Annotated in this window: 37 protein-coding genes and 2 pseudogenes; 28 read left to right on the plus strand and 11 right to left on the minus strand. The window is 38.4% G+C overall.

The features are described from left to right. Positions 1-558 precede the first annotated feature (558 nt). From FS875_RS05285 to edd, 7 genes are all read left to right on the plus strand, one after another. Positions 559-1,110 (plus strand): class I SAM-dependent methyltransferase, encoded by a 552-nt coding sequence (locus FS875_RS05285; protein ID WP_207999976.1) that lies wholly within the window; start codon positions 559-561, stop codon positions 1,108-1,110. Positions 1,111-1,234: 124 nt separating this feature from the next. Continuing rightward, the gene (gene rimL / locus FS875_RS05290) at positions 1,235-2,998 is read left to right on the plus strand and encodes a 50S ribosomal protein L7/L12-serine acetyltransferase (RefSeq protein ID WP_144754002.1); all 1,764 of its coding nucleotides are present in this window, start codon (positions 1,235-1,237) and stop codon (positions 2,996-2,998) included. A 666-nt stretch (positions 2,999-3,664) separates the two neighbouring features. After that, positions 3,665-5,092, plus strand: a complete 1,428-nt coding sequence (locus FS875_RS05295; RefSeq protein ID WP_144754005.1) for a glutamine synthetase family protein — start codon at positions 3,665-3,667, stop codon at positions 5,090-5,092. Between the two features lie 11 nt (positions 5,093-5,103). After that, positions 5,104-6,387, plus strand: coding sequence for an NAD(P)/FAD-dependent oxidoreductase (locus FS875_RS05300; protein WP_144754008.1), 1,284 nt, complete (start codon positions 5,104-5,106; stop codon positions 6,385-6,387). A gap of 121 nt (positions 6,388-6,508) precedes the next feature. Beyond that, on the plus strand, positions 6,509-7,981 hold the full coding sequence (gene zwf, locus FS875_RS05305) for a glucose-6-phosphate dehydrogenase (RefSeq protein WP_144754011.1): 1,473 nt from the start codon (positions 6,509-6,511) through the stop codon (positions 7,979-7,981). Positions 7,982-7,998: 17 nt separating this feature from the next. Next, positions 7,999-8,751 (plus strand): 6-phosphogluconolactonase, encoded by a 753-nt coding sequence (gene pgl / locus FS875_RS05310; RefSeq protein ID WP_144754014.1) that lies wholly within the window; start codon positions 7,999-8,001, stop codon positions 8,749-8,751. Positions 8,752-8,809: 58 nt separating this feature from the next. Continuing rightward, positions 8,810-10,633: a phosphogluconate dehydratase gene (gene edd / locus FS875_RS05315; protein WP_144754017.1), complete on the plus strand. Its 1,824-nt coding sequence runs from the start codon at positions 8,810-8,812 to the stop codon at positions 10,631-10,633. A gap of 66 nt (positions 10,634-10,699) precedes the next feature. Here edd and folD read toward each other — a convergent pair whose 3' ends face one another. Beyond that, on the minus strand, positions 10,700-11,599 hold the full coding sequence (gene folD / locus FS875_RS05320) for a bifunctional methylenetetrahydrofolate dehydrogenase/methenyltetrahydrofolate cyclohydrolase FolD (protein ID WP_144754020.1): 900 nt from the start codon (positions 11,597-11,599) through the stop codon (positions 10,700-10,702). A gap of 262 nt (positions 11,600-11,861) precedes the next feature. On the opposite strand from folD, the gene FS875_RS05325 reads away from it, so the two are divergent. Beyond that, positions 11,862-13,742, plus strand: a complete 1,881-nt coding sequence (locus FS875_RS05325; RefSeq protein ID WP_144754023.1) for an AsmA family protein — start codon at positions 11,862-11,864, stop codon at positions 13,740-13,742. A 318-nt stretch (positions 13,743-14,060) separates the two neighbouring features. Here the strand turns inward: FS875_RS05325 and FS875_RS10155 are convergent, their stop codons facing one another. Further along, entirely contained in the window at positions 14,061-14,204 is a 144-nt protein-coding gene (locus FS875_RS10155; protein WP_166428886.1) for a hypothetical protein, read from the minus strand. A 231-nt stretch (positions 14,205-14,435) separates the two neighbouring features. Here FS875_RS10155 and FS875_RS05330 point away from each other — a divergent pair, with 231 nt between their 5' ends. Together FS875_RS05330 and FS875_RS05335 are read left to right on the plus strand one after the other, a co-directional pair. Further along, on the plus strand, positions 14,436-15,179 hold the full coding sequence (locus FS875_RS05330) for a 16S rRNA (uracil(1498)-N(3))-methyltransferase (RefSeq protein WP_144754025.1): 744 nt from the start codon (positions 14,436-14,438) through the stop codon (positions 15,177-15,179). Positions 15,180-15,247: 68 nt separating this feature from the next. Next, the gene (locus FS875_RS05335) at positions 15,248-16,621 is read left to right on the plus strand and encodes a glutamate--cysteine ligase (RefSeq protein ID WP_144754028.1); all 1,374 of its coding nucleotides are present in this window, start codon (positions 15,248-15,250) and stop codon (positions 16,619-16,621) included. A 574-nt stretch (positions 16,622-17,195) separates the two neighbouring features. Here the strand turns inward: FS875_RS05335 and FS875_RS05340 are convergent. Further along, positions 17,196-17,429: a hypothetical protein gene (locus FS875_RS05340; protein WP_144754031.1), complete on the minus strand. Its 234-nt coding sequence runs from the start codon at positions 17,427-17,429 to the stop codon at positions 17,196-17,198. 734 nt (positions 17,430-18,163) lie between these two features. Here FS875_RS05340 and FS875_RS05345 point away from each other — a divergent pair. Then, complete coding sequence (locus FS875_RS05345) at positions 18,164-19,519, plus strand: L-cystine transporter (protein ID WP_144754034.1); 1,356 nt, start codon at positions 18,164-18,166, stop codon at positions 19,517-19,519. Positions 19,520-19,526: 7 nt separating this feature from the next. Here the strand turns inward: FS875_RS05345 and FS875_RS05350 are convergent, their stop codons facing one another. Beyond that, on the minus strand, positions 19,527-20,405 hold the full coding sequence (locus FS875_RS05350; protein ID WP_144754037.1) for a methyltransferase domain-containing protein: 879 nt from the start codon (positions 20,403-20,405) through the stop codon (positions 19,527-19,529). A gap of 196 nt (positions 20,406-20,601) precedes the next feature. Between FS875_RS05350 and FS875_RS05355 the strand changes: the two genes are divergently transcribed. Then, positions 20,602-21,390, plus strand: coding sequence for a ComF family protein (locus tag FS875_RS05355; protein WP_144754040.1), 789 nt, complete (start codon positions 20,602-20,604; stop codon positions 21,388-21,390). Between the two features lie 47 nt (positions 21,391-21,437). Continuing rightward, on the plus strand, positions 21,438-21,692 hold the full coding sequence (gene grxC / locus FS875_RS05360; RefSeq protein ID WP_144754043.1) for a glutaredoxin 3: 255 nt from the start codon (positions 21,438-21,440) through the stop codon (positions 21,690-21,692). Positions 21,693-21,738: 46 nt separating this feature from the next. Here the strand turns inward: grxC and ubiG are convergent, their stop codons facing one another. Continuing rightward, on the minus strand, positions 21,739-22,482 hold the full coding sequence (gene ubiG / locus FS875_RS05365; RefSeq protein ID WP_144754046.1) for a bifunctional 2-polyprenyl-6-hydroxyphenol methylase/3-demethylubiquinol 3-O-methyltransferase UbiG: 744 nt from the start codon (positions 22,480-22,482) through the stop codon (positions 21,739-21,741). 190 nt (positions 22,483-22,672) lie between these two features. Here ubiG and FS875_RS05370 point away from each other — a divergent pair, with 190 nt between their 5' ends. The 3 genes from FS875_RS05370 (at position 22,673) to tmk (ending at position 25,143) form a co-directional block, all read left to right on the plus strand. Then, the gene (locus tag FS875_RS05370; RefSeq protein ID WP_144754049.1) at positions 22,673-23,929 is read left to right on the plus strand and encodes an aspartate kinase; all 1,257 of its coding nucleotides are present in this window, start codon (positions 22,673-22,675) and stop codon (positions 23,927-23,929) included. A gap of 553 nt (positions 23,930-24,482) precedes the next feature. Further along, on the plus strand, positions 24,483-24,710 hold the full coding sequence (locus FS875_RS10815; protein WP_144754052.1) for a nucleoside/nucleotide kinase family protein: 228 nt from the start codon (positions 24,483-24,485) through the stop codon (positions 24,708-24,710). Further along, entirely contained in the window at positions 24,694-25,143 is a 450-nt protein-coding gene (gene tmk, locus FS875_RS05380) for a dTMP kinase (RefSeq protein WP_144754055.1), read from the plus strand. The genes FS875_RS10815 and tmk overlap by 17 nt, the downstream gene beginning before the upstream one ends. A 574-nt stretch (positions 25,144-25,717) precedes the next feature. Here the strand turns inward: tmk and nhaA are convergent. Beyond that, positions 25,718-27,079, minus strand: coding sequence for a Na+/H+ antiporter NhaA (gene nhaA, locus FS875_RS05385; protein WP_144754058.1), 1,362 nt, complete (start codon positions 27,077-27,079; stop codon positions 25,718-25,720). 149 nt (positions 27,080-27,228) lie between these two features. Next, positions 27,229-28,935 carry a hypothetical protein gene (locus FS875_RS05390; protein WP_144754061.1) on the minus strand — a complete coding sequence of 569 codons (1,707 nt, stop codon included), beginning with the start codon at positions 28,933-28,935 and terminating at the stop codon, positions 27,229-27,231. A gap of 346 nt (positions 28,936-29,281) precedes the next feature. On the opposite strand from FS875_RS05390, the gene FS875_RS05395 reads away from it, so the two are divergent. The 8 genes from FS875_RS05395 (at position 29,282) to FS875_RS05430 (ending at position 37,464) form a co-directional block, all read left to right on the plus strand. Then, positions 29,282-31,054, plus strand: a complete 1,773-nt coding sequence (locus FS875_RS05395) for an SLC13 family permease (RefSeq protein WP_144754065.1) — start codon at positions 29,282-29,284, stop codon at positions 31,052-31,054. Positions 31,055-31,507: 453 nt separating this feature from the next. Then, a complete protein-coding gene (locus FS875_RS05400; RefSeq protein WP_144754068.1) occupies positions 31,508-32,179 on the plus strand; it encodes a DUF2659 family protein in 672 nt (223 codons plus the stop codon). Positions 32,180-32,183: 4 nt separating this feature from the next. Continuing rightward, positions 32,184-33,608 carry a ribosome biogenesis GTPase Der gene (gene der, locus FS875_RS05405; protein ID WP_144754071.1) on the plus strand — a complete coding sequence of 475 codons (1,425 nt, stop codon included), beginning with the start codon at positions 32,184-32,186 and terminating at the stop codon, positions 33,606-33,608. Between the two features lie 1,170 nt (positions 33,609-34,778). Continuing rightward, complete coding sequence (locus FS875_RS05410) at positions 34,779-35,213, plus strand: AtpZ/AtpI family protein (RefSeq protein WP_144754074.1); 435 nt, start codon at positions 34,779-34,781, stop codon at positions 35,211-35,213. A gap of 7 nt (positions 35,214-35,220) precedes the next feature. Further along, positions 35,221-35,979 carry a F0F1 ATP synthase subunit A gene (locus FS875_RS05415; protein ID WP_144754094.1) on the plus strand — a complete coding sequence of 253 codons (759 nt, stop codon included), beginning with the start codon at positions 35,221-35,223 and terminating at the stop codon, positions 35,977-35,979. 53 nt (positions 35,980-36,032) lie between these two features. Continuing rightward, positions 36,033-36,263, plus strand: coding sequence for a F0F1 ATP synthase subunit C (locus FS875_RS05420; RefSeq protein ID WP_005773968.1), 231 nt, complete (start codon positions 36,033-36,035; stop codon positions 36,261-36,263). A 128-nt stretch (positions 36,264-36,391) separates the two neighbouring features. Further along, positions 36,392-36,958 carry a F0F1 ATP synthase subunit B gene (locus FS875_RS05425; RefSeq protein WP_144754076.1) on the plus strand — a complete coding sequence of 189 codons (567 nt, stop codon included), beginning with the start codon at positions 36,392-36,394 and terminating at the stop codon, positions 36,956-36,958. Between the two features lie 11 nt (positions 36,959-36,969). Continuing rightward, on the plus strand, positions 36,970-37,464 hold the full coding sequence (locus FS875_RS05430) for a F0F1 ATP synthase subunit B (protein ID WP_144754079.1): 495 nt from the start codon (positions 36,970-36,972) through the stop codon (positions 37,462-37,464). A 229-nt stretch (positions 37,465-37,693) separates the two neighbouring features. Here FS875_RS05430 and FS875_RS05435 read toward each other — a convergent pair. Next, positions 37,694-38,587: pseudogene (locus tag FS875_RS05435) on the minus strand (tyrosine-type recombinase/integrase). 356 nt (positions 38,588-38,943) lie between these two features. Continuing rightward, positions 38,944-39,421 (minus strand): annotated as a pseudogene (locus FS875_RS05445) (type ISP restriction/modification enzyme); the annotation flags it as partial. A gap of 412 nt (positions 39,422-39,833) precedes the next feature. Between FS875_RS05445 and FS875_RS05450 the strand changes: the two are divergent. The 4 genes from FS875_RS05450 to FS875_RS05465 all read left to right on the plus strand — a co-directional run bounded on the left by FS875_RS05450 (position 39,834) and on the right by FS875_RS05465 (position 50,433). Beyond that, entirely contained in the window at positions 39,834-41,603 is a 1,770-nt protein-coding gene (locus FS875_RS05450) for a ShlB/FhaC/HecB family hemolysin secretion/activation protein (protein ID WP_144754082.1), read from the plus strand. Between the two features lie 90 nt (positions 41,604-41,693). Beyond that, a complete protein-coding gene (locus FS875_RS05455; RefSeq protein WP_144754085.1) occupies positions 41,694-49,340 on the plus strand; it encodes a two-partner secretion domain-containing protein in 7,647 nt (2,548 codons plus the stop codon). A 20-nt stretch (positions 49,341-49,360) separates the two neighbouring features. Further along, positions 49,361-49,846, plus strand: coding sequence for an SMI1/KNR4 family protein (locus tag FS875_RS05460; protein ID WP_144754088.1), 486 nt, complete (start codon positions 49,361-49,363; stop codon positions 49,844-49,846). Beyond that, the gene (locus tag FS875_RS05465) at positions 49,843-50,433 is read left to right on the plus strand and encodes an SMI1/KNR4 family protein (RefSeq protein ID WP_144754091.1); all 591 of its coding nucleotides are present in this window, start codon (positions 49,843-49,845) and stop codon (positions 50,431-50,433) included. Before FS875_RS05460 ends, FS875_RS05465 begins: the two co-directional genes overlap by 4 nt. Positions 50,434-50,771: 338 nt before the next feature. Here FS875_RS05465 and FS875_RS10880 read toward each other — a convergent pair whose 3' ends face one another. Further along, positions 50,772-51,116 carry a hypothetical protein gene (locus FS875_RS10880; protein ID WP_342778861.1) on the minus strand — a complete coding sequence of 115 codons (345 nt, stop codon included), beginning with the start codon at positions 51,114-51,116 and terminating at the stop codon, positions 50,772-50,774. A gap of 277 nt (positions 51,117-51,393) precedes the next feature. Next, the gene (locus FS875_RS10885) at positions 51,394-51,561 is read right to left on the minus strand and encodes a DUF3987 domain-containing protein (RefSeq protein ID WP_342778862.1); all 168 of its coding nucleotides are present in this window, start codon (positions 51,559-51,561) and stop codon (positions 51,394-51,396) included. Positions 51,562-52,182 lie beyond the last annotated feature (621 nt).

The raw sequence follows: 52,182 nt of genomic DNA on the forward strand, positions 1-52,182 counted from the left end.
TGCTGATTGGTTGGTTGGCCAGTAATATTGGTATAGAAGCAGCTTTTTGTTTCGCTTTGCTTTGTATATGTTTGGTTATCCCGCTTAATTTGGCCTGGCTTTATACTGATAAAAAGTTAATAAAAGGTGAGGAGGTTTGAGAGTGAAGATACAGTTGAATAGGGCTACGCCTTACATAAAGACACAGGAAAAATAGTATGTGGGTCATCTGATATAGATTTCGTCGAAATGAATAGCTGTCCACCGTTTTTAGTAGAGATGCTTACCGATTTGAATACGCCAAATGATTGTACCGTTATGAGCACAAAATATAGGAGTGAACATATCAAGAGGTTAATGATATTGATGTTTTTTTAAAGAGTGGGCGCATATTAGGTTCTGCAAAAAACGCAAGCTTTTTAGAGTGTTAGGGAGAACAAAAGCTTTACTTTGTACTGGAGATCCGTTTTAAAGAAATCCTATTAAGGAGGAAATTATATGATGGAGCTTAGTAATACATTGAATACATTGGCGAAGTTTTAAGATGTTTGTTCGATGAGTCCTTATTTTGTGGCGCTGATGAAACAGGATAATACGCTGCCCAGTGGTGATTATACTATTGATTATTGGACCTTGCCTGCTCTACCAGTTACAGTTCGCGTTATTGTTTTGAAAAAACTAGATCTTCTGCAAAAAGGTATTGATATATCTGAAGTAGCTATCATTATTGCCCATGATTTGGCAGTTAAGCTTGCTGCGGATGATCGTTTACGCTATCAAGTTTCTGACGTCTGCAGCCTTCCTTTTTATGCAGAAACGTTTACTCATGTACTTGGTGGATGTAATTTTGCATTTATTCAAGCAAGAGAACAAGCGCTGTCTGAGGTCAGTTGTGTTTTGAAAGTAGAAGGCGTTCTTCGTACTTCAAATTTTTACGATAGAAGGGTGCTTAGCAATAAAATTATTACTGAAGTTTATAGCGCTATAGGGTTTAAACCTGATTCTGCTTGGACGCTGCATTATTGGTGTAACTTTTTTGGCAAAGCAGGATTGGGCCTGGATCAAGAAAAAATTATGGATTATCATCTCGTCCCTATGATGAGCTTAAAGAAAATTTTCGTAGATATATGAGAATTAAAAATAAGTTCACTTGTCAGCTTGAGGAAAATATGCAGGATGCATTTTATGAGCGATATCTTACTATCCGTGCTCCTCTTAATGTTCAACGAGATTATCGGGGAGTTACGATACAGTTATGGCGCAAAAAATAATAGCTCAAAATATCATCACGGCAGCTAAGCGGTTGCATGAACGCCAGCCTTATGGCGACGAACCATTTTTTATATTTGATGTTGATTCTGCGTTGGAGCGGGTTTTGCGTTTGCAAGCGGTCTGTCAGCAATATTTTCTGAACGCAGTTATTGCTGTTTCGGTTAAGTCATGCTCGTTAGGTTTGTTGTTACGACTCATTGCTGAGCACGGATTTAGTGCAGAAGTATGCTCAGCAGATGAGCTTAAGCTAGCTTTAAAGGCTGGTTTTACGAGCGATAGGATTATATTGGATGGACCTTATAAATCTCTTAACGATCTTTCTCAAGGGATTGCTGAAAATGCACTGATTCATGTTGACAGTCCGCATGAACTCAAGTCCATAATTGATTTGGTTTCTGATACTGACCGCGTAGTGGGGCTGGGTGTAAGATTGGCGCATTTTTACAAAGATAGCCAGCGTTCTCGTTTTGGAGTGACAGTGGAAGAATTTGAGGAAGAAATCGTTCCCTTGCTGCAATCTTGCAAGAATGTTTATCTTAAAGGCTTTCATCTTCATATCGGTTCGAATTTGGAAAGTTCGGCACGAATTATTGAGAACTTGCGTGATTGGCTTCCCTTCCTTTTAAAAAATATGCCTAAGGGAGGGCATCTTAATATGGGGAGCGGATTTCCAGCAGACTCCTTCTTAGCCGATGCTGAAGTTACGGCTATGAAACCACGGGAGTTTTTCCAAGAAATTTTTAATGTTTTATCTGAACAAGACACCACTTTACCTGCTAGATGGAAATTGATTTTTGAGCTTGGTAGGTATATCAGCGAAGATCATGGTTATGTTGTAGGGAGAACTGTGAGTATTAAAAAGCGCGGTAAGGTTGATATTATACAGACAAATCTTGATATTAACTGGATACCTTCTTGGCGTGTTTGGCATCATTCGCTTATACCATTAGAAGAGAAAAAAAACGCTTGTGATAAACATGATCAGATATTAGCAGGTTTTGACTGTTTTGAAAATGATCGCCTTTTCCCCAGGGCAGATTACGGTTTGGGTAAAGATCAGTTGTTTATTATTCGCGGTTGCGGTTCTTATGATTTAGAAACTGCTAATGAATGGATGCGTCTTAAACCTCCCGTATATGCTTTATACAAAAAAGAAATCGTAACAGCGAGGCTTGCAGAAAATGCTCTACCAGCTGGGCGAATGGATTTATTGCATGCAGAGGAGGCTATTAATGTGGATAAAAACATCCATCTCGTACCTGCATCTTCGAGATACGCTTCCGAGCTTTTTAATATTATAGATCGTAATAGAACGGAATTCAATCAATATATGGCTTGGCCACGTTATGTTACGAATGAACATGATGAAGCTATTTTTCTTGACGTTTGCTTTTTGCAACATCAGAAGAATGATGGAAAAACATATGCTATTTTGTTTGATGAAGTTCCAGTGGGATTACTTTCTTTCAATAGGATTGATAGTGGTAATAAGACCGCTTATATCGGCTATTGGCTTGATTTAAAACTTCAAGGAAAAGGGATTATTACTAAGTCTGTGAAAGTCTTGATGCAATCTTATTTAAAATCTGGCGCAATAAAAAGATTTGTCATAAAATGTTCAGTAGACAACCAGAGAAGCAACGCAGTAGCGCAGCGCTGTGGCTTTGAGCTTGAGGGTAGATTGAGAAAAGCTGAATTGTTGAACGGAGTTTTTCATGATCAGAATATTTATAGCTTTATACTGTGAGATTAGATAAAAAAATTATTTTTTGATATACTACGTGGGTTTATACCGATGAGGTAAATTGCCGGTGCTAAATAAGATTCAGCCACGCAGATGAGAAGTCATATGTGCAGCGCATCTGGAGAGGGGCAAAAAATCATTGAGAGGGCTAGTACTCTAAATCAAGCTAGATTTGTTAGCAGAATAGGAAATTCATCTTTCGTTCAGTTGCCTACGAATGCTGATTGCTTTTAGTTATCTCAAGCGTTTATCGGAGTTGCAGTAAGGTGCAGTTAATGGACGTTATGATTGGGTATTTTGCTGTATAGATTGAGGTAGAAGAAGGGGAGGTGTGCGGATTACTTCTTTGTAAACATTAAGAGTAGAGATGTAATAATTACGTTAAAGAATCCGCTATGAGATTTTATACGATTATTGCTTTCCAGAATGGCTTTAGACCTTTTATTTTTTATTAACAGAACGTTAGGGTCTATGTATCGCGTGCAGTACCAATTTTTCACTATAGTTGATAGGATAGCTTATTGAGTGTAAGGTTCTCTGACCTTGATGAATACTGTAGCATTCTTTAAAAATATTCGTTGATAAGTTTTTTTCGTGTCATTCATACATGGTTGATATAAGTCTGATATAATAAGAATAGGACTTAATTATTTTTAAAGTTGATATGTTATGGCTGTGAAGAATGGTAAACAAATAAAAAGTAAGGGTTCTAAGCCTGTCGCTCATTTCCTTAAAAATTTAAGGGGTGTAAAAAATTGGGAACAAGTTTTACAATGGCTTGCTTTCCGTAAGGTGGAGGATATTGAGTGTATCACGCCTGATCAAGCAGGAGTGCCGCGTGGCAAGATGATGCTTTCTAAAAAATTTACTTCGGAAACATCATTGGCATTGCCTTCAGCGGTTTTTATGACAACAATTTCAGGAGATTATCCTGAAGATGGTCATGGCTTTGAATATCCTAAAACAGACGGAGATCTACGTCTTGAGCCTGATTTGTCTACATTAAGCATTGTACCATGGGAAGATGCTCCCACAGCACAGGTGATTTGTGATCTTGTCTATCAAAATGGACAGGTTGTCGATTATACACCACGAAATGTTTTGCGAAAAGTCATTGATTTTTATACGAAAATGGGACTAAAGCCGGTTGTTTCACCAGAAATTGAGTTTTATTTGGTAGAAAAAAATCCTGATCCTGATTATCCTTTAGTTCCTCCAGTTGGTCGTTCTGGACGTTCAATTGGTGGGGGGCAGGGCTATTCGATTGCCGGTGTGAATGAGTTTGATGAGTTCATTGATGATATTTATCATTTTTCGGAGGCACAAGGATTAGAGATCGATACGCTTATTCACGAAGAGGGAGCAGGTCAGTTTGAAATCAATTTACGCCATGGTGATCCAATTGAATTGGCTGATCAAGTCTTTATGTTCAAACGCACAATTCGTGAAGCAGCACTGAAACATAATATGTATGCAACTTTTATGGCCAAGCCCATTCAAGGGCAGCCGGGTTCTGCGATGCATATCCACCAATCAGTTGTTGATAAGAAGACAGGTATGAATATTTTTACGCAGGAAGATGGTGAAGAAAGTGTTTGTTTTCGCCATTTTATTGGTGGATTACAAAGACATATGGCGGGAGGACTTGTCATGCTTGCACCTTATGTTAATTCTTATCGACGCCTTATGCCGGATGTTTCAGCACCTGTTAATTTACGATGGGGTTATGATAATCGGACCACGGCATTTCGTGTTCCTCGTTCTGCTCCTCAAGCGCGACGTGTAGAGAATAGGCTTCCTTCGTCAGATGCAAATCCTTATTTAGCTCTTGCAGCTTCTTTAGCGTGTGGTCTCATTGGTTTACAGCAAAAAATTGAACCCGATGAGCCAACGACAAATAATGTGAATGCTGATAATATTGAGTTACCGCGTGGACTCATTGAGGCTGTCAATTTGTTTGAGCAAGATACAGAAATACGTGCTATTTTAGGGGACGTGTTTGTCAGTACTTATGCTGCAATCAAACGACAAGAATTTGAAACTTTTATGGAAGTGATTAGTCCGTGGGAGCGCGAATATCTCTTGCTTAATGTTTGAGGTTTGTCACGATGATTGGCTCTAATCCAATTTCTCCAGGGCTTTCTTGGTATGAAGATACTTTAAAAGAGCGTCCCTCTTATCCTTCTTTTTGTGAAGATAGACAGTGTGATGTGGTCATTATTGGGGGGGGATTGACAGGCCTTTCAGCTGCTTATCATTTAGCGAACACTGGAGTGGATGTTGTTTTATTTGAGGCATCACGTTTTGGGGATGGAGCTTCAGGGCGCAATGGTGGACAATTGGGAACGGGGCAACGGCAATGGGTTGAAACGTTAGAGAAAAAATATGGTTTTGAGCGCAGTAAAGTGCTATTTGATTTAGCAGAAGAAGCTAAAAGAGATATTTTATCTTTATGTGCGATGCCTGATTTTCAATGCGATTTTATGGTAGGGCAACTTTCTGTAACCCATAAAAGGCGTGAGCTTTTCTCTTATCAACGGCATATTGAAACGATGCAGCGTTATGGCTATCACGCGCTTACTTTTATGGATAGGGCTGAAACATCTAGGCGACTTGGATCGTCTTTTTATTGTGGTGGTATTTATGATGCGGATACCGGCCATATAAATCCCTTAAAATTGATTGTTGGGTTAGCAAAAAGAGCTAAAAATGCTGGTGCTAAGCTTTATGAGAAGACACAAGTAACAACCGTGAAGAGCAAGGGAACTCATTGGCAAGTAATAACAGAAAAAGGGAGTATAACAGCAGAGCATGTTTTACTCGCAACGAACGGGTATAAACTTGGTTTGCAGCATTTTGTTCAGAAAAATATTGTTTCTCTTCGCTCGTATATTGGAGCAACGGAACCATTACCAAAGGACAGTTCAATTCTCATGAGGGGTGAATCTGTTGATGATTCCCGTTTTATGGTTCGCTATTTTCGCAAAAGCATTGATAATCGTCTCTTATTTGGTGGTGTAGAAAGTTACAATAATAAGAATCCTATAAATTTAGATGTACGTATAAAACGGCAAATTGCTGAAATTTATCCTCAATTATACTCTGTTAATTTGACCCATCGTTGGGGGGCAACGGTTGCTATCACGGTTGAACGTATGCCTTATGTTCGCCAACTTTTCTCTAAGATGACTTATTGTGGCGGTTATTCAGGGCATGGCGTTATGCTTGCTCCTTTTATGGGAAAATTATACGCAGAATGGTTGACTGGGAATTATGAACGTTTTGCCCATTTTCAGAATTTAAAGATTTCATCCTTTCCGGGAGGAAGCATTTTGCGTTATCCACTTATATTTTTAGCAATGCGTTGGTTTTCTTTAATGGATCGTCTTTAACACAAACATTGATTGAAATGTAGAAAATTAATGGCTTATTTAGGTTCTGTCTGCTTTAATGATGAAAGATTTTATAAGTAATACTAGGATTGAATAATCGAATAGAAAAATAAATAAGTCCATGGTAAGTAAAATTATTCCAGTTTCTCCCTTTGATTGTATTGTTTTTGGTGGTAACGGTGACTTAGCAGCGCGCAAACTTATGCCTGCTCTCTATCATTGTCAGTGTGTTGGGCAATTTAATGAGCCCACGCGTATTATTGGGGTTGCACGTTCTGCATGGAGTAATGAAGAATATCAAAGTTTTGTTCGGGCTTCTTTAGAAGCACAGATTCATCCAAAAGATCTCAATCCAACTGAACTCCATCGTTTTCTTGCACGTTTGACTTACGTTTCTGTTGATGTTTCCTCAAACCAAGGGTGGCAAGATCTTGCGTTGGTATTATCACAAGATTCAACGGATATTCGAGCTTTTTATTTGGCTGTTGGTTCGTCACTTTTTTCTGATATTGCGATGAAGTTGGGGAAAAGCAATTTGGTGACGCCACAAACAAGAATTATCATTGAAAAACCTATTGGCCGTGATGTAAAAACAGCCATTTCGCTTAACGATGCATTTGCAAGTGTTTGTAATGAAGATCAAATTTTTCGCATTGATCATTATCTTGGCAAGGAAACTGTTCAAAATCTGATGGCATTGCGATTTGTGAATACACTTTATGAACCGTTATGGAATTCCAATTATGTTGATCATGTTCAAATAACGGTTGCTGAATCTTTAGGTTTGGAAGGGCGTGCAGAATATTATGAGAGTGCAGGTGCACTACGCGATATGGTGCAAAATCATATGTTGCAATTGCTCTGTTTAGTGGCGATGGAAATACCATTTACGAATAGAGCAAATGCTGTGCGTGATGAAAAATTGAAAGTTTTGCATTCTTTAACACCTTTTGATCTTCATAATGTAAAACAACATACTGTACGTGGGCAGTATACCGCTGGTGCATTGAATGGTGTTCATGTGGGCTCTTATCTTGAAGATTTGGGAAGAGAAAGTGAGAGCGAAACATTTGTAGCGTTGAAGGTTAAGATTAATAATTGGCGTTGGGCAGATACGCCTTTTTATTTACGAACTGGTAAGCGTATGCCTACGCGAATGTCTGAAATTGTGGTTGTTTTCAAATCCATTCCACATAATATTTTTAATGTGGATTCGGATGAGATTTTTTCTAATAGGCTTGTTATTCGTCTCCAGCCTGATGAAGGCGTCAAACAATGGCTGATGATTAAGGACCCAGGTCCTGGTGGTATGCGATTTCGTCATATCCCCTTGGATATGAGTTTTGCTGCTGCATTTTCTGAGCGTAATCCTGATGCTTATGAACGCTTATTAATGGATGTTATTCGTGGCGATCAAACACTCTTTATGCGCCGTGACGAAGTTGAAGCAGCTTGGCGTTGGATTGATCCTATTATTGAGGGATGGCAAGCAATAAAGCAGCCTGTTCATGGTTATAGTGCTGGTTCATGGGGGCCACCTGCTTCGACAATTTTAATGGAACGTGATGGACGTATATGGAACAATTTAGTTTAGAGCAATAAGCAGTAAGTGTGCAGAGAATGAATATTGACCGTTTAAATTTTGAAACACCCACGACTCTTGCTTTAGCATTGGCTGACCGTGTAGCAGCAGAGCTTAGTATAGCTGTTCTTGAGAGAAAGCGCGCGATTTTAGCAGTTTCTGGTGGGAAAACACCAGAATTGTTTTTTCATTATTTATCAAAGGCTGATATTGACTGGCAAAATATTATCATCACTTTGGTTGATGAGCGTTTTGTACCGTCTCATCATGAGCGTTCAAATGAACATATGGTACAGCGTTATTTGTTGCAAAATTTTGCTGCAAAAGCACGTTTTGTAGGACTTTATCATAAGGCACGCACCGTTGAACTTGCGGCTTTTTCAGCAGCAAGTCGTGTTAATACTTTGCCTAAACCCTTTGATGTTATCGTTTTAGGAATGGGGATTGATGGACATACGGCTTCCTTTTTTCCTGATGCTGATCGTTTAAAGCAAGCCCTTGATCTTCGAACACAAGCACTTGTTTTACCACTTCATGCCAAGAGTGCTTTTGAGCCAAGACTCTCACTAACTTTGCCAGTTATTATGCAATCGCGTTGTATTATTCTTCATTTTGAAGGTTTTCAGAAACGCGATTGTTTTGAAGAAGCTTGTCAAGAGGGATCTGAGATGGAAATGCCGATTCGGGCAATTTTGCGTAATTCCCCTCATCTTGTGCAGGTTTATTGGTCACCTACAGAAAATGAAATAAGTGAATCAGAATGTGAAAGACAAGAGGAATAGAAATGCAATCTCTCTTTAATGAATAAGAGAGAGAAACAATGAAAGGGGGGAAGTAAATATGGCACTTTCCAAGACAATTGCCACAGTTACACGAAGGATTTATGAACGTTCTCTACCTACACGAGAAATTTATTTAGAACGCATCGCAAACGCACAAAGTTACCGTCCCAAGCGGAGTTTTTTGGGATGCGCTAATCAGGCTCATGGTTTTGCTGCTTGTGGAGCAATAGACAAAGAGCGTTTGAAGGGAAATATCGTTGGAAATATTGGTATTATCACAGCCTATAACGATATACTCTCGGCGCATCAACCTTTTGAAAAGTTTCCTCACTTAATTAAAGAAGCAGCTCGTATGGTTGGTGGTGTTGCGCAGGTAGCAGGAGGTGTTCCTGCGATGTGCGATGGTGTTACGCAGGGGAATGCGGGGATGGAGCTTTCCCTTTTTTCACGTGAAGTGATTGCAATGGCGACAGCGATAAGCTTATCACATGATGTCTTTGATGCAGCATTGTATCTTGGGGTGTGTGATAAAATCGTTCCCGGTTTATTGATCGGTGCACTAACATTTGGTCACTTACCAGGAATTTTTATACCCGCTGGTCCTATGACAACGGGGCAAGGAAATGATGAAAAAGTAAAAATACGTCAACTTTACGCGGAAAATAAAATAGATCGCCAAACTTTGTTGGAATCAGAAGCCCGTTCTTATCATGGACCAGGGACATGCACATTTTATGGGACGGCTAATTCTAATCAGGTGATATTGGAGATGATGGGGCTACATATGCCGGGAGCTTCTTTTGTCAATGCGAATACACCGTTGCGTGATGCTCTAACAAAAGAAGCGACAAAGCGTGTACTTGAAATGACCGATCTCGGTGATCATTATAGACCACTTGGTATGATCATTGATGAGCGTTCTTTTGTAAATGCTATTGTAGGATTAAATGCGACAGGAGGTTCTACCAATCATACGATTCATTTGATAGCTATAGCTGCAGCTTGTGGTATTCAATTGACATGGCATGATATTGCGGAAATTTCATGCCATGTACCTCTTTTAGCGCGAATTTATCCGAATGGTTTGGCTGATATCAATCATTTTTATGCAGCAGGGGGGATAGGGTTTATTATTCGTGAGCTTATTGAGGCCGGTTTAGTGCATGAAGATGTTTCTACAGTTTGTGGTAAAGATCTCAATGCTTATGCCATTGAAGCAAAGCTTTCTGCTGATGGCTGTGTGGTACGTGAACCGGCTCTCAAGGAAAGTGGTGATCATAAGGTATTAGCAGGGTGGAAAAAACCATTTCAGCCTGACGGGGGTCTTCGTGTTTTATCGGGAGATTTGGGAACAGCTATTATAAAAGTTTCATCCGTTAAACCAGAATATTGGCAGATTAAAGCACCAGTCTTTGTCTTTAATGATCAAGAGGAATTACAAAAGGCTTTTAAATCTGGGTCATTGAATGATAAAGATTTTATCGCTGTTATTCGTTATCAAGGACCAAAAGCCAATGGTATGCCAGAGCTTCATAAATTAACCACTATTTTAGGTGTTTTACAAGATCGTGGTCAAAGGATAGCATTGATAACGGATGGCCGTATGTCTGGAGCATCAGGCAAAATTCCCGCTGCTATACATGTAACACCAGAGGCTTTGGATAATGGTCCCATTGCGCGGTTGCAAGATGGTGATATTGTTTGCCTTGATGCGCATAGGGGGAAGCTAACTCTTTTAGAGGATTTAGAAAAATTTAATGCGCGAACAATCACACCTCCTGATCTTTCAAAAAATGAACAAGGTGTTGGACGCGAACTCTTTCGTGTTTTCCGCCAATCGGTTAATCGTGCAGATCAAGGAGCATCTGTTTTTATGGCATGAGAAATGCAAACAGAAGCAAGGTGGACCATGTACAGTGAAATCATGTACAATGGATTGTTAAATTTTTTAGAATTTTGGTACGGGCAGATTGTTTGCTCGAGCAGCGGCTTTAAGTGTATTAACCATAAGCATAGCAATTGTCATTGGTCCAACACCTCCTGGAACAGGGGTAATTGCAGCAGCTTTTTCTTTTACATTTTCAAAATCGACATCCCCAACAAGACGCGTTTTTCCTACACCTTTTTCTGGTGCGGCAATGCGGTTAATACCAACATCAATAACAATTGCACCATTTTTCACCCAGTCTTTTTTAATCATTTGAGGACGGCCTACAGCCGCTACGAGAATATCGGCACTACGACACACATCATCAAGATCACGAGTACGACTGTGAGCTATTGTCACAGTGGCATTGGCTGCAGTTAAAAGAGCAGCCATAGGTTTTCCAACAATATTAGAGCGCCCAACGACAACGGCATCAAGACCAGATAAATCTTGTCCACATTGTTTTTCAATCATCATCATGGCGCCAGCTGGTGTACAGGGTATGATAGCATCCTCAAGGGCATTGGCGGCTAGTTTTCCGATATTAATATAATGAAAACCATCCACATCTTTCTGGAAAGCAACGGCTTGTGTTATGAGGTTTGTATTAATATGAGTGGGCAAGGGAAGTTGCACTAAAATGCCATGAACCTTAGGATCGGCATTTAATGTTGCAATAAGTTGAAGGAGCTCTTTTTCTTGTGTTTCTTTGGAAATGGCATGTTTTATCGAAAGAAACCCACATTCTTCAGCTTTTTTATTTTTTGAGGACACATAGACTTGACTTGCAGGGTCATCTCCAACAATGACGACGGCAATACCAGGTTGTATATTATAGTTATTGCGCAGTTTTGTTGTTTCAGCCTTAACTTTCTCAATAATCTCTTCAGCAAGTTTTTTTCCGTCAATAATATTATTCATGAGAAAGATCCTTTCGGTAAGGCTGTTTGTTTTTTTGTAAAGCATTTTCTAATAATACGATAGAGTTTTATAGAAATATTCATAGGGAAATTGCTTTATAAAGAAGTAGCAATATTGCTGTTTAAATAAACTTTGGATAAAGAACAAAAATAATGAGAATACAAAGTGGATATGGTGAATTATAGGATTATAAAAAGTTTTTTAACAATTATTTAAGTTTGTTTTTAATCTAGTACTAGGGGAATACGTTTAGAGGGATATTGTGCGCATCAGAATAATAAAATTTTTGAGCGGAATTTTTATTATAATTATCTTTTTATTTGGGGTGGGGATTCTCGTTTTACCTTATCTCGTCTCTACAGATATGATTCGTGTTCGTTTAGCGCAAGAGCTGAGTGCATGGACAGGTTATAATGTGCAATTGCGTGATCCACCGCGTTTAAATATTTTTCCTTACCCTAGAGCGTTGCTTTCCGGTGTTACTTTAACCTCAAAAATGGATGATGTTGCGCCACTCATGGAAGCTGAATCTATAGAAGTTGATCTTTCTGTCGTTGATCTTCTTTGGGGACGAATTTCTTTTTCAGAAACGCGAATTGTGCGTCCTCAATTTGCTATGGAAAAGCCCGTTAAAACAATGGCAGATTTTTTTGATCGATTTTCACGCTCACAAGGTGCTTTAGGATTAGCTATACGCAAGGCGCGTGAAATATTAAAACAAAACCCTGATCATCCAGAGATAGAACACCTTTTAAAACAACCTTTTGGGCGGGTTGTCATTAAAAATGGTGCTCTTGTGTATCAAGATAGTCTTTCAGGGGTAGCGGAAAAAATCACAGGGTTAAATGCGACTTTAGATTGGTCAGAATCGACACAAGAAATACGGTTGCGTGCAGATGCTCGTTGGCGCGGAGAATTTACAAAATTGTCTATTGATGCTGCACAAGCATTGTTGCTTCTGGCAGGAGGAAAAAGCCAGGTTAAGGCAAGTCTTAATTCTGTACGCGGGGGAATAACTTTTACAGGACAGGCGCGGTTATCTGAATATTATATTTTTGACGGAAAGGTGTCGATGCGTTCTCCGGGATGGAATCAGACTGTGTCTTGGTTTGGAGGAAATCAATTTTGGGGACATAAATTAAAAGCCCCTATTGTCTGGGAATCTCATTTTTTAGCACGTCCAATGCATATCCAAATGAACAATGTTACATTTACGATAGGAAAATCCAATGCACGTGGAGCTTTGGAACTTGACTTTCAAGATTATATACCAAATGTCGTGGGCTCTTTAGCATTTGATAACCTAGACTTTAATCTCTTGGGCTCAATGTTTTCTTCAGTTAAAAAGAAAAACTCATTCTTTGATATGGCGCTTTTTGATCGTATTGGAGTGGATATACGACTTTCTGCGCCTCAAGCTAAAATAGAAAATATTTTACTCACAGATTTAGCTGCTGCAATACAAATAAAAAATGGGTATGGGATTTTTGATCTTGGACATGCAAATATTGGGGGTGGATCTGTTCAAGGTAATATTGAAGTTACGCCGGCTGGACAGAAAATACGTATTGGAGGAAATATTTCAGGATCTTCTATTGATACCCAGGAGGCTTTAGAAACTTTAGGATTTATACCATTTGTACAGAGCAAAACAGATTTTACTGCAACGATACAAACACTTGCGGGTTCTTGGATGGAAGTTTTTACAAAAATGCAAGGTGGATTAACACTAAAGATGTCTTCTGGGCGGCTCTTAGGGTATGACTTGAATGAATTACAAAAAAAACTTTCAAGCAAACAACAATTTCTTTTAAAAAATGATGATTCTCTCTCCACAAATTTTAATCACTGGGATATTCAGACAAACTTTTCAGCTGCTACGATAAAGATAACAGAGTCATTGATGCGTACAACAGACTTGAGTTTATCTATACAGGGGGGTGTTACAACTGCTCTTGCTCAAGGACAGCAAAGTGAATTGATATTACAGGCACAATTGAGCAAAAATCATAGATCAGAAACTTTATGTAAAGATGTCCAATGTCTTGCTAACAGCCTTGCATGGCCTTTTACATTTTCTCTGAGCTCTAAAGGACAAGATCATGGTAATTTTTTGATTACAAAAGACATTGACACAGATTAAGCATTATTTTTTATTTGCACAACATGCTATTCTATAGTGATAATTCATCTATTTGCAATTTAAAGTCGTTTTTAAGTTTAAACAAGAAATTTCAAAATCATAAGATTCTCTTACTTTCTATATGTGATGAAACTAAGAATCTTCTTCTTCGCCACATAAATGCAGTTGTTATTTAGATAAACAACTGAAGAGAGGGATGAAAACACCTCTCTCTAGAATCTTTTCAATACAGGAGAGTCATAATATGAGTGAAAATCTTAGAGAATTGTTGAAAAATATTTTGTTACCTTAAAACGTTAAGGGTATATCAGCCAGAACTTATTGAATCTGAGAAGAAATACCATAACCATCTTTGCTAACTGTATGCTTCCCATCTGCTCCAACAGAACCAATTCCCACTGTAATCAAAATAAAGGCTAAGAGGGTTGTAATGGTAATAATGGTAGCTTTTTTAGCAGACATATCTTTCCTCCACTGATGCATCAATGACTGAGTGCAAAGATGAATGGTGTATTATTTAACTTATATGAAAGCAGAATCGCTTAACGATCTATTGGTTCCGATCATTATCTCATAAAGCTAAAAAACTCTATAATTCTTTAATATATTATAGTTCTATAGATATAATTTTTTCTTTTTGTTATACATTTTTCTTCATTTCTTGATGACGATAGTGAGTATTGGCAAGATTTTATGCGCATAAACTATAAACTTAAAAGATTATTTATCCGACAGACATTGGCTTTGAATGAAGAAATAAAGATAGAAGGAGCACAAGCTTTTTATCTTGTGCATGTTTTGCGGATGAAAGAAGGAGCAGAAATTCTACTTTTTAATGGACAGGATGGTGAGTGGCTTGCTAGACTTACTCTTGTTAAGAAAAAATTTGTTTTGGTTCAGCTTATTCATCAAGAAAGATTACAAACGACGCATTCCAGTCTTATTTACTGCTTTGCTCCACTCAAAAACGCGCGGTTGGATTATATGGTGCAGAAAGCTGTTGAAATGGGGGTATCGATTTTGCAGCCCGTTATAACGCATCATACACAGGTTACGCGTATTAATATGGCGCGTATGGAGGCTAATGTTATTGAAGCTTCTGAACAATGTGGTATTTTATCTCTCCCTAAATGTGTATCAGCTCTATCATTAGCAGAGCTCTTAGCAGGTTGGGATAAGACACAGCCTTTATTCTTTTGTGATGAAGAGTATCAATCGCATAATCCATTATCTTCTTTTAAAAAGTATAACGTTACAGCACCTGGTATTCTCATTGGACCAGAAGGTGGATTTAGTGAAGAAGAGCGGAGCTTTTTAAAAAAGCATCCTTTTGTGGTTTCGATATCATTAGGTCCACGCATTTTGCGCGCTGATACTGCCGCTGTTGCGGCATTGGCTCTTCTTAATGCTACTGTGGGGGATTGGTCAATGGATTGAGATGTCTCTAAAATCATTCTAAACAATTCATTTAAGATGATAATACTAATGATAGGATACGATAAGTTATGGCGCTTGATGTAATGGATGAAAGTGAAGTTTATAACTTAGATTCCTTGGTTAGCTATTTCCAAGGGGGGTGTAAAGCAGAAGAAGATTGGCGTATTGGCACAGAACATGAAAAGTTTCCGTTTTATAGAGAGAGTTTTCGTCCTGTTCCTTATGATGGAGAGAGAGGGATTCGAGCGCTGTTAGAGGGGATGCAAAGCGCTTTGGGATGGAAACCTATTTTAGATGAAGGGAATATTATTGGGCTTGTAGGATCAGTTGATCAGGGGGCTATTTCTTTGGAACCTGGGGGACAGTTTGAATTATCTGGGGCACCATTAAAAACAATAGATCAGACATATCATGAGTTGATGGAACATTTAACGCTTCTCAAAAAAATTGCAGAACCATTGGGTATTGGTTTTTTGGGGATGGGAGCGAGCCCAAAGTGGACGTTAGCAGAAACACCGAAAATGCCTAAATCACGTTATCAGATTATGACTGATTATATGCCAAAAGTTGGGCATAATGGCCTTAATATGATGTATCGTACATCAACGGTTCAGGTTAATCTTGATTTTTCATCTGAAAGTGATATGCGGCGAAAAATGCAAGTATCCATGAAATTACAGTCCATTGCGACCGCCTTATTTGCAAGTTCACCTTTTACGGAAGGACGTCCAAATGGCTTTTTGTCATGGCGTTCTGAAATTTGGCGTGATACGGATAATCACAGGACAGGTGTTCTTCCCTTTATATTTTCTGAGCATTTTGGTTTTGCTGATTACGTTGAATGGGCTCTTGATGTTCCTATGTATTTTGTTGTACGTGATGGCCGTTATTATGATTGTACACATATAACATTTCGTCAGTTTATGAATGGAGCATTAAGAGGACATGTTGCAAATTCAATTCCAAACATGGGAGATTGGATTAATCACTTATCAACGTTATTTCCTGAAGTTCGCTTAAAAAGATTTTTAGAAATGAGAGGCGCTGATTGCGGTTCTTGGAAGCGCATCTGTGCATTGTCGGCTTTTTGGGTTGGGCTTCTTTATGATAGAGAAGCGCTTAATGAGGCAGAGGCTTTAACAAAAGATTGGTGTTTTGAAGAAGTTTTGGAAATGCGTGAACGCGTTCCAAAAGAAGGATTAAAAACCCCTTTTCGTCAAACCATTCTTTTAGAATTAGCCCGTCAAGCTATTGCCATTGCACGCAAGGGCTTAAAAAATCGCAAACACTATGATGCAAATGGTTTGGATGAAACAAATTTTCTTAATCCTTTAGAAGAGGTTGTAGCAACAGGGCAAACAGATGCGGAAAAACTTTTGTTTCATTACTCTTCTATTTGGAATGAGTCTGTCGAACCTACATTTTTAGAATGTGCCTATTAAATTGAAGACAAAGACACTTTGTACTTTTTTAAAACTGTATATTATCACAGTGGTTCATTCCTTTTATGAAGGGGAGTAGAAAATAATTTTATTACTTTTAAACAAGGAATAAAAAATATTATTTAAAAACGTATAGTACGCTTCTTAACGGATTGTTTTTTCATCTTTTTAATAGCAAGAGTGCATGGGGATTTGTATATCTTTTTGTGACATTACGATATCGTTATACAGTCATTATGAAGGCAATAGTTGGATTTTGTTTAATGGGTAAGAAAATTACAGGAAACCATTTTCTCTATATGGATAATTTGTTTTTTAGTTAATCTAGAAATTTTTTACGTATTCAAACATCGGATTATTAAAAGTCGACTTCAAATTTTGCGAGTAAAACATCTTTTCTTAATAAATAACAAACACTCTACTTTACTATTTAGCAGACCTTCATATTGAGATTTCTTACCTAAAATAGCAAAGCATCCACAAAAAAAGAGTAGCTTTGGGTAACACTTTAAAATATCTAATTACGAGAATTCACTTGTCGTTCTATTCAATATTTCTAAAACAATCCTTTATCTTATTCTGTAGATGTGACGGGCTCTACCTTACTCTTAAATATTTTTATATATTCTTTTGCTATTTCTCCTTTTTCGCGATATCCTGGATTTTTACAGTTTTTATTGAGATATGACTGATAAAGTTCATCGTACAGATTCAGATCGTTCACTTTCGTATATCCAAGTGATATTAATACAGCGAACAAAAGTATCAATAGAGAAGATAAAACAATAAATGTTATGGTACGTTTCATGAGTGATTTAACTCCTTATCTTTGATAAATAGACCGATATTGAATACGGTTATTATAACGGTTGATATCACTTAGTTTGGTCATATCGATAAGATATAGGGTATTTTTGTTGGTATTGTGATTTAGGTTGTATTAAAAATAATATGTATTACTGGTTGCATTGCCTTTTCAATAGGCATTATGGTTTTTGAGTCCTTCACATTTACGATTTTTTGTTATTGAGAGGACATATTTTGTGCCTATAAGAGAATTTTAAAAAAACAAAAAAGTTTCTTCTCCAAAAGCTTTTGGGAGCACAGTCCATAAAATTGGAAAGAGGAGCTTGATGGTTTATTTTCAGAGAATTTATGAATGTTTGTTTGTTAATGAATTATTTTTAAAGAAAGATTTCTTTAATTCAAAAGTTAAAAGAGAGTGATAAGGACTTTTATAGAATAAAATAGGTTGGAATTATTCAGTATTAAAATGCAATGAAGGGGGTTTATATTTCTCTTTTTAAACTATTTGATAAGCTTTTTAATTTTAAAGAGTAGGGAAATAAATTTATTTATTTTCTTTAAACAATTATTCGTAGATAAAAAATTCTCTTTTAATCTATAAATTAAAAAAATAATGATTTTTTAAAAGCCTTGTAAGCTTTATACCTTAATTTTAAATATTATGCATTGATTTTGAATTATGCATATTATTCAAAATCAATTATAATAATAGTGGATATAGACTGGGCAGAGACAATGACGTTTAATTTTTTCATCAATTTATTTCTATTTGTTATTTTTTTATTGTGGATTGCCCAAAGTAAGAGAATGCAATGGAGTCTTTCACGCCGTGTCATGCTGGGGCTTGTCCTTGGTTTGATTTTTGGTGGTGTTTTGCAGGTTATTTATGGAGAAGGTGAAGCCACTTTGTTGAAATCCATTGAATGGTTTAACATTGTTGGAAATGGCTATATCTTATTACTTCAAATGATTGTTATGCCATTGGTTTTTATCTCTATCGTTTCAGCTGTTGCTCATTTGCATTCTGTTTATGCTGTTGGAAAAATGAGTATAATGACTATTTCAATATTGCTCTTTACAACGGCTCTTTCAGCATTGGTTGGCGTTTTAGTTGTGAATGCCTTTGGTTTAACTGCAAATGGTTTGGTGCATGAAGGGCAAAATGTTTCTACTGTTCTTGGAGAGCGTATTTCTCAACTTGGAGATATGAATATTCCAAAGATGATTTTATCCTTGATTCCTAAAAACCCCTTTGCTGAGTTAAGTGGTTCTAAGCGTACATCAATTATCAGTGTTGTTATTTTTGCGTCATTTTTAGGGGCTGCGGTTCTTCTTTTGAAGAAAGATGAGCCAGAAAAAGGGGAAAAAGCACTTTTATTTATTCAAGTGGCACAAGCTTGGATCATGCGGTTAGTTCGTCTTGTGATTGCTTTGACGCCTTATGGTATTTTTGCACTTATGACAAAAGTAGGAGCATCTTCACATGTTGCAGATATTTTAAATTTACTCATTTTTATCATTGCTTCTTATGTTGGTATTATTTTAATTTTTGGCATTCATGGTGTGTTGCTCGGCATATCAGGAATTAACCCCTTCCGTTTTTTTAAAAAGGTTTTGCCGGTTTTGACATTTGCTTTTAGCAGTCGTTCAAGTGCAGCAAGTATTCCTTTGAATATCGAAGCACAAACACAGTGGATAGGTGTACCGCAATCTATAGCGAGTTTTGCAGCTTCTTTTGGGGCAACAATTGGACAAAATGGGTGTGCTGGTCTTTATCCAGCGATGCTTGCGACCATGATTGCGCCAACTATGGGGATTAATCCTCTTGATCCTACATGGATTGCAACGCTTGTTGGGATTGTAACATTGAGTTCCATTGGTGTTGCTGGTGTGGGGGGAGGGGCTATTTTTGCAGCATTGATTGTGTTACCAATCATGGGGCTTCCTGTTACTTTGGTTGCTGTCCTTATCTCTATTGAGCCACTGATTGATATGGGACGTACCGCTCTAAATGTGAGTGATTCAATGATAGCAGGAACGATCACCAGTCAAATATTACGAACAACGGATAAAAGTATTTTTGAAAAATAATTTTGGGTTATATTTTTGGGGGTTTTAAAATATCTGTAAGAGATATTTGCCCAGAACCGGGTTGTAGAGGTTTTTGTTGATTGGGATGAGGAGCCCAACCAGAGAGCCAGATGAAAGAAAAATGGGCACGAATACGTCCATCAGGATCGCTAAATTTTTGTGCGTAGATTTCAGCAGCACGGAGAAAAAAGCGTTTAGAGACAGGGCGCCGTGAGCGATTAATGAGGGCATTTTGCATTCCCATTGCTTTAAGATCGCGCATAAGGTCAAACATTGTATTATAACGTATCGTAATCTCTTCAACATCGGTTACAGGGAGAGCAAAGCCAGCACGCTGTAAAAGAGCGCCTGCATCACGAATATCGACAAAAGGGTAGATTCTAGGGCTTGCTCCACCATAAATTTCAATTTCAGCCTGTAGGAGACATTCACGTAATTCTTTGAGAGTACCAGCTCCTGTCATAACAGCCAGAAATAAGCCATCTGGTTTAAGAGTGTTTTTTATCTGGCTTAGAACACCAGGGGTATCATTCGTCAATTGTAATGAAAGAAGTGAAACAATAAGATCGCAGTAATTTTGAGGTAAGTCAAGAAATTCTCGATGACGTAAATGAAATTTTTTATCATAGCTTTTATAAAGCATATCAGTTTCAATACGTTCTATAGAACAAACCTTTCCAGATTTTATGAGAGCTTGCGCAGCAAGATCTGTATGGCTGTGTAAATCAAGCGCTAATGTAAAGAGACGATCAACAGTACTAAGACGTTGATAAAGATCTTCGGCCATGAGAGAGAGTAAAAAGTCATATCCTTTTTTTGCTTTTTGAAAGGCGCGTTTTCGGAATTGTTCAATACGGTTATGATCAAAAATTAAAGGATGGGACATATTGTGGAACACTTTTGATTTATGAAAAATATATTTTGAAAAGGTTCATGTTTGTGCGCGCTCTGTCAAGTTTATAATGTGAAATAAAAATAAGTTTATAGGAGTTTAAGAGTTTTTAAAGAAATTAAATTTATAAATTGAGGAAATACAAAGGAACTTTTGTTCTACGGGGAACTTGTAAAAGCCTAAATTTATAATGTTTTACTTTCGAGAAGCGGCTTTAAATAGCGGGGATATACTCAGTCAATTTATTGAGCGTTTTAAAACAATGCTTTATCCACCAATTTGTCCTGGATGCAAGCAAAATGTTTCTACTTATGGCACAATTTGCTCTAAATGTTGGAAAGATCTTCAATTTATTACGAAACCTTATTGTCCTGTTATGGGGACACCTTTTGTTTGTGATATGGGGGATGGTTTTCTTAGTGGTGAAGCACTCCGTAATTCTTACCCTTTTTCACGTGTTCGCTCAGTCATTGTTCATAAAGGACTTGCACGCACTTTGGTAACGCGCTTAAAATATGGTGATCATATAGAATTGGCACCATTTATGGCCAATTGGATGGTTTCTGCTGGACGTGAGGTTATCGATGAGTGTGATGTTATTATCCCCATTCCATTGCATTTTCGTCGTTTTTGGGAGAGACGTTATAATCAATCTGCTGAGCTTGCCCGTTATATTGCAGCATCACAAAAAAAGCTTTTAAAACCCGGTTGGCTTATTCGTTGTCGGCATACGCGCCCGCAGGTTAGTCTTTCTTCAAGAGAAAGAAAACTTAACGTAAAAAATGCTTTTAAGGTTTCGCATAAAGTTAAAAAATATCTCAAAGGATGTTCCATTTTACTGATTGATGATGTATTCACAACGGGCGCAACAGTTACAGCAGCAGCTGCTGCACTAAAATATGCAGGTGCACGACGGGTTGATGTGCTAACATTTTCGCGTGTTCTTAAAGAAGATTCTATTTTTCCTTCTTTTCAATAGGAACTTAAAGTGGATATTATTACAAAAATACTTGGAGGATAATACTTATGAAAGAGATAATTATTTATACACGCCCCGGTTGTCCTTATTGTACAAAAGCACGTGATTTGCTTGATAAAAAAGGCGTAAAATATACAGATATTGATGCTTCCACATCCCTTCGTCAAGAAATGGTACAGCGCGCGAATGGGCGTAATACATTTCCACAAATTTTTATAGGTGATTATCACGTTGGCGGTTGTGATGACCTTTATGCTTTAGAAGCTGAGGGAAAACTCAATTCTTTATTGCAAGATATATAGATATATAATCGCTATAAATAACATACCTTTAAAACTATTACATCCCTTACGACCGTTTTGCGAGAAGGAGATAGTTAACATCCATGTTTTTTGAGCGATTCCAGCTGTCGTTTAATGGATTATAAGTAATACCTATCTCATCAATGACAGTTAGAGCGTTTTGTGATAAGAAATTCTTAAGTTCTCGAGGTTTTAGGAATTTTTTATAATCATGAGTTCCTTTAGGGAGCCAACGCAGGATATATTCAGCGCCTATAATAGCAAGCCCCCATGCTTTCCACGTACGGTTGAGTGTTGCAACAAACATCAACCCTTGTGGTTTTAGCATTTTTGCTGTCGCTTTTATGAAGAGATTAACGTCAGCGACATGTTCAACAACTTCCATATTAAGGATGATATCAAATTTTTCTCCTTCATTGGCGAGTGCTTCTGCTGTTGTCGTGCGATAATCAATTGAAAGGTTATTTTGTGCTGCATGGATTTTTGCAACTTCAATATTCGTTTGTGCAGCATCAACGCCTACAACGATAGCGCCAAGACGCGCCATGGGTTCACATAACAAGCCTCCTCCACAGCCAATATCAAGAATTTTCAAATTATCAAAGGGCGTCAGTGAAACAGGATCACGATTAAATTCTAAACAGATTTTTTCTCTAATGTAAGCAAGACGTGTTGGATTAAATTGATGAAGAGGTCGAAATTTCCCTTGAGGATTCCACCATTCTGTAGCAATCCGTGAGAAGTGATCAATTTCACTTTGATCAATAGTTGTTTGTTTTTCCTCTATCATGTTGTCTTCCTTTTATTTTCTAATGATCAAGTCCGGTAGAGTTTATACAAAGTCAAGAAAAATTAATATAGTCATAATGCAACTTGCACAAATGCTCGATATTCGCTATGTCGAGAAAATGGTTAGTTGATAGAGCATCGTATTATCGTTATCGTTTGAGATAAAAGATGTAAAGGTAAGAGTGTTATTAATGGCGCGCATTGTCATGAAATTTGGTGGAACATCTGTCGCAAACATTGAATGTATTCATAATGTTGCACGGCATGTTAAAAGAGAGGTTGATTCAGGCCATGAAGTTGCCGTTGTAGTCTCTGCGATGGCCGGTAAAACCAATGAACTTGTTCAGTGGACGCGTGATGCTTCACCTATTCATAGAGATGCTCGTGAATATGATGTTGTGGTTGCTTCTGGTGAACAGGTTACTTCAGGTTTGCTGGCTTTAATACTTCAAGAAATGGGTGTTGATGCACGTTCATGGCTTGGCTGGCAGATCCCTATTTATACAGACAATGCGCATGGTCGTGCCCGTATTACTGATATTGATGGATCTTTTTTAATAGAGCGTTTTCAGGAAGGTCAGGTTGCTGTTATTGCTGGTTTTCAGGGGTTAGCGCCGGATAATCGGATTTCTACCTTAGGACGTGGGGGATCAGATACAAGTGCTGTTGCTATAGCAGCGGCTGTACAAGCTGATCGCTGTGATATTTATACGGATGTGGATGGTGTTTATACAACGGATCCACGTATAGAACCAAAGGCGCGCCGTTTACCAAAAGTAGCTTTTGAAGAAATGCTGGAAATGGCTTCTCTTGGAGCAAAAGTTTTACAGGTTCGTTCTGTTGAATTGGCCATGGTTCATAAAGTTCGTACCTTTGTACGTTCAAGTTTTGAGGATCCTGATGCATTAGGCATGGAGGATCCAATGAGTTCTTCTGGAACACTTATTTGCGATGAGGATGAAATCGTGGAACAACAAAATGTTACGGGTATTGCTTTTGCTAAGGATGAAGCACAAATTTCGCTGCGTCGGCTTGCCGATCGTCCAGGGATTTCGGCAGCAATTTTTGGTCCCTTGGCTGAAGAATGCATTAATGTTGATATGATTGTGCAAAATATTTCTGAAGATGGCTCAAAAACGGATATGACTTTTACGGTCCCATCCGCCGATGTAGAAAAAGCCGTTGCACTTCTTGAGAAAAACCGGAAAGAAATTGGATTTGATGTTCTCCAATTTGAAAGTGATCTTGCCAAAATATCTGTGATTGGTATTGGAATGCGCAGCCATGCAGGCGTTGCCGCTACAGCTTTTAAGGCTTTGGCTGAAAAAGGTATTAATATTCAAGCAATCACGACTTCTGAGATTAAGATTTCTGTTTTGATTGATAGCGCTTATACGGAACTTGCGGTGAGAACATTACATGCTGTTTATGGACTGGATAAGAGTTAAGTATTTTAAAACGCTCAATTTTAAGAACATAAAGTTTTCATAGCTATGAATGTTTTGCTTTATAAGCATAATTTAGAAATTTCGTTTAAATAAGAATAATGAATACAGTGAAATTTTTTAATTTAAAATTTTTTTATAGTGAAGAAAAAAACTATTTGTTTGCGTGTTAAAAGCAAGATTAGCATAGGAATAAAAACTATTTCAGAGACAACACAAGATGCTTCTTATGAATCGTTTAGATATAAAATAAAGGGAAAGGAGAACTGTTTACAAGAGGTGATTGGGAGGAAGAATAGGCACCATATGTATGTTATAAAAAGGGGATGTATAATTCAAAATCAATATGATAGAGTTTATAAAATTTGCTTTTTAGTTGGCTAAAAATTAAAAATGTTATCTTAGCAGTCAATAAGTTATAAAAATTTTAAGCTATTTTGTTGAAGGGAAGGGGGCTCTTGATATTATACCTCTGATACTGAGAGGTAAAATACATTCTCTCTCAACAAGAAAATTTTAGGTGTAAAATAATGTAAATTATATGAATGGAGAGAAAATGTATCTTAGTAAAGATATTTATCATTCCATGTGGTCTCTAAAAAAATATTCTGGCTCTTTTGTTGTTCTATGCGGATTTGATGGGAGTGGAAAGACAACTCAAACAAAAGAAATTTCTCGCCATTACTCACAAGAAAAACATATCATACAAACTTTTCAGCCTAGTAATTGGTATAGAAATAAACCAGAGGTTAGAGATTATTTAGAGAGTGGAAAACACGATTGATCCATTGCTTTTAGCTCTTTTCGCCGCAACAGATAGACGCAAACATACGCTTGAAATTATCGAACCTTCTTTAACGTCATCGCAAAATTTATTAATCAGTGATCGATATGTTTATTCTAGTCTTGTTTATTTCTACGCTCGAGGTCTTTCTCTTGAAAGTGTGATTCAATTAAATCAAGCTATTCCAAGACCTCAGATCACATTTTACCTTCATTTGCCTCCTGCTGCTCTTATTGAACGATTGCAAAAAAGGGATGGTTTAGACTTAAAATACGAAGAAAAACGCTCATTTATTGAAAAAGTTTATGAAGGATATCAACTTTTATCAGAAATAGACGAACGATTTATCGTCATTGATGGAACCGCCTCTGTTTTTTTAATCCATAATCAAATACGACATCATATAGACAAGACGTGTTTTGACAATAAATAAAATATACCCATTTATGAGTATCATTTAAAAATTTATCTGTGATCTATTCTCCTTTATGATCTAGTTTCTATATGGGATCTAGAATTTTAAAGGTTTTCTCACGATAATTTAAGAGTACTGAAAAAAATAATATCTTAATATTTTAATTGAGACGATTGGTAATCATTAAATTGTAACGCACTTTTTAAAAAGTTTGAAAGAGGGAAGCTCTTCCAAAAAGGTTATTAATTTCTGCTGTGATCATGATATTTTCATTCTCGTAGAGAGGAATATAGCGATATAAGAACGATCTGTAGAGATATGTTCAAGCATGTTTGAGGGCAGCAAATTAAGCTAAGGGAAGAGGCGATAATAACAGCAACTTTTTTAAAACTTTAATCTTCTTATCTCTGATAAATGAAACAACAAAAAGCAATTTTTAACGTTGTTATGGAGTTTTTTAAATTACTTATTTAACCAGCAAGAACGTAAGATAAAAATATCTTAGCAAGCAGATACATCGATTTCAAGGACTGTAGGGAACACCTTGGTTATGCTAAAAAATTATTTCAATAAAGCAGATGATTGTTTGGTTTTATTCGGAACTATGAGAGATGTCTTTATTACGCTTAATATAAATAAAGCCATATCCCAGACCAATAAGAGCAGATAAACCAGAGCCACAAAGAACCCCAATTTTTGCAGCATCGAGCAAGATAATATCTTTAAAGGCGAGCATTGAAACAAAGATAGACATTGTAAAGCCAATTCCTGCTAAAAAACCAATGAGCAAAATACCAGCCCATGTCATTTGAGGAGGAAGACGACATAGTCCTGATTTTACGGACAGATAACTAGCAGTGATAATACCAAGGGGCTTTCCAACAAAAAGACCAATGACAACACCAAGAACAATTAATAATGATTCATGAGAAGAAAGATCAAAGTTTGCAAAACTCACGCCTGCATTTGCAAAGGCGAAAATTGGCATGATACCGTAAGCAACCCATGGATGTAATGTTTTTTGAATACGCGTTACTGGCGCAATCATAGCCTGTTGTCCTTTACGCATTTTTTTCAATGCAGTTGAAATATGATGGAGATCTGTTTTTGTGTTTTTTTCTTGAAGAATTTGCATAGCGTTGCTGAGCATGGTCAGTGGCGCTACAAGAGTACGGGTAGGAAAAACAGGAGTCATCATACCCAAGATTACGCCAGCAAGGGATGGATGAACGCCTGTTACCAATAATCCCCACCAGATGATTGCGCCAGGTACAACGTAAAGCCATGCTGATGCAAGCCCGATCCATTGAAAAAAGAGTACCAAGGCAATACCCGCTCCTGTAATCATTAAACCGCTAGGATCAATGTTTGTTGAGTAGAAAAAAGCAATAATAAGAACAGCAATAATATCATCAATGATTGCTAATGATAGAAGAATGATATGAAGATTAGAAGGGATTTTTTTTCCCAGAAGAGCCAGAATACCTAAAGCAAAAGCGATATCTGTTGCTGTTGGCACAGCCCAACCGTGGACATGTCCACCGTTAGAGTTGAAGATGAAATAAATAATTGCAGGGACACAAACACCGCCTATTGCAGCAACAATTGGTAAAATTGCTTGTTTAAAATCGGCAAGGGCACCTTCATGAATTTCGCGTCGAATTTCCATTCCTGCGACAAGAAAAAAAATAGTCATAAGGGCATCATTAACCCAGAAATGTAAATCCCATGAAAGAGTGAAATGACCTAAATTAAAACCAAGAGGCGTATGCCAAAAAGATTCATAGAGAGCAGCATATTGAGAATTAGCAAAAATAAGTGCAGCAGCAGCAGCGAGTAAAAGAACAATACCACTAAGAGCTTCAATATGGAGAAAACGCTCGATAGCAGAAAGCGCTTGATTAGTGACACGAGAAGCGCGATTAGGCAAGCGATTTGAAGATAAATCAGACATGAACAACTCCAACTATCGACAATTTTATGTTTCTATATTCTCTGTGTTAAGTGACTCTATCACGGTGCTTTCTGTATCATATAAAAGCAAAAAGAGGAATAAAGTTCTTAATTTATAGACAAGATCATCATCTTTAAAGCACGATATGTTTAAGGCGATGCTTCATTTTTAATAGTGATGTCTACTTTGCTTAAAGCTTTGGATAGATCATTTTGTAGAGCGGATTCGAGATCAACTATTGTGAGCCCTTTATTATCTTTTGCTTTAATCTTAACGATCAATGTTTGTGGATTTTTAGCAAACTCACCTAAGGATTTTGAAATTTTTTCTGCTTCGTTTTGATTTTTTAGCAGCATTTTTGGGGTTTGCGTCATCATTAAATAGAAATCATCATAGAGTTCCTTTTTAAGATCATGTTGGCTGTCATTAAGGTTTTTTGCAAGATAAGAAAAAAGTTTATCAATGAAACCTGCATCCCGATATTGTATATCAATTTCATTGATGCCAAGATTTTGGGAAGCAGCAATCATGATATTTTGTTGACCAGAAAAAAGTTTTTCATCAACATCAATAACCTTAGCCGAGATGTTTCCAGATCCAACGTCCTTCATATTGAAAGACATTGCATCAAGAAAGAGCATACGTTTTTTTTCATCGTAAGAAATATCAAGTTTTCCTGAAAAATCAATTTGTTCAAATCCCATCTTTTTTAAAAGTTCTAAATCTTTTTCATTCATTTTTTTAGGTAAAACGGAAAAGTTATTGAGAGAAAGAAAAAGCTTTTTGGGGATAGGATGTTTCCACAAGCTTGGTTTAAGTTGGAATGATTCAAGCGTTGCTTTCAATGGTGGGATATCAATAGTGACATTATCAACTTTGGCATCTGCTGAGGTGATGGCGAGCAGTATGTTTAGAAGAAGACCATTTTGTGCTTTTTTTTCTGCAACTTTATTATTCTCTTTCCTTGCATTAAGATAAGCTTTGAGCAGTTTTTCAGGCGTTTGTTCAAGCGGTTTCATCTTGAGGCCAGATGTTTTAAATTGGCCGAGGAAGAAAGAACTATTTTTTTCTGCTTCTTCAAAAATATCGACACTTATATTGTTCAAAGAAATAGGGCCTGTAACGGTTTTCCCTTGATTGAGAGCGTTATTTTTTCCGAAAATAATAGAATAGGCATAATTGATGTCGATATCATAAGCCTTTATTGTATCACTTTTAGCCATCAGTTGCATTTGTTTATCGCCATTGACTGCAACCGTTTTAAAGTCCATATTTTTAATGCTAACAGAACGGATATGGCCGCCTTTAAAATCAGAAAGCTGGAAATTCTTAACGTCAACTGTTTCTGTTCGTTTGTTTTTATCTTCTATAGAAAGCTGTATATTAGGCGCACTTATTGAGGCAAGATCAATACGCATCATTGATTGTAACAGACGTGATGTGATTGTTCTGTCTTTATCTTTTAAGGATACATTTTTAAGAGAAATTTGGGGTATTTTTACATGAATATTATTATGCTTTAAATCAACATTATAAAATGTAAAAGTTCCAGGAATAAAAGAAAGAGGAGGACGGGCAGAAATGGCACCAATTTTCAGTGATGTACCGGATGGAACGGGGAGTGTAACATTCTTCAAATTGACTTTACCTAGAATGCTGACTTCAGATTTTTCTGCTTTTATGGCACGACGGACTAACTCTTGTTTTACAAAACTGTCAAGGTAGGGTTTTGCGATATAAAATCCACCAACAACGATAATTGCTAAGATAGCAATAAATCCAATAATGCAAGTGAGCCAATATTTCAGGTTACTTTGATACCCACTATTAAGCTTGACCATTCTTTTTTCTTTCATTTTTATCACTCTTTAAAATTAAGAGTGAAGATAAACTCTTTTAAGCAATGACAAAGGTTAAAATATAGCGTGTACCAGTTTCAACAGTCATCACCCCTCTATATTAGAGTTATTCTCATCTTTTTTGCAATATCGCTTTATCGATTTTCTTTGGATTGAGCATGTTATAGAAACGCACGCATAATGTAAGAAGAGGTAAGTTTACGTGCATCATATTTTTTATCACTTTAAATTATCATAAAATATTTCTATGTCTGTTTTTATCTTACTGCTGTTTATAGGAATATTTAAAACATATAAAGTTATGTTTTTGTTCATTATAATTTAATGGGGAGAGGTGAGTCTTATGACAGAAAATCAAATAATGGCTTTTTCGATCATTGGTCTCATGATGGTTGTATTTATTTGGGATCGATTTCGTTATGATCTTGTCGCTATTTGTACATTATTAATAGCGTGTGCTGTTGGTCTTGTCAGTCCAAAGGAAGCTTTTAGCGGTTTTAGTAATGATATTGTCATTATCGTGGGAAGTGTATTTGTTGTCAGTACGGCTGTATCACGTTCTGGTATAATGGAATTTATTATTCAGCGGATATGGCCAGATGTAAAATCGGTGCGCCTTCAATTAGCTTTTTTGGTTTTTTCTGTTGTTGTTTTATCAATGTTTGTTAAAAATATTGGTGCTTTGGCTATTATGCTTCCGATAGCTTTTCAGTTCGCTCGTCGTTCTCAGGTTTCTCCTTCTGTCTTTTTAATGCCCATGGCCTTTGGTTCTTTGTTGGGGGGGCTTATGACACAGATAGGAACATCTCCCAATGTTGTTATTTCAGCGATGCAAGAACGCTTAGCAGGAACACCTTTTACGATGTTTGATTTTACACCAGTTGGTGCGGTTATTGCGACGGTTGGTGTCTTATACTTAGTCTGTTTTTATTGGCTTTTGCCAGTGCGTGTGCGCTCAGGTGGATCGTTTGATGATGCCATTGATATTCGTAATTATGTTGTAGAAGTGCATATTCCGATAAATTCATCTATTGTGGGGAAAAGTATTGTTGATTTGGTTAAACCATCAAGTGGTGATGTTATGGTGATTCAAATCATCAGGAATAAAGTATCTATTTCGCCACTACCAGATTTTGTTTTGTCTGAAAACGATATTGTTTTATTGGAAGGATCGCATACAGGAATAGATAGTGTGATGAATTCTGCGCGTTTAGAGTTTTCTAAGGAGCGGACTCTTTCTACAGGAGATAAGGATAGTGATATTGATATTATTGAAGCGGTCATCACGCATAATTCGCCTCTTATTGGTATTAGTGCGAAAGAGTTTTCACTCTTTGATCACTATAATGTCAATTTGCTTGCGTTAAGTCGTCAACATGAGAGGGTACGGGGAAGACTTGATGATATTATCTTTCATCTTGGAGATGTAATTGTTTTACAAGGACAAGATGCGGTTATTCCAAATTTATTAAGGGAACTGAAATGCTTACCCTTAGCAAAACGAAATATTGTGTTTGGGAATTTACGGCATGGTTTTATATCCTTAGCCATTTTGTTTATAGCCATTATTTTTACAGCTTTTCATATTGTTCCAGTTGCTTTTTCTTTCTTTTCTGCTGCTGCTGCAATGGTTATTTTTCGCGTTTTGCCCGCGCGTGATCTGTATCAGGCATTAGATGGTCCAATATTAGTCCTATTAGCGGCTCTTATTCCAGTAAGTGAAGCGTTAGAGAAAACGGGATGTACAGATCTCATTGGTCAATGGCTAAGCCAACTGGCAATATTTTTTCCGCCATCTGGTGCTTTAGCTCTGATGTTGGTGACAGCCATGTTGGTCACGCCATTTTTAAATAATGCCGCAACGGTTATGATGGTCGCCCCCATCGCGTCAAGTTTTGCTCATTCTCTTCATTATAAGCCTGAAGCTTTTTTGATGGCTGTTGCCATTGGTGCGGGGTGTGAGTTTCTTACACCTATTGGACATCAAAGTAATATGCTCGTGATGGCGCCAGGAGGATATCGTTTTAGTGATTATCCACGTTTGGGGGCTCCCTTAGCGGTGTTGATCATTATTGTTGCTGTTCCCATGCTTATGTGGGTTTGGCCATTACAATAGGATATTTTTTTGAAAGCTTTAAGGATTGATTCCAAAAGATTATTAATCCTATGAAGATAAGTTGAAGAGATATATAAAAAAATTTTATTTAAAGCCTAAGGGGTATATTTAATGCTATTCTACAATCGAAGATAGGGAACGGGTTATTTAAAAAATTGTCTTTTGTATACATTAATGAGGGAAGAATAATTAACATTATCAACAAGCATGCATGACATTAAAGTCGTGATCTTTTTTATAAATCCCAATTATATAAAAATAGTCATGTGAAGCAAAAGGATATTTACATCATTTTTAATCGATACAGTTGCAAAAGGCTAATCAATTGGAATACATATTGCTTTGAAATGAATAAACGGAGCAATTTAAAGATTTTTTATGAATGAGGGCTACCATCTTTGTTCATTTATGCATAAAAGTGTAGAAAGTAAGTTGTTTTACAAGGTATATTATATGTCGTATGATAGTTTTATTGCTGAAGTTAATGCAGAATTTCGTCAGGAAAAGGCGCTTGCTTTTTGGAGACGCTATGGTTTTTTAATTATTGGGGCTGCTCTTCTTTTCATCCTCATGATAATTGCTTATCAAATTTATCATCATACGCAAATAAAGAAAGCTAGCCATATTGGTGATGCATTTGTACAAAGCCTTAATTTTGCCGATACACGTCATTTTGATAAGGCGATAAAGCAATTGGAAACTATTAAAGACTCTCATTTTGGAGGATATCCTTTTCTTGCCCGTTTGCGTGAGGCTTCTTTACGCATGGAGCAAGGTGATCTTATCAAGTCGGTGGAGATTTTTGATTCTGTTGCAGCGGATGAGAAAGCACCGCAGATTTTACGGAAAGTTGCAAAAATTCGAGCCGCCTATATTTTAGTTGATACAGGGACCTTGGAGGATGTCGAAAAGCGCGTTAAAGATATGACAAGTGATATTGATCCTATGCGTATGTCCGCACGAGAGGCTTTAGGCTTAGCTGCTTATAAAGCAGGAAAGATTGATGAGGCCGTTGACTATTTTCAGAAAATTTCTACGGAAGGTGTGCTAAGATCAAAAATAACAGATCGGGCTCGAATGATGCTTGAGCTTATGCAAGCTGAGGGTAAGGCAAATAAGGAATAAATCGATGAGCCTTACCATTGCTATCGTTGGTCGTCCCAATGTTGGTAAATCAACACTTTTTAATCGTTTGGTTGGGCAAAAATTGGCTTTGGTTGATGATAAGCCGGGTGTAACACGTGATCGGCGTATTCATGCGGCAAAACTTCAAGATCTACGTTTTGATATAATTGACACGGCTGGGCTGGAAGAAGCAGGAGATCACACCCTTGAGGGGCGTATGCGTTCTCATACAAAAGCTGCGATTGATGAAGCAGATCTTGTTTTATTCGTATTTGATGCAAAGAGCGGGATAACACCTAGTGATTTAAATTTTGCTTCACTGGTTCGCAAATCAGGAAAACCGATTGTGCTTGTTGCCAATAAGTCTGAGTCAAAAGTGGCAAGAGGGGGAGAGTATGAGGCGTGGTCATTAGGTTTGGGAGAGCCGTGTCCAATATCGGCTGAACATGGTTTGGGACTTAGCGATCTTCGTGATGCCATTATAGAGGCTGTTGGGGCAGAGCGCGCTTTTGGCAACAACAAAGAAGAAGATATGACGATACAGCCTGCTTCTGTTGATGATGATGTAAACAGTTTGGAAGAAGAGGGGCTTATGTACGATGAAAGCAAGCCCATTCGGATTGCCATTGCGGGACGTCCCAATACAGGGAAATCCACCCTTATCAATAGTATGCTGAAGCAAGATCGGTTGTTAACAGGACCAGAAGCAGGGTTGACACGCGATTCTATTTCTGTCGATTGGGAATGGGGTGGTCGTCATATTAAACTTTTTGATACTGCAGGTTTACGTCGAAAATCAAAAATTCAAGAAAAATTAGAAAAGCTATCAGTTGCTGATACGTTACGTGCCATTCGTTTTGCAGAAGTTGTGGTCATTGTTTTTGATGCAACGATGCCTTTTGAAAAGCAGGATTTACAAATTGCTGATCTTGTGATTCGTGAAGGGCGTGTTCCAGTTATTGCTTTCAATAAATGGGACCTTATTGAAGATCGTCAGGCTACATTAATTGATTTGCATGAAAAATGTGCGCGATTTCTTCCTCAAGTTCGCGGTTTGAGAGCTGTTCCTTTATCAGGACAATACGGTCAAGGAATTGATAAACTTATGGAAAATGTCATGATGATGCATCGTGTATGGAATCGTCGCATTTCCACGGCTAAATTAAATCAATGGCTTGAAACTGTTGTGGCACATCATCCACCCCCAGCGGTTTCGGGACGTCGACTTAAGGTTAAATATATCACACAGGTGAAAACACGTCCTCCTGGATTTATGATTTCTTGCTCACGGCCCCAAGTCATGCCCCAGTCGTATTTGCGTTATCTTGTTAATGGATTACGTGAAACATTTGATATGCCTGGTATACCAATGCGCCTATCATTACGAGCTTCTGATAATCCTTTTGCGACACGTTCTAAAAAGAAATGATAGCTCTTTATTTTAAAGTGGATGAAGTCTATAGATTAAAAATAAGCCTTTTCATAATTTAGAGTGTTCTAAATATCGAAAGTAAAATGATAATTTCAACAGAAAAAAGTCTTTATTTACTATCGTCTTGATAAATCAATAATCACTTATCACTGCGTGTATAGAGCTTTCTCGTTTTAATTATCTCTTGATAAAGACTCTTTATTCGCGTGTCATTAGAAGAATTTAATAGGGAATATTGTAGAAAGAGCACACAATCCTCTTAAGAGTATATTTTAATGTAAAAATAAAGACAATATGAGGGGAGGGAATGTAATGATAGGTGTTTATTTGTAAAGAAGCATTAAATTATCTTTTTATAAAACTAAAGGGTATTAACAAGCGCTTTTTATGGCGATGTTATTTTTTAATAAAAAGTAAAAATATCTGCTGAATCTAACAATATTCAATTCTAAAGAGTGAAATTCAACAAGTAGGGTAAAGTTTTATAAAATAGTATAATGGTTGTATTCAAGTGTTATTGTGTTTTGTTTAAAATTGTAAATTTGTTATATCGCAGATTTAAAGAAAAATCTCTTTATGCTTTTAAGCTCATTTCACGATGGGGCCTATAAACAGGTATTAACGTACAAAACCTAGTAGATGGTTTTATATTATTTTCAGTTTTCAATGGTATATCAATCTTCATGAACACATGATGGGTAAAGTCTAGACAATTGATTCACAACCAATGAATAGGTGTTTAGTCTATTAGGTTACCAAGAATAAGACATCAGTTATGTTTGTGCACTTTTAGTAAAGTGTTACACGATATGTTTTGTATAGATGAATTCACATAAGTTCAGAATATTTAAAGGATAGGAAGAAAAGATATGCCTTTATGCTTTTTTAAAGACGCAGACTGTTGCAACATTGTAGTTGAGAAAATGTATAATGATACTGTTTTGTCGCTTCAGCATAAAGATGCAGACTCATGGGTTTTATATTATTCACAGAAGCTTTTTAAAAAAGTATGTTGAATTGAAAAATATGTTATTTAGGCGATAAAATTTATATGATAATTTGTGATAGATTTCTTTTAGTGTCTTGACGAATAAATTCGGGAACAATATGATGCACACGATTTTATGAGATGCATTTTTACTTTGCTTTTTGATGAAGGAGCCAATGATGGCGATGGGCGAAAAACCCGTTATAAGTCGCAAGGAGGCTGAAAAGAAAAAGCAAAGAGAGTGTTTTTATTCAGAGGATTTGGAATGTCGTAGTAAGAACTTAAGCATAGCTTTAGTGCGCAAGCAAGCATTAAGGAAGCGTGAATATAAGGATAGACGGGACAAATCACAAGGAAGGATAGCGGATGCAATTAAGCTTTCCAGTGAGTTTCTGGCAAGTGTTATCGTTGGTGTTGTTTTGGGGGTAGGGTTTGATAAGTTAGCAGGTTCATGGCCGTGGGGATTGGTGTTCTTTCTCCTCCTTGGATTTGCTGCTGGTGTATTGAGTATTCTTCGGTCTGTGGGGTATGTTCCCTCCAGTCAATTAGGGCAAAAAGGCGTATTGCGCCAAGATGAACAAAATAAAGAGACCAATGATAGGTCCGATAAATGAGGTTGAAGTGACAGCGCACGCTCCAGATCCTATTCATCAGTTTGAGATTTCACGGCTGATTAATATTTCCATAGGAAATATAGATTTATCATTTACAAATGTATCATTGTTTACAGTTGTTACGGTTGTTATAACGTCTGTTTTTCTTTTTATTTCATCATCAAGTCGTGGATTGGTTCCAACGCGGATGCAGTCTCTTTCAGAAATGGCCTATGAGTTTGTCGCATCGACTCTGCGGGAATCATCTGGTGTGCAGGGAATGCAGTTTTTCCCTTTAGTTTTTTCTCTGTTTACTTTTATTTTAGTTGCTAACTTTATTGGTCTTTTCCCCTATTTTTATACGGTGACCTCACAGATCATGATCACGTTTTCGTTGGCAATGGTGGTCATTTTGACGGTGATTGGTTATGGCTTTTATAAGCATGGGGTCAGTTTTTTGAAACTATTTGTTCCCAGTGGGGTTCCTGTCGTCGTTTTGCCGCTCGTGACAATGATTGAGATTATTTCTTTTCTCTCCCGCCCCATCAGCCTTTCGCTTCGTCTTTTTGCGAATATGCTTGCTGGTCATATTACGCTCAAAGTGTTTTCAGGGTTTGTTGTTTCAATGATTGGGGTAGGAATCGTAGGCGTTGGTGGCTCAATTTTGCCCCTTATTATGACTGTGGCGATTACGGCTCTTGAGTTTTTGGTTGCATTTCTTCAAGCTTACGTCTTTACAGTTTTAACATGTATGTATCTTAATGATGCAATTCATCCAGGACATTAATAAACTGGCGGTTTTCCGTCGAATAGTGCAATTTCACTTTAAAGGAGAATAATATGGAAATGGTGCTTGCAGCAAAATATATTGGCGCTGGTCTTGCTTGCTTTGGTATGGCTGGAACAGCTTTAGGGCTTGGTAATATTTTTGGGAGCTATCTTTCTGGTGCATTACGTAATCCATCAGCCGCAGATAGTCAGTTTGGACGTCTCGTCTTTGGTTTTGCTGTGACAGAAGCTTTAGGTATTTTTTCATTGCTCATTGCTTTATTACTTCTTTTTGGGGTTTAATCATCATCAAAAGGGTATATTTGTTCTCACTATGAGGAAAGGTTTACCCTTTTAGCTCTCAATCAGAGAATTGTTTGTCAATTATCATTGGTTAGAGAGGGTTTAAGCTATTTAAAGGATGAAAGAAGATGTTTGTTTCCAGCGCTTATGCACAGAACACTGAAACGTCGATAGAACATATCGAAAAAGTGGCAGAGCATGCAAATCGCGTATTTCCGCCTTTTGATTTTGTTCATTTTAGTTCGCATTTTTTCTGGTTGGCAGTTTCTTTCGGACTTTTTTATCTGTTTATCTCTCGTGTGATTGCACCGCGTATTGGGGGTGTTATTGAAACACGTCGAGATCGAATTGCATCTGACTTAGATCAGGCAATGCGTATGAAGCAGGAAGCAGATACTGTTGTTGAAACCTATGAGCGTGAATTAGCAGAAGCGCGTTTGAAAGCTCATACTATAGCACAAGCTGCTGGTGAAGAATTAAAACAAAAGGCAGAGCTTGAACGAAAAGAAATTGAAGAGCGTTTAGAGAAAAAGCTTGCAGATGCTGAAGAACAGATAGCGAAAATTCGCGATAAAGCGATGCAAAATGTTGGTTCTATCGCTGAGGAAGTCGCCCTTGAAATTGTAAAAAAATTGATTGATGTTGATATCAGCAAAGAAGCTGTTCGTTCAGTTGTTAAAACTGCGGATTATTGAGGAAGACAAAGATGAGTGATACTTTTTGGGCTTTTGTTGGGTTAGTTCTTTTTTTAGCTCTTTTAGTCTATTTCGAGATTCCACAGAAAGTTTTACATCATCTCGATACACGTGCGAAGCGTATCAAAGATGAGCTGGATGAGGCTCTGCGTCTTCGTGAAGAGGCACAGGAAATATTAGCTGAATATCAACGCAAGCATGCGGAAGCAGAAAAAGATGCGCAGGAAATTATTGCAGCGGCAAAGCATGAGGTTGAATCCGTTATTGCTGAGGCTCGTACAAAAGCGGAAGAATATGTAAAAAACCGCAACAAATTGGCTGAGCAAAAAATTGCTCAGGCAGAAGCAGATGCAATCCGCATGGTTTCTTCATCGGCTATCGATTTGGCAATTTCTACAGCACGTATTCTTATTGAAAAGGAATTAGATTCTAATAGGGAAAATGAACTCCTTAAAGAAGCTCTTTCCAAGGAATCATTGAGCAAAATGAAAACATATCTTAATTAATAGTAATTTTAGAGATAAAAAGAGATAAAAAGCTGCTTTTTTAGGTGCGAAATTTTTTCATATCAAATTCTTTATTGATTATGTGGTGACGCTAGTTTTGCTGAATAAAAATGTGAAAATCGATGAGTCATTATATAAATAAGGGAATAGTTGAGTATTAATTCTATTATGTTTTTTACTTCGATTCCTAACTTTTTTGAAGCTTTTTTATAGCTTCTAGTGCTAGTCTTTAACAATCTGCGCTCTTGGTATAAAGGGATGCCATTTTATCTTCTGTCCAGCCAAAAATTGCCTTGAGTTGTGATACTGTTGCACCAGAGTTAGCGGTGCGTGTTGCTGCTAATTTTCTTAAACCGTGTGCTGATTTTTTAATTCCAGCCGCATTACAAGCATCTCGAAATGTATTACCAAAACTTTCTTTTGTGAACTTTTGATTAATTTTACTACAGATGAATGTTTCTTCTCCAACAGGACCAATTTTAAGTGTCTCTGCTAATTCTGGTAAAATAGGAAGAAAAACATCTGTTTGGAATTTGCTTTTCTCTGTTTTGAGATAAATGATATTATCTTTAACATCTTTCCAGCCAATGCGAACGGCATCACCACGACGTAAGCCTGTGTAAAGAAGAACATCAATCCAAACACGTTCATGGGTACCATGTGACCAGCGTTGGTAATATTTTTCAACATCTTCTTCTGTTCAAACAGCAAAGCCATCTTTATTGCTAAGAGCCGGTCTTTTTACTCCTACTGTTGGATTATTTTCCATAAGATCTTGTTCAATTGCTTGGTATGGAATGTTGCCTATTGTATCGCATACCTTCATAAGGATGAGTTCTTTTTGTTTTTTTGTGATTTTAGCAAGACTATGCCAATTAGAGCTGTTTAGATACTGTTTAAGCAGCCATGCGAATGAACCTTCAACAAGTTTACCGGTTTTGGATTTAGGAAGTATAAGCCCTTGCAATTCGGCAAGTGCACTTTTGTAGTTATCAACAAACTCCTGCGTTCCATAGGTTTCGCGGATTCTAATGCGTTTTCCATGACCAATACGTACATACCATACGATTTTGCCATGTTGGGTAATCTGTTTAACAAGATGAGGAGGGCGTGGTTTAGGCATGGTATTTTACATCTTAGAGAGCAAGGTTTCGTAATATTCATTCTTTGACAAATCTAAAATTTTGTCTGTATGCTTTACTGAGTTTGGTATTGGGATCTTGTCTTTAAGATAGATAAGAAGTTCGCCTGTAGGTTTTATTTCAATGAGTTCACACCCTTGCTTTTAGCTTTTCTTAAAGCAATCCAAAGTAGAGTGTTTAAAAGTGCAAATGATCTCTTTTTAGAATAACGCATGATAAATTATTCCTTTTAAGATTGTATGTAAGCAATTTATAAAAGGGGTATAAATCTATAGTTATAAGACCCTATACCCCTTATAAGATTAGCATACCCATTATATGAGCATACCTTAAAAGCTTATTCAGTTTCTCTAATTTCTAATTTGGGTAAGTTCTTAACAATACCACTTTTTTATCAGTCTTAAGATATTGACGTCCCATACCCCATTCAAGAGTGGGCTTGCTATTGACGATATACTTATAAGCTTCAAGAGAGATATCTATTATTGTGATATTGCTGTTATAAATAACAGTCGATTTATCCTTTTCCTTACTATTCTTAATTTTTGCGAATTTCATTTCTGTTACGTAATAGAATTCTTTAGGATTAGAGATATCAGTCTGTTTTGGATTGCCTTTTTTAAAAGTTACTGGATAGGGTTCTACAGTTTCATAATTCACGTGCAAATGCCTCATGTTCACGCCCTGCTGTTACAAACTTCCAAAAACCCTCAGCTGTCTTTACACAAGGGATACGAGGGAGTTCTTTGCATAAATTATAAGCATGAACGAGCACGATAATCTTCTGAACGCAATAAACCATGAATGTGATAAAAGGATATTATTATCGTTTTAGATTGTGTTTTTGGGCTTCTTATCAGGTGATAATAAAGGATAGGCGTTTATTGTCTCTAATATGTAACAGTTCTAATAAATCAGATATATTCTGTGAATAACAGTCTTTACTTGCACTTCAAAATTATACTATATGCGACACCTAAAATTAAGAAGCATATAGAATGTATGATTGTCATTTAACCGTGCAATTATACGCTCTTCAGAGGCGGGGGGAGTGATATGGTTTGTACAACCAATAAAGCGGGTTTATACAGGGTAGTCTATGCTTTTCTATTAGATTTTAGAAGCATTATTCTCATTAAAAAATTAAAGAATTGTTACGCGGTTAGTGATTTTTTCTGTAACACTGATGGTGTGGTTCATTTTGTTTCTCACTTTGAGGGACAATAAATGCGTAGTTTTTTTTCCCTTTTATTTTTTATTTTTGCAGCATTTTTATATTTTTTTTCATGGGCGAGTTTTGCAGAAAGCATTCGTGATCAAGCGATTGATCAATCCGATAGGATTCAACGTCAACAAACACAAGAACAGCGTTTTCAACAATTACATCGCAGGAACGAAACGCATGAGATTTCATTACAGGATGATAATGAACCTCTATTATTTCAAAGTGATTCAACACAAAAAAACTGTTTGCTGATTAAAAACATTGAATTTGTTGGTGTTCAGTTGATTTCTTATGCCGACCTTCATAATGCCATTTCCTCTTGGGAAGGGCGGTGTCTTGGTATTGCCGAGATCAACAAAGTGCTCAAAGCAGTAACCAAACTTTATATGAAGCGCGGCTATATTGCGGTGCGGGCTTATTTACCTGAACAAGACCTAAGGGGAGGTCGTCTTAAAATTGTTGTTGTTGAAGGACAGATAGAGGATATTACCTTAGAGGGACAGAAAGCTGGAAAAAAATATCAAGGTGAACTCATCACAGCTTTTCCACATGTGATTGGTCACCCTGCTCATCTTCGCTCGATAGAGCAAGGACTTGATCAAATTAATCGGCTTTTCTCTCGTCATGCGACCATTAACCTTGGTGCTGGGGAGGTTGCAGGTGGTTCTATTCTTGATATTCATATTAATAAGCAGAAGCCGTGGCTCCTTACACTTTCCAGTGATAATCTTGGTGCTAAAGCCACAGGACTTTACCAAACGCGTGTTAGCCTTTCTTTTGATGATTTATTAGGGATCAATGATCAATGGTCGTTTAGTTATCAGCGCTCCATGAATGGTGGCCCGTATCATTTTTCAGGCAAGCGCCCCAATAGTGATACGATAACGGGTTCATTTTCTATTCCCTATGGCTATTGGACGGTAGGTCTTGATGGCAGTTGGAGTCAATATCATTCGAGTATTAAGGGAATATTTTCTGATATTGATACTGCCGGTAAATCTTTATCGCTTACGCCGTGGATTTCATGGGTTATTGACCGCGATCAAGAGGGAAAGACATGGGTTACAGGACGACTGACATGGAAATATTCCGATAATTTTATTATGGGCAGCAAGGTTGATGTTTCCAGCCGTAAACTGGCTATTGCAACATTAGAGCTTGATCATTCACGCAAATGGATGGGAGGAGAATTAAGCGCTCATATAGGGTTTCATAAGGGTTTGGCGATTTTGGGCGCTTATGATGATAAGGAGCAAGAAACTTCGACAAAAAATACCCCCAAGGGGCAATTTTCAAAGTTGTCTTTTTCTTTAAGCTATGGGCGTGACTTTTCACTCAAACAGTATAATTTTCGCTATAACACGTTATTTTCAGGGCAATTATCCCCTGATACGTTATTTAGTTCAGAACAACTGTCACTTGGTGGAAATTCTTCTGTACGCGGCGTCCGTGAGGCGGTTTATTACGGCAATAATGGTGTGTTTTGGCGCAATGAGTTTTCGCTATTATTACCAGGTTTTTCTTCAAAAATGGGGCGTAAATTTATAGGGCAATTTACACCGTATATAGCGCTTGATTTAGGGATGGTCGCCAATGCCCCCGTTAGAAACAGTTTTGGCGGTAGCCTCGTTGGGGCAACTCTGGGTTTTCATGCAAGTGGAGAGATTTTGGATATGGATCTGTCATATTCAAATATTTTGACCCAATCAACACCAAGAGAGCAGGGGAATACGACAGGGTTGTTTCAAGTGCGGACATTATTGAGATTTTAGAGCAAAGAGGCGGTCGAAAAGATCGCCTAACTATTTATACCCATTGGGTGTTTTTTTACAAAGAGATAGAGGCTTTTTGAGGAGAGTAAGATGCGGGGATTTCAGAAACAAAAGCATAAATTAGGATATGGGTATGTGCTAGGGAAGCATGCTCTTGGTGTTTTGCGGCGAGGGGCTCATAAGGGGATTTCTCTCGTTTTAAGCTTTAGTTTAGCTTTTCAACCTTTGTTAGTACAAGCGCAAGCAATTGGTGCACAAAGATCACCAGTACAAGAGGCTCAAGGGATTAAAGCGGCAGATGGGGTTGGCTCACTTTTCCGCCCCACGATAGGAGAAGCCAGCAATGGCGTACCGCTTGTTGATATAGCGCGCCCCAATGGGCAAGGTCTTTCTCACAATAAATACGACAGTTTTAATGTTGATACCCATGGCGTAATTTTAAACAATTCGACTGAGGAGGTTTCACGTTCACAGCTTGGCGGTTTGGTGCTTGGCAATGGCAATTTACGGGGCACTGGTGCTGCAAAGGTTATTCTCAACGAAGTGATAAGTGCTAATCGTTCGCGTCTTGAAGGTGTGAGCGAAGTTCATGGGGTCGCGGCGGATGTTATTATTGCTAATCCCAATGGAATTACCTGTCAGGGCTGTGGTTTTATCAATACACCGCGAGTGACTTTATCGACAGGGCAGCCGATTATTGGCGCCAATGGGGCTTTAAGCGGTTTGCGCGTTGAAGGGGGTGATATCACCATTGGCGCTAAAGGCGCTGATGGACGCACAGTGGATATTTTTGATCTGGTTTCGCGCAAGATCAGTATAGCAGGTCCCATCCAAGTTAAAGGGGATTTAGCAGTTATCGCGGGGCATAATCATTTTGATTATGATAAACGGGAAGTAACTTCTCTTGGCTTTGATAGCAAAGAGCCGGAATTGGCGATTGATTCCAGTGAATTTGGTGGGATGTATGCGGGTCAGATCCGCGTGCTTGCCAACGATAAAGGGGCAGGCGTTAAAATGCGAGGGGACATGGTTGCCAATGCAGGCGCCATGAGATTGACAAGTGATGGGAAGCTGGTGCTTGCTAAAGCCCGTGCTAAAGGTGCGGTAAATGCGCATTCTCATCACGAGAGCGTGCATGTAAAAGACTTATTGTTTTCAGAAGATTCTGTTAAACTGAAAGCGCGTCACACGGTTGAATTAGCAGAACATGCACGAGTTGCAGCAAGCGGCAATGTTGATGTGAACGCCGATGTGATTAAGCTAGGCTCTGATGCTCTGTTGGCCAATGGCATTGGCAATGATGGCCAACAGTCAGCGACAGGTTCTTTGCACTTACAAGCGACAAAAGTTGAGGCAGGGCGTGGGCGAATTGCGGCTGGTGCGCTTTTACAGATAAATGCCGCGACTATTGATCTGGATCGCTTGCAAGACAACAATCAGACAGGAATCTCTTCCCTTGGCGATTTGACCATAAAAACCAATCAAATCACGGCTTTAAATAACCATCTTGGTGCTGGGGGGAATGTTGTTCTGAAATCCGCTGATGCACTTAACATAGGAGCTGGTCATTATAGCGCTGGCGGTTTTCTTTTGGCGGAAGCAACAGCACTTACTTCACGGGCTCGTTTAGCAGCAGAGCAAAAAGTTGATCTTTCTGCCCAGAGTGGTGATCTTATCCAAGAAGGCAGTGTCTCGTCCAATGGAGTGATCACACTTCAAGCGCATGGAGCGCTTACCCACAAGGGTGATATTATTAGTTTGCAGCAGGTTGCATTGACAGCTGGGGGTATGCTTACAACGGGTGAAAAAAGCACAGTGTTGGGGCATGATGTGGCGTTGAGCGCTGCTGCTTTGACACAAGCGGGAAGTATAGAAGCGCAAGGTGGGGAACTCGCATTCCAAGTGCGTGATCAGATTCTCAATCATGGCATGATGCGCGGTGACAGCGTTAGTGGATATGCAAGTGCATTCAACAATCAAGGGATGTTGATTGCCAGCAATGATTTACACTTGACGATTAGCACACAAGAGGGAGCGGATAGTCAACAAGCTGTTCTTGAGAATGCTTCTGGTGCGGTTATCCAAAGTGGGGGCAGTCTTGTTTTGTCTGCAGGGAAACTGCACAATTTGGGGGCGCTTGGCTCTAGTGATGAAAATCTTGCCCTCAATGTGAGCGGAGATTTGAACAATAGTGGGCTGATTTACGCAAAAAAGTCTATGGACGTATTCAGTGATGGTGATTTAACCAATATACAGGGCAGAATAATTGCTGAAGAGGCTCTCACCATTCATGGGCTGAAAGAGACACGGGCTGGTCATGTAAATAATAAGGCTGGTCTTCTCAGTGCTCTTGCCGGTGCGATGAAGATTGTTGCAACATCTTTTGTCAATAAAAGCGCTGCAACAACAAATTCAAACCAACAAAACGCTACACATGATGAGGGTGCGCATGTTTTAGCGCGAGATGGTTTGCACATTGATGTGGGTCGTTTTGAAAATGTTGATGGTCTCATCTCTACGCAAGGGGCAGTCAATGTTGTTGCAGACAGTGTGATCCAAGCAGGGCACATAGAGATTGAGCGTGGTGATCTTCAGCTGATGAGCCGTGGTGATTTAAGCAATAGCGGCATGATAGAGAGCAATGACGAAATTGCTTTACATGCGCAAACAAATCTTAATCAAACAGGGCGCATTGTTTCTAAAAAGCGGATAGCGCTTTCCAGTGATGGCACCTTGACAATGGGCGAGACAAGTGAGGTTGGCGCCTATGATGTGGCATTGAGTGCAGGCATGCTCACCCATGCAGGGCTTGTGGAAGCACAAGGTGGGACGCTTAGCTTAAACAGCTCTGGTCTTGTAAGCAATCAAGGCATCATGGTGAGTGGTATTGTTGATGCAAAGCTTGGTTCATTAGTAAATTCAGGTCAATTTTTATCTCAAGGGGCTTTTACACTTGTAGCAGAAAATCATGATCCACTATTGGGGCAAACGGCTCTGGTTTTAAATGCTGAAGGTGGGGTTCTCAAAAGTGGTGGCACTTTTGTTTTGACGACAGATGCGTTGAACAATGCTGGCAGCCTTGGTTCTGGTGGTGATGCGGTTGCCCTCAATGTGCGCGGGGATATGAGCAATAGCGGGCTGATTTATGCCAAGAAATCTGCCATGCTCTCCTTAGATGGGGATTTTATCAATCAGTTTGGCGATGTCATTGCCGAAGACAATCTCATCATCCGTGGCTTAAAGGGAGAGCGGGCAGGTCATGTGATCAACAGTTCTGGTCTTTTAGAAGCTGTCTCAGGTGATATGAGCTTCGATGTCTCATCTCTTACCAACATGCGTGAAGGTGGGGTTGAGGTAAGTGATAAAGTGGTTTCTCACCGGTTCGTTGAGGGAAGATGGGAAGGAACCAATGTTAAGCACCACCAGATAAAGGAAGATGTTGATACTACAGTCATCCGTCAGCAAGCACATTTTAAGGGTAATGCGGCACAGATTTTAGTAGGGCGTCATCTGACTGTGAATGCCGGGGATATCCGCAATAGCTATAGCTTGATTTCTGCCAATGGCAACATTGTGATGCGGGGCGATACGCTGCTCAATGAAGGACGTGATTTAAGCGAAACAACAAAGATTGTAACTGAAACATATCGCAGGGAGAAAAAATGTAGACCGTGGAATGGATTTTGTAAGTTTGGCGGCATAACAGATTATGGCAGCACGACCAATACCAAAACACTCACACGCACCTATGATGCTGTTTATGGCACGATTGAAGCGGGGGGAACGCTTGATGCCAAGCTGACGGGCTATATTGATAATCATGCGGTGCGTGAAGGGGTGGAGCAAGTTGGTTTAAGCTCTGGTGATAAAGGCTTGGCTGGTGTTAAAAACACCGATTTCGACGGCTCTAAACCACTGATCAGTGATGATCGATTAAACAAGATTATCAATGGTTTGACGGGGCACAAAGCACTTTTTGCACCGAGTATCCAAACACCAGAACCAGAATCCATACAAGTACCAAAGCAAGATGGACTTAGCTCTGTAAAGACAGAGCTTGCTCAGCCCCAAAAACCTGATGTACCGTTTTTAGTCGAAACGCGTCCAGATTTTATCAATCCCAGCAAATTTTTGGGCTCTGATTATTTCCTCAAAAGGGTTGGCAATTATAAGCCTGAGCAAGTGTTTAAAAGATTAGGGGATGCCTATTATGAATATCGTCTGATAAGTGAGCAAATCTTTGAACTCACAGGGAATCGCAGCCTCATAGACGTGGATGATCCCAACGCACAAATGCAAAGGCTTTATGACAATGCCATCGCACAGCAAGATTCCTTAGGGTTAGAGCTAGGCAAACCATTAACACAAAAGCAAATTGCCGAGATCAAAAAAGATATGATCTGGCTTGAGACGCATGTTGTAAACGGGCAAGAAGTTTTGGTGCCCCATGTTTATTTAGCACCAAACTCTTCTCTCACGCAGGATATTTATGGGGAAAAAACACAGCAAGCAAATCTTGCTAGTGCACACTTAAAAGGCAATGGTGTCACTATAGAGACAGACCGCTTTGCCAATAGCGGCTCCATCGTGAGTAATGGTTCACTCAACGTATCAACAACACAAACTTTGTTGAATGATGGTGGATTTTTGCTTGGCAGCGGTACTGTTGATCTGAGCAGCCAAGGGCTTTTTGTCAACTCGTCAGGGGTTGTTTTAGGGAATATGATCACCCTCACTGCTGAGACAATCGTTGATGGGACAGCCAAAATCCGTGACACGAATGAATTTGGTTTTGTTGATCGCGAGGGGCAGCAGTCTCAAATCATTGCTGTTCAGGATTTAAACATTCACTCCCTTGGCGATTTAAGCATGAACGGTGGGCAATGGAACAGTGGCGGTTCAATGACGGTGACTGTCGGTGGTTCTGCGACCATTGGTTCATTGGTACTAGAGAGTGAGAATAAGCAAACCTTAGAAAAAGGGCATTATGATGCTCAAAGCTCTCATCACAAGTTGGCCGAAGTCAACAGTGGTGACAATCTAACCATTGTTACAGAGGGTGATCTTAACATTGGGGGTAAGTTTAAAGTCAAGGGCGATGCAGATTTCACCAGTGGTGGTACTCTCAATGTGGTCTCAGAACAAGACTTTAGTAATTCTGATTTGGATCTTAGGGGGAAAGAGGGGGACAAATCGAAGCAAAAGAATAAGTTTCGTGAACAATCAACCGAAGTTACCACAACCAAAACCACGATAGAAACGGGTGGTAACCTTTCCATGCATGCGCAAAATGGGGATCTTACGCTTAAAGCCATAGGGGCAAAAAGTGGTGGCGAGATACATCTTACGGCAGATAAGGGGAAGATCAAGTTTCTGACCAACAAGGATCAAGATTTTAAGGATGTTTATCAGCGCAATGAAAACCTTGTGTGGTGGAGTGAGAGCGACAAAGGCTATCTGAATGAAAGCATCAAGCATGTGACCATAGAAGCTGGTGGGGGTATGAAGCTTGATGCGGGTGATGGCTTTGTTGTTGAATATGAACAAACCGGTGATTTTGACCAATCCCTTGAGCAGTTAGCCCGTTCTCCAGAATTGTCATGGATCAAGCAATTGCGTGATGATCCAGAATTAGCCAAGCAAGTTGATTGGCAGGCAGTTAAGGCTGAATTTAAAGACTGGGATTATAAAAAGCAGGGTCTCACAGAAGTAGGAGCAGCTTTTGTCACCTTGATTGTAACAGCTGTTACTGCAGGGACAGCTTCCAGTGCCGCCGGTGCCATTGCCAGTGCATTGGGTGTTGGCTCCAGCACAGCCATGAATGCAGCGATACAAGCAGGGGTACAGGCGCTGATCAACAAAAGTGCTGTGGCTCTTGTCAATAATCGCGGCAACATTGCCGAGGCACTTCATGAGCTAGGCTCATCGAAGAATGTTTTGGGCATTGTCTCTTCAATGTTGACAGCAGGTTTAACCAGTCAATTCACAGAGATGGCTGGTGTTGGACAATCCTTATCCAAAACCGCCCCTTTGGTTGATCGTATCACGCGTGAGGCAGAAAGGAATCTGATCAAAGCCGCCATTGGCACGGGCGTTCAAACAGCTCTTGAAGGCGGTTCACTTGACAAAAACTTTTTTAACAATCTACGTACAGCGCTGTCAGGAACCCTTGGCAAAACATTAGCGGAAGAAATTGGTACCGCTAAAGCAGAGGGCAAAATAGACACGGTGACGCAAATTGTAGCTCATGCGGGGCTTGGCTGTATTGTCGGTGCGACAGCGAGTGGTGATTGTACGGCTGGCGCCGTGGGGGGTGTTGTAGGCGAAGCCGCAGCCATGCTCCAGTTCAAACTGTGGATGCAAAACATTGTGAAAGAGGAAATGGGGGCATTAGATGGTCGCACCCCAACGCCGGAAGAACAAGCCCGCATCACGGCAAAAATTGATGCACAATTTGCTGACTTTAAAGAGCACACCATTGATATCGCGCGCATAGCGGGGGGCTTTGCTGCCGCCCTTGCTGGTGGGGATGTCAATACTGGCGCGGATGCTGCTGGTAATGCCGCGGAAAATAACTACCTCAGCAGTGCTCAACGTGCCCAAATGAAGAAAGAATTAGAAGAGTGTCCTGATAAGTGGTGTCGAAAAGATGTTGCCGAAAAATGGCTTGAGATTGATGAGCAACAAGATGTGTTTTGGTTGATAGGTGTTGCGTACGGTACGACTTCTTCTGCCGTAAAAGCAATAGGAAACAATTTATTTGAGGACGGTAAAACGATTGTTAAAGGCATTGGAACAGGAGCGTCTTGGGTCGTGAGTGGACATATGAAAGATGATGTCTTGGGAGGTGCTGGTCAATTCTGGGAAGGTGCTGGTCAACTCTGGGAAAAAGGTGCTGGTCAACTTTGGGAAGAAGGTGTTGGTCAACTCCAGGAAGGTGCTGGTCAATTCTGGGAAGGTGTGAATGGTTCCTTTTGGGGGTATATAGATCACATACATGAAACAATGGAAAAAGGGGAAGATGGGGCATTCAGTATCGGTGTTGAATCTGGCGAAATGATAGGTAAACCAGTAGGAAATACAGCTTATATAGTGGGTTCTATAGTTCTTACTGACGGCGCTGCTGCAGTAGCTAAGGGAGGCATAAAGCTTGCGGGTAAGCTTGTAGAAAAAGATCTGATCAAAGAAGCAGCTATAACAGGAGCAAAAGTTGGAGCATCTACTTCTGAAGTAAATACTGCTCATGTTGGGAGAGAAGTCGCTCAATCACTAGAAAAAATGAGCGATGAAGTTATTGCAACTCAATATTTTGGACAGGAAAGAAAATTCTGGTCAAAACCTATTGAGGTTGGGTTTGAAATAACGAGAAAGGGAGAAAAAATTACTCAGATAAACAAAGTCTATCAGAGAGATGATTTGTTTGATCCTAATAGAATTGTTACTTGGACAGTAAAAGGAAAAGAAGTAAAAGGTACAAATATTGAAAGGATGAAAACAGGAAGAGCCCCCATTGGCTTTGATAATAAACCTGTTGAATTGCATCATATGCTGCAAACGCATGATGGTCCCATAGCAGAAGTTACAAATGCATTTCATAAAAAATATAATTCTCTTATTCATATTAATCCTAATACAATGGGATCGGCTATTGATAGAGATATTTTCGATATATGGAGACCAAAATATTGGAAGGAGCGTGCTAAGATGTTAGAAGAAAATATGAAGTTAAAAAAATAGCAATTTATGGAGAACAACCTATGAAAACTTATACTTTAGCTGATGTTGTGCAATTAATTGATAAAGTAAATAAATATAATGATGATATTATCAATTTTGGTACTGCAGAGGACGCAGTTAGTGATGTACGAATTAAAGAGGCAGAAAAAACTCTCGGTTTACAGTTTACAACTTCTTATAAGGATTTTTTAAAAAATTATAAAGGAGGAGAAATTGGTTATGAGGAAATTTTTAGCATTTATAACGCAAGTTTTGAGGATTGTCCTGCTGGTGATATTGTTTACTATCACTTAACAGATATAGAAAATGGTTTAGCAAAACCACAACAGCTTGTTGTGAGTAGAACAGATTTTGGTGAGACATTTTATTTTGATTACTCTCAGTTTCAGGATGGTGAATGCCCACTCTATGTCGAAATTCCATCTGGAGAGTCACATTATTATGCAAGTAATTTTTATGAATTCCTTTGTAAAAGAATTAAAGAGCACGCAGGCGAAGTGTCATGAAAACCTATACCTTAGCTGATGTTGCAGTATTAATTGATAAAGTGAATAAGTATGATGATGATATTATCAATTTTGGTAGTGAAGATGATGAAGAGAATGAAACAGATGATTTACAGATTGAAAAGGCAGAGAAAGCTTTGGGTTTGAAATTCACATCATCTTACAAAGTTTTTTTAAAGAAATATGGAGGAGGAGAAATTGGTGGTGATGAAATTTTTAGCATTTATGGAGATTATGGGGAAGGTATTCCTGCTGGTGATATTGTTTACCGAAACTTACTCAATAGAAAAAAAGGTTTTATAACACCAGAACAGCTTTTCGTGAGCAGAACAGATTTTGGTGAAACCTTTTATTTTGATTATACACGGTTTCAGGATGGTGAATGTCCACTCTATGTCATGCTTCCATCTGAAGAGTGCGAATATTACGCGAGTAATTTTTATGAATTCCTTTGTAAAAGAATCAAAGAAAGCGTAGGAGCTGAGATACCTGATGGTGATCAACCAATTGAAAAACCTGATACCCCTCCCACTCCGCAACCTATCCCTTTTTACAAGCGCTTTTGGAAAAAATTATGGGGGAGGTGATAAGAGAGGGGTGAGAAAATATGTAACGTTTATAAGGGATATACAGCAGATATTCCTAGTAGTGGTATTATTTACGATCACTTAATTTTCTTCCAAGAAAAATCTTGTAGAACTTGTAGCTCAGGGAGATCTGACCAAGCTTGAAGCTAAAAAAGAACTGACAAAACTCGCTACTGAAGAAAAAAGTATTGGTTAAAAAAGAAACTCACTAAATTTACCGATAGCAAATTTAGTCAGACAAAAAAGTCTATCAAAGAGACGATTTATTTAATCCTAACAGAATTGTTACTTGGACCGTCAAAGGAAAAGAAGTAAAAGGTACAAATATTGAAATGTATTCAACACCGTTGGTGAATATCGCGTAAAGTAAAAATATCGGGTAAATGATCACAGCATTCGATAATCAATTTTGCACAGTCTTTTATGAATGCATCCCCAGCCGCGTAAAGCCTTTTGACATGACTTAACAAATTTTTTCCCAACGCAAGGCTTTCTATGGTTTTGGGCATTTTCAAAAGACGCGCTTGTAAGCTTTCAGAAAGTTTATTTCCTTTAGCTTCTTTAAAAACCTTTTGCATCCATTCACGAAACATCTCTTGAGCTTCAGCAGAAAAACGCATGACAAGCCGGTGTTCAGAAGAATCAAGTGGGTTTATCATAAAGAGAATGAAATACTCCTTCATAAGTTTTCCATGCCTCTTGATTGGGATGTCTATCAACCCATTGCCACCCTTTTGTCTCATCGGGTCACACCAGCATTTGAGACCGTTGTAAAAAACCATCATTGCCTTTGCCATATAAAGCATTGCGTATAAAGGGCAGAATACGAGACGGTTGAATACCCCCTATAATGGAAAGGGGTGCATTGGGAATAAAAATGGTTCAACGCCCGATACGGTTATAGGTAAATTGACCATCTTCATTAAAAGCTTCGAGATAAAAAGCGCGGTCTGTTTGATATTATTTCCATTCCATATCTGTTAAGAAACTGGATAACTCATCACGAACCATTAAGAGACCACGAGGATTTTCTTTTAACAATTCCTTAAGCTTTTCTACGCTCGTATCATTGACAATAAAACGAGAGCCATCATTATGGATATTGTCTTTAGAGGGGACTTCAGACAAAAGAGCACGGGCTGTTTCACACTCTCTCTTTCTGCTTTAACCATTTTAGGGTTGATTGGTTTTAGCATTATAAAGTTTTGCAGGTTAAGATGAGATACAAAATATCATTTACAGAACTTAAGGCGGGGTGGTTTTTACAGTGATTTGATTCTCTTTGTTCTTTTTGAAATTTGAGATTTTTATCAAAAAACTGCTCATAGTTTTTCATCTACTGTGCTGAATAAATAAGATATATCACGACAAGCTTAATGAAATAGATTTTTAAGGTTATAGAAAAATTGTATATATCACAATTTATCAGGATAATGGGTTATTGCAATCGTACATTTTTTTATATATACCGCCGCTGGATATGAAAATGAACGAAGCTTTAATTTTCTTGCTGCTAACTTGATCTAAGTGGTGTGGAGCAAGAGTGAGCGATTTTATTATTCGTACTTCCCATCTATAGTTTCAAAAGCATTATAGGTGATAAATTTCCAAATCATCAATATCATCAATTTTGAGGGCTACTGTGTTAGCTAAATTACCTAAAGATATACGCTCGTTAATAATACAAGCGCCTATGGCTGGTGTATCAACGCCTGAGATGGCGGCTGCTGTATCTAATTCTGGTGCAGT

The sequence above is a fragment of the Bartonella saheliensis genome (genome assembly GCF_902162175.1).

Coding starts and splice junctions, on each gene's coding strand:
- FS875_RS05390 (WP_144754061.1), bottom strand. CDS start 28,935: ATGAAAGAAAAAAGAATGGTCAAGCTTAATAGTGGGTATCAAAGTAAC.
- FS875_RS05300 (WP_144754008.1), top strand. CDS start 5,104: ATGATTGGCTCTAATCCAATTTCTCCAGGGCTTTCTTGGTATGAAGAT.
- edd (WP_144754017.1), top strand. CDS start 8,810: ATGGCACTTTCCAAGACAATTGCCACAGTTACACGAAGGATTTATGAA.
- FS875_RS10155 (WP_166428886.1), bottom strand. CDS start 14,204: ATGTCTGCTAAAAAAGCTACCATTATTACCATTACAACCCTCTTAGCC.
- FS875_RS05465 (WP_144754091.1), top strand. CDS start 49,843: ATGAAAACCTATACCTTAGCTGATGTTGCAGTATTAATTGATAAAGTG.
- FS875_RS05425 (WP_144754076.1), top strand. CDS start 36,392: ATGTTTGTTTCCAGCGCTTATGCACAGAACACTGAAACGTCGATAGAA.
- FS875_RS05345 (WP_144754034.1), top strand. CDS start 18,164: ATGACGTTTAATTTTTTCATCAATTTATTTCTATTTGTTATTTTTTTA.
- FS875_RS05335 (WP_144754028.1), top strand. CDS start 15,248: ATGGCGCTTGATGTAATGGATGAAAGTGAAGTTTATAACTTAGATTCC.
- FS875_RS05340 (WP_144754031.1), bottom strand. CDS start 17,429: ATGAAACGTACCATAACATTTATTGTTTTATCTTCTCTATTGATACTT.
- FS875_RS05460 (WP_144754088.1), top strand. CDS start 49,361: ATGAAAACTTATACTTTAGCTGATGTTGTGCAATTAATTGATAAAGTA.
- FS875_RS05410 (WP_144754074.1), top strand. CDS start 34,779: ATGGCGATGGGCGAAAAACCCGTTATAAGTCGCAAGGAGGCTGAAAAG.
- FS875_RS05420 (WP_005773968.1), top strand. CDS start 36,033: ATGGAAATGGTGCTTGCAGCAAAATATATTGGCGCTGGTCTTGCTTGC.
- der (WP_144754071.1), top strand. CDS start 32,184: ATGAGCCTTACCATTGCTATCGTTGGTCGTCCCAATGTTGGTAAATCA.
- FS875_RS05400 (WP_144754068.1), top strand. CDS start 31,508: ATGTCGTATGATAGTTTTATTGCTGAAGTTAATGCAGAATTTCGTCAG.
- FS875_RS05370 (WP_144754049.1), top strand. CDS start 22,673: ATGGCGCGCATTGTCATGAAATTTGGTGGAACATCTGTCGCAAACATT.
- rimL (WP_144754002.1), top strand. CDS start 1,235: ATGGCGCAAAAAATAATAGCTCAAAATATCATCACGGCAGCTAAGCGG.
- FS875_RS05455 (WP_144754085.1), top strand. CDS start 41,694: ATGCGGGGATTTCAGAAACAAAAGCATAAATTAGGATATGGGTATGTG.
- FS875_RS05450 (WP_144754082.1), top strand. CDS start 39,834: ATGCGTAGTTTTTTTTCCCTTTTATTTTTTATTTTTGCAGCATTTTTA.
- grxC (WP_144754043.1), top strand. CDS start 21,438: ATGAAAGAGATAATTATTTATACACGCCCCGGTTGTCCTTATTGTACA.
- zwf (WP_144754011.1), top strand. CDS start 6,509: ATGGTAAGTAAAATTATTCCAGTTTCTCCCTTTGATTGTATTGTTTTT.
- FS875_RS05355 (WP_144754040.1), top strand. CDS start 20,602: ATGTTTTACTTTCGAGAAGCGGCTTTAAATAGCGGGGATATACTCAGT.
- FS875_RS05330 (WP_144754025.1), top strand. CDS start 14,436: ATGCGCATAAACTATAAACTTAAAAGATTATTTATCCGACAGACATTG.
- FS875_RS05350 (WP_144754037.1), bottom strand. CDS start 20,405: ATGTCCCATCCTTTAATTTTTGATCATAACCGTATTGAACAATTCCGA.
- folD (WP_144754020.1), bottom strand. CDS start 11,599: ATGAATAATATTATTGACGGAAAAAAACTTGCTGAAGAGATTATTGAG.
- FS875_RS10815 (WP_144754052.1), top strand. CDS start 24,483: ATGTATCTTAGTAAAGATATTTATCATTCCATGTGGTCTCTAAAAAAA.
- ubiG (WP_144754046.1), bottom strand. CDS start 22,482: ATGATAGAGGAAAAACAAACAACTATTGATCAAAGTGAAATTGATCAC.
- FS875_RS10880 (WP_342778861.1), bottom strand. CDS start 51,116: ATGAAGGAGTATTTCATTCTCTTTATGATAAACCCACTTGATTCTTCT.
- FS875_RS05395 (WP_144754065.1), top strand. CDS start 29,282: ATGACAGAAAATCAAATAATGGCTTTTTCGATCATTGGTCTCATGATG.
- FS875_RS05295 (WP_144754005.1), top strand. CDS start 3,665: ATGGCTGTGAAGAATGGTAAACAAATAAAAAGTAAGGGTTCTAAGCCT.
- FS875_RS05430 (WP_144754079.1), top strand. CDS start 36,970: ATGAGTGATACTTTTTGGGCTTTTGTTGGGTTAGTTCTTTTTTTAGCT.
- FS875_RS05285 (WP_207999976.1), top strand. CDS start 559: ATGAAACAGGATAATACGCTGCCCAGTGGTGATTATACTATTGATTAT.
- nhaA (WP_144754058.1), bottom strand. CDS start 27,079: ATGTCTGATTTATCTTCAAATCGCTTGCCTAATCGCGCTTCTCGTGTC.